Here is a 52,859-nt window from a genome sequence, read left to right on the forward strand (position 1 = left end):
TTCCCCGGACGCAAAATATGGCGACCGCGCGGAAGTGACCTGGGCCGAGATCGCGGACCTGCCCCTGTGCCTGCTGACGCCCGACATGCAGAACCGGCGCATCATCGACGGCATGCTGAGCGTCAGCGGGGGCCCGCCGAAGCCGTCGCTGGAATCGAACTCCATGATCGTGCTGTTCACCCATGTCCGCACCGGCCATTGGGCGAGCGTCATGCCGGCGATGCTGGCGGATTCCCTGGGGCTGACCTCGATCGTCCGCTCGATCCCCATCGTCGAGCCGGACATCACCCATTCCATCGGGCTGGTGGTGCCGCACCGCGAGCCGACCACGCCGATCACCGCGGCGCTGGTGGCGGAAGCGCGACGCATCGCTCCGCGGCTCGAACAGAATCTGGTGATGGAGCGCGATCCCGCGCTTGCCGCCCTCAAGCCCTGACGCCACGAACTGCCACCGGCGACGCGCTATTGCACCGCGGCGTCCGGCGTGCGCGTCGGGCGCGCGGCGATGACGGGCGTCGCGACTATGGGCGTTGCGACTAGGGGCGTTGCGACTAGGGGAGTCGCGACCGGGGGCGCGCACGCCTCCTGGGGCGCCACCGGGCGCGCGCCCGCCAGATGTCCCTGCTCCTGGTGATGCTTGAGCCGCATTTCCAAAAATTCGATCCGGTCCAGCAGTGCGGACACCGCCTCCCCCACCGGGTCCGGCATCAGATGATGTTCGAGATCGATCCGCCCATCGCCCAGGCGCCGACGCTCGGACAGGGGCTTCACGATCCGCCCGGGAATGCCCACCACGGTCATGCCCGGCGGCACGTCTTCCACCACGACCGAATTCGCTCCGACGCGCGCACCGACCCCCACCGTGATCGGGCCGAGGATCTTGGCCCCCGCCCCCACGAGAACGCCGTCCATCAGGGTCGGATGCCGCTTGCCGGCGGTCCAGGAGGTGCCGCCGAGCGTGACCCCGTGATAAAGCGTGACGTCATTGCCCACTTCCGCCGTCTCGCCGATCACCACGCCCGCGCCGTGATCGATGAAGAACCGCGCGCCGATCCGCGCGCCGGGATGGATATCCACATTGGTGACGAGGCGACCGAACCAGGACAGGAAGCGGGCCAGGAATTTCGCCCTGCCCTGCCAGAGCCGGTGCGCGCACCGATGCCAGATGACGGCGTGAACGCCGGGATAGGTCAGCACGATTTCGAGGGTGGCGCGCGCCGCCGGGTCGCGCGACTTCACGCAGGCGATATCGTCGCGGATCTGGCGCCACAGGCCCGGCGCGCGCGGCACCGCGGGCACGGTGCGGTTGACGGCGGCGGGGGCTTCCTGACGGCTCGTTCCCATGATCATGTCGCGCTCCCGACAGTGGACCGGCGCAGCCGAAGGGCCGCTTCCGTGAATGTTTCCTCATAGAACCGCAGCAGCATTTCCGACGGCACGGTGGCCTTGGTGCGCACGGCGAAGGCCCGCACCCGCTCCAGGATCGCCCGGCCCCGCGCCACATCCACCACGATGCCTTCGTCCGCGAGCGCCTTCTCCACCGCGGCAAGGCCCGAATGCTTGCCGAGCACCACCCGATGGCCGCGTCCGAACAATTCCGGGTTCAGCGCCTCATAGGTGGCGCGATCCTTCAAGAGGCCCGAAACATGGATGCCGGACTCATGGGTGAAGACATCGGCACCGACGATCGCTTTGCCGCGCGGCACCGGCCGGCGGGCGGCCAGCGACACCTGTTCCGCCAGCGGGCCGAGGGCGGCGGGCGTGATGCCGGTCTCGGCGCGGGCCGTCTGGCGCAGGGCGATGGCGACTTCTTCCAGCGCCGCATTGCCGGCGCGCTCGCCGAGCCCGGCCACCGTGACGCTGGCATGGCGGGCACCGCCCATCACGGCCGCGAGCGTGTTGGCCGTGGCGAGGCCGAGGTCGTCATGGGCGTGGAACTCCAGTTCCAGGTCGCTCGCCGCCGCCACCCGGCGCACCAGCGCATAGGTGGAGAAGGGATCGAGCACCCCGAGCGTATCGGCGAGGCGCAGGCGGAATGCGCCGGCCGCGCGGGCCGTCTCCGCCAGGCGGCAGAGGAAATCCGGATCCGCCCGCGAGGCATCTTCGCCGCCCACCGCCACTTCGAACCCCAGCGTGCGCGCGAGCGAAACGATGCGGGTCACCGTCTCCAGCGCCCAGGCGCGGTCCTTGCCCAGCTTGCCCGCCAATTGCCGATCCGAGGTGGGAACGGAGAGATTGACGATGCCGACCCCGGAGGCGACCGCCGCCATCAGGTCGTCTTCGTTCATGCGGCACCAGGCCATGACGCGGGTCGGCAGCTTCAACGACACGATGGAGCGCAGGGTCTCGATTTCCTCGTCGCCCATCGCCGGCGTGCCGGCTTCGATCTCCGGCACGCCGGCCGCGGCAAGCGCCTCGGCGATTTCGATCTTCTCGCGCCGGGTGAAAGCGACGCCGGGGGCCTGTTCCCCGTCCCTCAGGGTGGTGTCATTGAGGAACACGTCGCGGAAGCGCACGCCTTCCCTTTCGCCGGAACCGTTTGTGACGGCGGGCCGGCCCTCGGTGGTCTTGGCGGATATGGATGTCTTAGCGAGCATGGTGTGTCTCGGCTATCCAGTGGATTGAGACTGTCACCACAACCCAAGCAAACCATGTGCCACTGAATTAAGCACCTGAATTTGCACTCTTCTTCGGCACTTTTAGAGCGCGGTGCCCGGCACCCTCGTCGGGGGGACGACGCATTCGGCGGGTTCGCGACAGACGCTGTCGCGCCTCTGCGACATGATGCGCCGCAATCGTCGCTTCCGCGCAGGGGCGGGTCTGCGACACACACCGGTTCAGGCCGGCGAAAGGACGACCTTCACATCCGCCGGCGCCGCCCAATAGGGGGCGGAGGTCACCAGGATATGGGCGCCCGCCCGCGCATAGGCGGCGGCATTCGCGACATTCACGCCGCCGGCCGCCGCCACCAGCGTGCGCAGGCCGCAGGCGTCCACCATCCGCACCACACTGGCGATGTCCTGCGGCGTCATCTTCTCGCACTGAAGAACATCGGCGAGCGGGGCGAGGGTAGCGGCCTCCTCCATGGAGGCGACTTCGACCACCACCTTCTTTTCCGGAGCGGCCTGTCGCAGGCGAGCGATCGCCGACGCGGGATCGCCGAGGAACACGCGGTGCTCGGGAAATACCAGCAGCGTTTCCGACAGGCCCAGCCGATGCGGCTCGGCCCCGCCGGCGCGGATCGCGGCGATCATCGGCGCCTTCGCGCCGGGAAATGTCTTTCGGGTCGTCACGATGGAAATCGCGGGCGAGACCGCGCGCGCCGCATCGACAATGGCGGCGGTGGCGGTGGCAATGCCCGACAGATATTCAACCAGGGTCTGCGAGACCTTCCAGGCCCGGTGGAGGGCGCCGGCGCTCCCGTGGGCGCGCAGCAGCACGGTGCCCGCCTCCACGCGCGAGGCGGTGGGCGCCACGACTTCGGCCCGCGCGCCGGCACGGACGATCAATGCCGCCGCCGTCTCGATGCCGCACACAACAGCTGTCGCCCGCATCTGGAACTGCATGCGGGCGTCCGCGCCGCCGATGCCGAGGAGATGCGTCGTCAGGTCTCCGTGAGGGACGTCTTCCGCCAGCAGCGCGTCGAGCCGCTCGGGCAACCAGCCGAGATCCATGTCGAAATCCTTCCCGGGGCCGCCCGCCCGCGGGAGAGCGACGGATAAGCTCAATGGGCGATGCCGCCGACCGCGCCGGCCCCCATGCTTTCGAGCGTGTGGATCGCATCGAGGGTCGCTTCCGCGATCCGGCGCGGCCGCTCGGCGATCCCCAGCCAGCTTGGCTCGCCGGTCAGGCGCGGGTCAACTTCCGCCAGCTTCAGGTCGGCGGGCACCGTCACGCCGCTGCGCACGAGGCCGCGCAGATGCCCGGCGAGGGGCGCCGTGACCGGAACCCGGTCGCAGGTGCCGATCACCTCGTCGCGCCGGACGCGGTCGCCGATCGCGGCCTTCGTCACCCAGATGCCCGCGGCGGGCGCCCGGGCGAAACGCTCGCGGCCCGCACCCGCCAGCGGCGTGGAACGTCCATGGGGGGCCAGCGTGGACCCATCGCGCAGGATGCCGATCGCCTCCGGCGCCGTCTCCACCGCCACGTCCACATGCCGGCCGGCCGTGAAGCCGGGCCCAAGGCCGACGCTGACCCGGGCGAAGGGCCGGATATCCACCTTCAGCGTACGCATGCGCATGCGCGCATCCACCAGCACGTCGATCAAGCCGAGGCACAGCAATTCGCCCATCTCCAGGGACGTCACCATGACCCCGTGACGCTCGGTGAAGCCACGCAACACTTCAACCAGGGTGTCGGCCGGCCGGGCCGGCAGGCCGTCCAGCTCCGAAAATCCCGTCACCAACGCATCGTCGAAGGCCATGCTGCGGCGCAGGACCGGCTGGGACGGGTCGCGCGACAGCACGACCCCGTATCCGGCGTGGAACATCCGATGCGCCACCGCCGAGGCGACATCATTGGTGCCGAGCACCACGGCCACTGGCGCACGCCCGGACGGGGTGAATTCGGTTTCGCTGCGCATCTTGTCATTGCCCTACGAGGACGTGTCCCACCGCGTGTAGCGACATTCGTGCCAAGTCGGGCTTCCGGACCGGCGACACGGTGACCGCGTCCGTTTTCTATCGGCGTGCCAAACCCTCTGCTGCTGCATTTGCAAAGGGTTTGGAGCGGCCGGTCGTCAGCAGGCGGACGATCGGTGGGTTTTGCGACACACGCCGACATGGCACGGGCTGAATGTCGTGTCGCAAAGCCGACAGGCCATGGCTGTCGCAAACCGGCTCATTGGAATCAGAAGCATTTCGCACTGCAACACCGGTGGCACATGGCTTGCTAGAATCTCTCCATACGTCATTGCACGCGCCCCTTCGGCGATCTGGAGACTGACATGCTCGGTATCGGCAACACCCTTCCCGCCTTCTCGGTCACCGGCGTGAAGCCCGGCTTCAATTTCCACGAGGAAAACGGCCAGTCCGCATTCGAGCCCCTCACCGAGGCGAGCTTTCCCGGAAAATGGAAGATCATTTTCTTCTATCCGAAGGATTTCACCTTCGTCTGCCCGACCGAGATCGCGGAATTCGCCCGCCTCTCCGGCGATTTCGCGGACCGGGACGCGGTCGTGCTCGGCGGTTCGACGGACAATGAGTTCGTGAAGCTGGCCTGGCGGCGCGACCATAAGGATCTGAACCGCCTCCCGATCTGGTCGTTCGCCGATACCAACGGCTCGCTGGTGGACGGGCTCGGGGTGCGTTCGTCGGATGGCGTGGCTTTTCGCTACACCTTCGTCGTGGACCCGGACAACGTGATCCAGCACGTCTATGCGACCAACCTCAACGTGGGCCGCAATCCCAAGGACACCCTGCGGGTGCTCGACGCGCTCCAGACGGACGAATTGTGCCCCTGCAATCGCGAGGTCGGCGGCGACGTGCTGAAGGTTGCGTGATCCCATGAGCATCGAGGCGCTCAAAGCCCAGCTTCCCGACTTCGCGAAGGACGTGAAGCTCAACCTGTCCTCGCTGACGCGCGAGGATTCCATTTCGCCCCAGCAGCTCTACGGGCTGCTGGTCGCCTGCGGCCTCACCACGCGCAACGCGACGGTGGCCCAGGCGCTGGAGGCGGAAGCCGCGCCCCATCTCACCCCCGGCGCGATGAACGCCGCCAAGGCGGCCGCCTCCATCATGGCGATGAACAACGTTTACTATCGCTTCACGCATCTGGCCTCCAACAAGGCCTACGAAACCCTGCCGGCGAAACTGCGCATGAGCGTGATTGGCAGCCCCGGTGTGGACAAGGCGGATTTCGAGCTCTGGTCGCTCGCCGTATCGGCCATGAACGGGTGCGGGCGGTGCATCGATTCCCATGAAAAGGTTCTGCGCGACGCGGGCGTCAGCGAGGCGCAGATCCAGACCGCGGTGCGGATCGCCGCCATCGTCGCTTCGGCGGCGGTGGCCCAGGAAGCGGCAGCGGCGGCCTTGCCCGCGGCTGCGGAATGACTTCGGTTTACTCGCGTTGAGCGGGTCCACTTTCTTGATCTAGATCAAAGCTTGCGACCGCCCTCGGGTGTTTCCTGGAAGTTCTATAAAAAATTGCAGCCACGTCAAAAAGATCGTGGCGCAGGGAAGCACCGACAGGAGGGCGAACCTCTCGCGAGCCGCTTGCGGCGGGGAGTACGTCCATGTCCGACGTCTTTCAGATTCGTGTGCCTCGAGCGTCCAGCAACGCCAACGGGGAAGCCTTGCTAGCCATGTCGAAACCAAGCTCCGGCATCGCGCCCGGGGTGCCGCACGCGCATCCGAGCCGGGGCACGTCGCCGGAAGTCGCGCTGATCGGCATCTACGAAATCTCGAAGATCCTCACTGCGCCGCGCCGGATGGAAGTGACGCTCGCCAATGTCGTGAACGTACTGTCCTCGATGTTGCAGATGCGGCACGGCATGATCGTCATCCTCGATTCCGCCGGCGAGCCGGACATGGTGGCGACCACCGGCTGGATGCCGCAGATCGCAAGCCAGATCCGGGCGCGCGTGCCGCAGAAGGCCATCGACCAGATCGTCGCGACCCAGACCCCGCTCGTGGTGCAGGACGTCTCCGCCGATCCCATGTTCGCCGGACACGAGGATCTCTTCGCGCCGTCGGACAACACCACGGTTTCCTTCATCGGCGTCCCCATCAAGGCCGATACGCAGGTGATGGGCACGCTCTCCATCGATCGTGTCTGGGACGGTTCCGCGCGCTTCCGTTTCGATGAAGACGTGCGTTTTCTCACCATGGTCGCCAATCTCGTCGGGCAGGCGGTGCGCCTGCATACCCTGGTGGCCGGCGACCGCGACCGCCTGATCGCCCAGACCCATCGCCTCGAAAAGGCGCTGAAGGAAGAAAAGCCGCAAGCGGACGATCTGTCCGACACCGGCATCGCCGACGCCGGCCCCATGGGGATCGTCGGCGACAGTCCGCTGGTGAAGCGCCTGATCGCGACCGCCCAGGTGGTGGCGCGCTCCAATTCCACGGTCTTGCTGCGCGGCGAAAGCGGCACCGGCAAGGAATTGTTCGCCCGCGCCATCCACGAGCTGTCGCCCCGCAAGGCGAAGCCGTTCGTGAAGGTGAACTGTGCGGCCCTGCCGGAGACGGTGCTGGAATCCGAGCTGTTCGGCCATGAGAAAGGTGCCTTCACCGGCGCCCTCAACATGCGCCAGGGACGCTTCGAAATGGCCCATGGAGGCACGCTGTTCCTGGACGAGATCGGCGAGATTTCCCCCGCCTTCCAGGCCAAGCTTCTGCGCGTGCTCCAGGAAGGGGAGTTCGAGCGGGTCGGCGGCAACAAGACCTTGAAGGTGGATGTGCGCCTCGTGTGCGCCACCAACAAGAATTTGGAGGAGGCCGTCTCCAAGGGCGAGTTCCGGGCCGATCTCTATTACCGCATCCATGTGGTGCCGCTGCTCCTGCCGCCCTTGCGCGAGCGGCCGGGCGACATCCCCAAGCTGGCGAAGAATTTCCTCGATCGCTTCAACAAGGAAAACAAGCAGGGCCTCAGCCTGTCCGCCCCGGCCCTCGAGGTTCTGCGGCGCTGCTATTTTCCCGGAAACGTGCGCGAGCTGGAAAATTGCGTGCGGCGCACGGCCACCCTCGCCCATGACGATGTGATCACGCCCCACGACTTCGCCTGCGACACCGGCCAATGCCTGTCCGCCATGCTGTGGAAAGGCAGCGCGCCCCGGCCGCTCCCCATCCCGCCGACGCAGGCACTGACACCCTTGCAGCCGGCCCCGCTCAATCCGCAAGAGGCGCCATCGGCGGCGCCACCGGCCGCCACCTGTCCGGGCACCGAGGCGTGTCCCGCCGTGCCGCAGCGGCAGAGCGAAAAGGAGCAATTGCTCCAGGCCATGGAGCGCTCCGGCTGGGTGCAGGCGAAGGCCGCCCGCATCCTCAACCTCACTCCGCGCCAGATCGGCTATGCCCTGCGCAAGCACGGCATCGACATCAAGCGGTTCTGATGGCTGCGGGTGCCAATATGGCGCGGCGGCGATCTCGCCGGCGCTCCCCGCCGCCGGGCGCGCGGTTCGGCCAACCTCGTGCGAGAGCCGGCACGCCATGATCGGCGAAGCGCCAGCCCCACCCGTCGATGCGTTCGAGGCCATGGACTGGCAGGGTCGCCCCGTGCGCTGCCAGGATTGTCCGCACGAGGACATTCATGCCGAGGGACGCTGCGACCTCGGCAAGATCTGCGTCGCCGACCGGCGGGGGAAGCGGATCGATCGCTTCTTTGCACGAAACCCGCATCTTGCCGCCCGCTATCTCGACCATCCCTATTTTGAAGTCCGCACCCTCGCGGCGAAGCATGCCAGTCTGTTCCTGCTGGGTCCGCTGCGCGAGGACCCGGAGCCAGACGTGCGGATCATGGTCGCCTATCGCCTTCCCCTGGCGCGGATCCGGGACATGCGCAAGGATCCGGACGCGCGGGTGCGCATGGCGGTCACCCATCGCCTGGAAGGCAACGACCTTGTTGCCATGCTCGCGGACGAAAACGACGCCGTGCGCCTCACCGCAGCCCGCCGCGCGCCACCGGCGTCGCTCGTGATGGCGCTTTACGACAGCGAGCCGGACGTCCGCCGCCAGGTGGCACGGCGCATCGCCCTTCCCCATCTTGTGACCATGGCCGGCGATCCGGACCCGCTCGTGCGTCTGGCGGTGGCCGAACGGCTGCCGCCAGAGCGCCTGACCGTGCTTATGAAAGATGCCGACATGCGCGTGCGGTTCGCGGTGGCGGAACGCATCGGCCGCACTCATCTCGCGGCGCTCGCCGACGATCCGGTGAGCGAGATTCGCGAGCTGGCCTTGCGGCGCCTCATCGAAGATACGGGGCGGGACGGCTCCAGCCGATAGTCGGCGGGCCCCGCGGCAGGATCGGTCGACGGCGAACACCCGGTCCCAGCGTTGCAGCGAAAATTGCGGGAGCGCGGGCCAAAACGGCGAAGGGCCAGCGGATCGCCGGCCCCTCTCCCCGATCATCCTTGCCTTCTCGCCGAGTGTTCCACTGACACCGCGGTCAGGCGAAGAATTCGCTCGCCTTCGTCAAGGCACGCGCGAGTTCGTCGACTTCCTGATGGGTATTGTAGAGCGCGAATGACGCGCGGCAGGTGGCGGAGACGCCGAAGCGCTCCAGCAGCGGCATGGCGCAATGGGTGCCCGCGCGCACCGCGATGCCCGCCCGGTCGATCACCGTCGCCACATCATGGGCATGGGCGTTCTCCATGGCGAAGGAGACGATGGCGCCCTTCCCCGGCGCATTGCCGATGATCCGCAGCGAATTGATTTCGCCCAGCTTCTCGTGGGCGTATGCGACCAGCGACTCCTCGTGCGCGCGGATCCGATCCTTGCCGATGGAGCGGATATAATCGAGCGCGGCGCCAAGGCCGATCGCCTGGACGATCGCCGGCGTGCCGGCCTCGAAGCGGTGCGGAGGCGCGCCATAGGTGACGGTGTCACGGGAGACTTCGCGGATCATCTCGCCGCCGCCGTTGAAAGGCGGCATCGCGGACAGAAGCGCGTGCTTGCCGTAGAGCGCGCCGATCCCCGTCGGCCCATAGAGCTTGTGGCCGGTGATGACGTAGAAATCACAATCGATGTCGCGGACATCGACATCCATGTGAACGCTCGCCTGGGCGCCGTCCACCAGAACCGGAATGCCCCGCGCATGGGCGATGCGCACCACATCCTTCACCGGAACCACGGTGCCGAGCACGTTCGACATCTGCGTGATCGCGACAATCTTGGTGCGGTCGGTCAGGAGCTTCTCGAATTCATCGAGCAGGAAATTTCCCTCGTCATCCACCGGCGCCCATTTGATTACCGCCCCCTGCCGCTCGCGCAGGAAATGCCAGGGCACGATATTGGCGTGATGCTCCATGATGGAGAGCACGATTTCGTCGCCGGGGCCGATATTGGCGCGGCCATAGGTCTGCGCCACGAGGTTGACGGCCTCCGTCGCACCCCGCGTGAAGATGATCTCGTCCGTGCGCTCGGCGTTGAGAAACGCCGCGACCCGCTCGCGCGCGCCCTCATAGCCATCGGTCGCCGCATTGGCGAGATAATGCAGACCCCGGTGCACATTGCTGTACTCCGAGGTATAGGCTTGGTTCATCCGCTCGAGAACCGCCTTCGGCTTCTGGGCCGAGGCGCCGTTATCCAGATAGACCAGAGGTTTACCGTAGACCTGCATGCCGAGGATGGGAAAATCCTCGCGAATACGGTTCACATCGTAGCTTCCATTGCTGACCGCCGGATGCATCGGTTCACCCCCGCTCGCTCAACCAGGCCACCGTCACGGCGCCCAGGGCCTCGCGCAGGCCCTCGTGCGCAATGGTGTCGATGACTTCCCCCACGAACGCCTGAATGAGCAGCGCTTCGGCTTCCTTGGCGGGAATGCCGCGGGCCATCAGGTAGAATTTGAGCTGATCATCCAGCGTTCCGGTGGTGGCCCCATGGCCGCACTGGACATCGTCCGCGAAGATCTCAAGCTCGGGCTTGCTGAAGACCTCAGCCTCCGGCGAAAGCAGAAGCGCGCGCGACATCATCCGCGCATCGGTCTTCTGGGCCTGTTGCCGCACCGCGATCTTGCCCTGGAACACCGCATGCGCCGCATCGTCCACCACCGCCTTGAAGGTTTCGCGGCTCTGGCCGCCGGGTGCGGCGTGCTCGATGAAGAGGGTCGTGTCGGCATGCTGCCGGCCGGCAATCAGGCTCACCCCCGAGACCTCCGCCACCGTATCCGCCCCCGCGAGGCGGACGAACATCTGATTACGCACCACCGATCCGCCGACGATGAAGCCGAACGCGCTAAACCGCGCCCGCGCACCGATATCGGCCAGCAGGGTTCCCACATGAAGCGCCGCGCCCCCCTCGCGCACGATCTTCACATGATCGAGGCCCGCGTCGTCACCGAGTTGCACCTGAAGGGCGGAATTGACCTGATAGTCCGTTCCCTCCGGCCCTTCGTGGCTCTCGATCAGGCTTGCCCTGGCGCCCGCGCCGATCACCGCGACGGACCGGGTGAAGCTCGCCGAAGCTGTCTCGCCGGCCGTCACAAACGCCAGATGGAGGGGGCGCTTCACCTCGACCCCGGCGGCGACCTCGATCACGACGCCGTCGCCCGCGAACGCCGTGTTCAGAGCCAGCGCCGGCTCATTGTGCGGCAGGAGCGCCCCGAGATCGGCAGACAGGAGCGGCTCGTCCCCGGCCAGCGCCGGCGCGAGCGCGCGGATCGTCAGGCCCTCTTCGAGATCGGCCAGATCAGACAGGGCGGGTGCGAACGCGCCGTTCACGATCACGATGCGCCGCGCACCGAGGTCGGACAGCCATCGCCCCGCCTGCGATGCGGCGGCCAGGGCGGCGGCATCGGGCGCGCCCGCGAGCGGCTTGGCATCCTTCATCAACCGGCGCAGGTCGGTATATTTCCACGCCTCCAGCCGCCGGTGCGGCAAGCCGCCCAGCGTGAAGATATCGAAGGCCTCGGCGCGCGCCGCGGCCACGGCGGGACCGCCCGGCAGGTCTGGCCGCGCGGCGGCATACGTCTCGGCAAGGCCCGTCTCGGCCTCGGTCTTGATGGCGGCGATCCCTGCGTTCATGACCGTCACGCCGCCTCGTTCTGATATTGCGCATAGCCGGTGGCTTCGAGTTGCAGGGCAAGGTCCTTGCCCCCCGTCTCGACGATGCGGCCCGCCGCCAGGACGTGCACGACATCCGGCACGATATAGTCCAGCAGGCGCTGATAATGGGTAATCACGATCATGCCCCGCTCGGGCGAGCGCAGCTGGTTGACGCCATTGGCCACCACTTTCAGCGCATCGATGTCGAGGCCGGAATCGGTCTCGTCGAGGACGCACAGGCGGGGCTCCAGGAGCGCCATCTGAAGGGTCTCGTTGCGCTTCTTCTCACCGCCGGAAAACCCGACATTGAGCGGCCGGCGCAGCATCTCGGGATCGATGCCGAGCTTCTTCGCAAGCTCGCGCACGCGCTTGAGCAGGTCCGGCGAGGACAATTCCTCTTCCCCCCGCTTCTTGCGCTGGGCGTTCAGAGCCGCGCGCAGGAAGGTGAGCGTGGCGACGCCCGGAATTTCCAACGGATACTGGAAGGCGAGGAACACGCCCTTGGCCGCGCGCTCGTCCGGCGACATCTCGAACAGGTCCTCGCCGTTGAACAGCACCTGCCCGCCCGTGATCTCATAGCCGGGCTTGCCGGCGAGCACGTAGGACAGCGTGGATTTGCCAGCCCCGTTCGGGCCCATGATGGCGTGGATCTCGCCTTTATTCACGGTGAGATCCAGACCGTTGAGGATTTTCCGCCCGCCGATTTCGGCGCGAAGGTCGCGGATTTCCAGAAGCGCAGTCATCGCCAATTCCTATCCTGTGCGGGTTTCGTGCCGAGCGCCTAGCCGACGCTGCCTTCGAGCGAGATGGAGATCAGTTTCTGGGCCTCAACGGCGAACTCCATGGGAAGCTGCTGGAGCACATCCTTCACGAAGCCATTCACGACCAACCCAACGGCTTCTTCCTGGGAAAGGCCCCGCTGAATGCAGTAGAACAGCACGTCCTCGGAGATTTTCGAGGTGGTGGCCTCGTGCTCAAACACGGCTGTCGGATTGCGCGCCTCGATGTAGGGCACGGTGTGGGCGCCACACATGTCGCCGATCAGCAGCGAGTCGCACGCGGTGAAATTGCGCGCGCCGGCAGCCTTGCGATGTGCCGTGACCTGGCCGCGATAGGTGTTCTGCGACACCCCGGCGGCGATGCCCTTGGAGATGATGCGGCTCGACGTGTTCTTGCCGAGGTGGATCATCTTGGTGCCCGAGTCCACCTGCTGATGACCGTTGGAGATGGCGATGGAATAGAATTCGCCGCTGGAATTGTCGCCGCGCAGGATGCAGCTCGGATATTTCCAGGTAATGGCGGAGCCGGTCTCGACCTGCGTCCAGGAAATCTTGGAATTGTCGCCCCGGCAATCGCCCCGCTTGGTGACGAAGTTGTAAATGCCGCCGACGCCCTCGGAATTTCCCGGATACCAGTTCTGAACCGTCGAATACTTGATTTCGGCATCATCCATGGCCACCAGTTCCACCACGGCGGCATGAAGCTGGTTCTCGTCGCGCTGGGGCGCGGTACAGCCCTCCAGATAGCTGACATATGCGCCCTTGTCGGCGATGATCAGGGTGCGCTCGAACTGCCCGGTGTTGCGCTCATTGATGCGGAAATAGGTGGAAAGCTCCATCGGGCAGCGCACTCCCGGCGGCACGTAGACGAAGGACCCGTCCGAAAACACGGCGGAATTCAAGGTCGCGAAATAATTATCCGATGTCGGCACCACGCTGCCGAGATATTTCCGCACCAGGTCCGGATATTGGCGCAAGGCTTCGGAGATCGGCATGAAGATCACGCCCGCCTCCTGCAATTCCTTCTGGAAGGTCGTCGCCACGGAGACGCTGTCGAACACCGCGTCCACCGCGATGCGGCGCTCGCCCTCGGGCCGCACAACGCCGGCCAGCATCTCCTGCTCGCGCAATGGGATCCCAAGCTTTTCGTAAGTCTTCAGGATCTCCGGGTCCACCTCGTCGAGCGAAGCCAGCTCCGGCTTCTTCTTCGGCGCGGAATAATAATAGAGATCCTGATAATCGATCTTCGGATAATTGACGCGCGCCCACTCGGGCTCGCGCATGGTGAGCCAGCGGCGATAGGCATCCAAGCGCCATTCCAGCATCCAGGCCGGCTCGTTCTTCTTCGCGGAGATGAAGCGAACAATATCTTCCGAAAGACCTTTCGGTGCCTTCTCGGATTCGATGTCGGTGACGAACCCGTACTTGTATTGCTCGACGTCGATGCGGCGGACCTGCTCGACTGTCTCTTGTACGGCGGCCATTCAGTCACTCCCCTCACGGTTTCAAGCGGTATGTGCGCTCCCGAGGGAGCCCTTGATCGTGGACCCCATCGAGGATGGCGCCGGAGGCAGGGGCCGCGTGATCGGCTGCCCGCCCCTGTTCCTCATCGCCTCAGGCTGGAACGCATGTGTCTGCGACCGGGCAAACCGCGGCGCATTGCGGCGTCTCGAAGCTGCCCTCGCATTCCGTGCATTTCTTGGGGTCGATGATGTACATGTCGTTCTTCAGACGAATGGCCGCGTTGGGGCATTCGAATTCGCAAGCACCACATACCGTGCATTGCGAGGCGATGATCTTGTAGGCCATCTACGTGACTCCGGAGCGCGCGTGCGATGTCCCCGTGACATCTCGCCAGATCGCCCACGCAAGCCCTGTGCCACACAAGAATTCTTTGATTTAATTGGATAAATTCCAAAGGGACTGTCGCAGCCCTGTCGCGCGCCCGACAGGGTGTCGCGTCTGCTACAGGCGGATTTCCGACGCATCCGCGCCAACGTCCGGCATAACACTGCCAGCGATCCGGTACGCGCGCGCGACCCGAGCCCGGGGACGGAGCATCCCCCACTCCCCTCCCGCGCGCCGCGCGCTGCTGCCATGACACCGGGGGTTTGCGGCCCGCGGGGGCCTTCGTCGCGGCATCTTCAAGGATGTCGGGTGGCCTGCATGGATGTCGGATTTGAAACAACTCTGAAATGCCGCCTCAAGAATCGCTAACGCACTGTCCTGACACACTTTTTTTCGCTCAAATCCCTTGGCACAGGAGTTGCAAAACCTATTCAGCGCACGGCGAATGGTTGCTGGCTCACGCCGATGACCTGGACAAGCAACGTCCCCTCCGTTTCGCGAAGCAGGGCTGACGAGTTCGGAAATACGCGGCCCACGCCTCGGCGTGGCAAAGCAACCAGTTCGCAGGAGAAGCAGATGTCGTCACTACGACAAATCGCATTTTACGGTAAGGGAGGCATCGGCAAGTCGACGACCTCCCAGAATACGCTGGCGGCGCTCGCCGAGATGGGGCATCGCATCCTCATCGTCGGCTGCGATCCCAAGGCGGATTCCACGCGCCTCATCCTGCACGCCAAGGCGCAGGACACCATCCTCAGCCTCGCGGCGGCTGCCGGCAGCGTCGAGGACCTGGAACTTGAGGAAGTGATGAAGGTCGGCTACCGCGACATCCGTTGCGTGGAGTCCGGCGGTCCCGAGCCCGGCGTCGGCTGCGCCGGCCGCGGCGTCATCACCTCCATCAACTTCCTGGAGGAGAACGGCGCCTACGAAGACATCGACTATGTCTCCTACGACGTGCTCGGCGACGTGGTGTGCGGCGGCTTCGCCATGCCCATCCGCGAGAACAAGGCGCAGGAAATCTACATCGTCATGTCCGGCGAGATGATGGCCATGTATGCGGCCAACAACATCTCCAAGGGCATTCTCAAATACGCCAATTCCGGCGGCGTGCGGTTGGGCGGGCTCGTCTGCAACGAGCGCCAGACCGACAAGGAGCTGGAACTGGCGGAAGCCATGGCGAAGAAGCTCGGTACGCATCTGATCTACTTCGTGCCGCGCGACAACATCGTGCAGCACGCCGAGCTGCGCCGCATGACCGTGCTCGAATACGCTCCGGACTCGGTGCAGGCGGGCCATTACCGCTCGCTGGCCACCAAGATCCATGCCAACGGGGGCAAGGGCATCATCCCGACCCCGATCACCATGGACGAGCTGGAAGACATGCTCATGGAGCACGGCATCATGAAGGCCGTGGACGAAACCGTCGTCGGCAAGACCGCCGCCGAACTGGCCGCAATGTCCGCCTGAGGCTTTTCAAAGCAAATCCCAGCCCCTCCCGCGAGGGGCTGGTTTTCCGCCACGAAAACTGGGGTTAAGCGAGGATAGCGAAATGAGCCTGGCAAAGACGCAGAGCATTGATGAAATCAAGGCTCGCAATAAGGAACTGATCACCGAAGTCCTGCAAGTCTACCCGGAGAAGACGGCCAAGAGGCGCGCCAAGCATCTCAACGTCCATGAATCCGGCAAATCCGATTGCGGCGTGAAGTCCAATCTGAAGTCGGTTCCGGGTGTGATGACCATCCGCGGCTGCGCCTATGCCGGCTCGAAGGGCGTGGTGTGGGGTCCGATCAAGGATATGATCCACATCAGCCACGGCCCCGTGGGTTGCGGCCAATATTCCTGGGCCGCGCGCCGCAACTATTACATCGGCACGACCGGCATCGACACCTTCGTGACGATGCAGTTCACGTCCGACTTCCAGGAGAAGGACATCGTCTTCGGCGGCGACAAGAAGCTCGCCAAGATCATGGACGAAATCCAGGAACTGTTTCCGCTGAACAACGGCATCACGGTTCAGTCGGAATGCCCGATCGGCCTGATCGGCGACGACATCGAGGCGGTCTCCAAGGTCAAGTCGAAGGAATACGACGGCAAGACCATCGTTCCCGTCCGTTGCGAAGGCTTCCGCGGCGTGTCGCAGTCGCTCGGCCACCATATCGCCAACGACGCGATCCGCGACTGGGTGTTCGACAAGATCCCCGCCGACGCCGCCCCGCGCTTCGAGCCGACCGCCTATGACGTCGCCATCATCGGCGACTACAACATCGGCGGCGATGCCTGGTCCTCGCGCATCCTGCTCGAGGAAATGGGCCTGCGCGTGATCGCCCAGTGGTCGGGCGACGGCAGCCTGGCGGAACTTGAAGCAACGCCCAAGGCGAAGCTCAACGTTCTGCACTGCTACCGCTCGATGAACTACATCTCGCGCCATATGGAAGAAAAGTACGGTATTCCTTGGTGCGAATACAACTTCTTCGGGCCGTCCAAGATCGCGGAGTCGCTGCGCAAGATTGCCAGCTATTTCGACGACAAGATCAAGGAAGGCGCTGAGCGGGTGATCGCGAAGTACCAGCCGCTTATGGATGCGGTGATCGCGAAGTATCGCCCGCGCCTGGAAGGCAAGACCGTGATGCTGTTCGTCGGCGGCCTGCGCCCGCGCCACGTCATCGGCGCGTACGAAGACCTCGGCATGGAAGTCGTCGGAACCGGCTACGAGTTCGGCCATAACGACGACTATCAACGCACCGCCCAGCACTATGTGAAGGACGGCACGCTGATCTATGACGACGTCACGGGCTACGAGTTCGAGAAGTTCGTCGAGAAGATCCAGCCGGATCTGGTCGGCTCGGGCATCAAGGAAAAGTACGTCTTCCAGAAGATGGGCGTGCCGTTCCGCCAGATGCACTCCTGGGACTATTCCGGCCCCTACCACGGCTATGACGGTTTCGCGATCTTCGCGCGCGACATGGACATGGCGATCAATTCCCCCGTCTGGAAGATGACGAAGGCCCCGTGGAAAGCGGTGCCCAAGCCCACCCTGATGGCGGCGGAATAGCTTCACCGCGTCCCGGCGCGCCCTCGCGGGCGGCGCCGGGACCCCAGATCGGGACATGACATTTCAAGAGGACACCACCATGACTCAAAATGCCGATCACGTGCTCGATCATCTCGAGCTGTTCCGCGGCCCGGAATACCAGCAGATGCTGGCGAACAAGAAGAAGATGTTCGAGAACCCACGCGATCCGGCCGAAGTGGAGCGCGTTCGGGAATGGGCCAAGACCCCTGAATATCGCGAGAAGAACTTCGCTCGCGAGGCGCTGACCGTGAACCCCGCGAAGGCCTGCCAGCCGCTCGGCGCCGTGTTCGCCGCGGTCGGGTTCGAGGGCACCATTCCCTTCGTCCACGGTTCGCAGGGCTGCGTCGCTTATTATCGCAGCCATTTCTCCCGTCACTTCAAGGAGCCCAGCTCCTGCGTCTCCTCGTCGATGACCGAGGATGCGGCGGTGTTCGGCGGCCTCAACAACATGATCGACGGCCTCGCGAATACTTACGCGATGTACAAGCCGAAGATGATCGCGGTCTCCACCACCTGCATGGCGGAAGTCATTGGCGACGACCTCAACGCCTTCATCAAGACGGCGAAGGAAAAGGGCTCCGTCCCGGCCGAATATGATGTGCCGTTCGCGCACACCCCGGCCTTCGTCGGCAGCCACGTCACCGGTTACGACAATGTCATGAAGGGCATTTTCGAGCATTTCTGGGACGGCAAGGCCCGCACCGCGCCGGTGCTCGAGCGGGTGCCGAACGAGAAGATCAATTTCATCGGCGGCTTCGATGGCTACACCGTCGGCAACCTGCGTGAAGTCAAGCGCCTGCTCGGCATCATGGGCGCCGACTACACCATCCTCGGCGACAATAGCGACGTGTGGGACACCCCCACCGACGGCGAGTTCCGCATGTATGACGGCGGCACCACGCTGGAAGAGGCGGCCAACGCGCTCCACGCCAAGGCCACGATCTCGATGCAGGAATATTGCACCGAGAAGACCTTGCCCTTCATCGAAGGGCACGGCCAGGAAGTGGTCGCCTTCAACCATCCGATCGGCGTCGCCGGCACCGACGCCTTCCTGATGGCGGTGTCGCGCATCATCGGCAAGGAGATCCCCGAGGAGCTGGCGCGCGAGCGCGGCCGCCTGGTGGATGCCATCGCCGATTCCAGCGCCCACATCCACGGCAAGAAATTCGCCATCTACGGCGATCCGGATCTTTGCCTCGGCCTTGCCGCGTTCCTGCTGGAGCTCGGCGCCGAGCCCACCCATGTGCTCGCCACCAACGGCAGCAAGGCATGGGCGGAGAAGGTCCAGGCCCTGTTCGACTCCTCGCCCTTCGGCCAGAACTGCCATGTCTATCCGGGCAAGGATCTCTGGCACATGCGCTCGCTGCTGTTCACGGATCCGGTGGATTTCCTGATCGGCAACACCTACGGCAAGTATCTGGAGCGCGACACGGGCACGCCGCTGATCCGCATCGGCTTCCCGATCTTCGATCGCCACCACCACCATCGTTATCCGGTGTGGGGCTATCAGGGCGGCATGAACGTTCTGGTCTGGATCCTCGACAAGATCTTCGACGAAATCGACAAGAACACCAACGTCCCCTCGAAGACCGATTATAGCTTCGACATCATCCGCTGATCGCCGCTATCGCAAACCTGCCCCACCACCTGTTTGGGCGGTGGGGCTCATCCCGAAGAGAATATTTACGACCCGATTGTTTGTTTCATTTCATCACCCGTTCCATGGATAGGAGATGCGCATGTCGTCGTTATCAGCCACGATCCAGGACGTCTTCAACGAGCCGGGGTGCGGCAAGAACGCGAACAAGTCCGAGGCCGAGCGCAAGAAGGGCTGCACCAAGCAATTGCAGCCTGGCGGGGCCGCCGGCGGCTGCGCCTTCGACGGCGCGAAGATCGCGCTCCAGCCGCTGACCGACGTCGCCCATCTGATCCATGGTCCCATCGCCTGCGAAGGCAATTCCTGGGACAATCGCGGGGCCAAATCCTCCGGCTCGAACATCTGGCGCACCGGCTTCACCACCGACATCAACGAGACCGATGTGGTGTTCGGCGGCGAGAAGCGCCTGTTCAAGGCGATCCGCGAAATCATCGAGAAATACGATCCCCCGGCGGTGTTCGTCTATCAAACCTGCGTGCCCGCCATGATTGGCGACGATATCAATGCGGTCTGCAAGGCGGCCAAGGAGAAGTTCGGCAAGCCGGTCATTCCGGTGAATTCGCCCGGCTTCGTCGGCCCCAAGAACCTCGGCAACAAGCTCGCGGGCGAAGCCCTGCTGGAGCATGTCATCGGCACCGAGGAGCCCGAATACACAACCCCTTATGACCTCAACATCATCGGCGAATACAATCTGGCCGGTGAATTGTGGCAGGTGAAGCCGCTGCTGGACGAACTGGGCATCCGCATCTTCTCCAGCATCTCCGGCGACGGGCGCTACAAGGAAGTGGCCTATTCCCATCGCGCCAAGGCGGCGATGATGGTGTGCTCGAAAGCCATGATCAATGTCGCCCGCAAGATGGAGGAGCGCTACGGCATCCCCTTCTTCGAGGGCTCCTTCTACGGCATCGAGGATTCCAGCGATTCCCTGCGCGAAATCGCCCGCATGCTGATCGAGCGCGGTGCGCCGGCGGAATTGATGGAACGCACCGAGGCGGTGATCGCCCGCGAGGAGGCCAAGGCCTGGGCGGCGATCGCGAGCTACAAGCCCCGCTTCAAGGGCAAGAAGGTGTTGCTCATCACCGGCGGCGTGAAATCCTGGTCGGTGGTGGCGGCCCTGCAGGAAGCCGGCCTTGAGCTGGTCGGCACCTCGGTGAAGAAGTCCACCAAGGAAGACAAGGAACGCATCAAGGAATTGATGGGCCAGGACGCCCATATGATCGACGACATGACGCCGCGCGAAATGTACAAGATGCTGAAGGACGCGAAAGCGGACATCATGCTCTCGGGCGGCCGCTCGCAATTCATCGCGCTGAAGGCCGCGATGCCGTGGCTCGACATCAACCAGGAGCGCCACCACGCCTATATGGGCTATGTGGGCATGGTGAAGCTGGTCGAGGAGATCGACAAGGCGCTCTACAATCCGGTGTGGGAACAGGTCCGCAAGGCGGCGCCCTGGGAAGTGGCCGGCACCAACTGGCAGGCCGTCGCCATGGCGCAGATGGACGCGGAAGCCGCCCTCCTCGCCGCCGATCCGGTCGCCGCCGAGGCCGCCCGCCGCGCGAAGAAGATCTGCAATTGCAAGTCGGTGGACCTCGGGACCATCGTGGATGCGATCGCAGCGCATGGGCTGGTGGACGTCGAGGGGGTGCGCTCCCACACCCATGCCTCCGGCGGCTGCGGGGCCTGTTCCGATCGCATCGAGGACATCCTCGCTGCGCGTGCCGTGCCGGCGGTCCCTGCCCTCCAGGCCGCGGAATAGGTCGGCGCCATGGCAATTGTCACACTTGGCAAGAAGGCCTGCGCGGTCAACCCGCTGAAGATGAGCCAGCCGATCGGCGGCGCGCTCGCCTTCATGGGACTGCGCGGCGCCATGCCTCTGCTCCACGGGTCCCAGGGCTGCACCTCGTTCGGCCTGGTGCTGTTTGTGCGGCACTTCAAGGAAGCCATCCCGATGCAGACCACCGCCATGAGCGAGGTGGCAACGGTGCTCGGGGGCTATGAGAATGTCGAACAGGCGGTGCTCAACATCCACAAGCGCACGAAGCCGGAGATCATCGGCATCTGCTCCACCGGCGTCACCGAGACCAAGGGCGACGACGTTGAGGGCTACATCAAGCTGATCCGGCAGAACCATCCGGAAGTTGCCAACCTGCCCATGGTCTATGTCTCCACCCCCGATTTCAAGGACGCGTTCCAGGACGGGTGGGAGAAGACCGTGGCGCGCATGGTGGAAGTGCTGGTGGAAGCACCCGCCAATGCCGCCCGGCGCGATCCGGCCCGGGTGAACGTTCTTCCCGGTTGCCATCTCACACCCGGCGACATCGAGGAAGTTCGTACCATCCTTGAGGATTTCGGGCTTGAACCCTCGTTCCTGCCGGATCTCGGCGGTTCGCTGGATGGGCATATCCCGGACGAATTCACACCCACCACCATCGGCGGCATCGGTGTGGATGAAGTCGCCACCATGGGCCAGGCCAGCTGGACCATCGCCATCGGTGCCCAGATGCGCCTCGCCGCCGAGGCGATGCACAAGAAGACCGGAACCCCGTTCCGGGTGTTCGAGCGCCTGTGCGGCCTCGGCCCGAACGACGCCTTCATCGCCTTCCTGAGCGAGATCAGCGGCCGCCCCGTGCCGCTGAAATATCGTCGCCAGCGCGGCCAGCTGGTCGATGCCATGCTGGACGCGCATTTCCATATCGGCGGGCGCAAGCTGGCGATCGGCGCCGAGCCGGATCTTCTGTTCGATCTCAGCTCCATGCTCCACGAGCTGGGCGCGCATGTCACGGCGGCGGTCACCACCACCCAGTCGCCGGTCCTTGCCCGGGTGGAGGCGCCCGAAGTCCTGATCGGCGACCTGGAGGACCTGGAAGCCCTCGCAAAGGCGAACGGGTGCGACCTGCTGGTGACCCATTCCCACGGCCGGCAAGCGGCCGAGCGGCTGCACATCCCCTTCTATCGCGCCGGCATGCCGATGTTTGATCGCCTCGGGGCGGGACATCAGTTGAGCGTCGGCTATCGCGGCACCCGCGACACGATCTTCCACATCAGCAATCTCATCATTGCCGACCATGAGGAAAATCACGAGCCCACGCCGGATACCTGGCGCGGGGAAGGCCATGCGGCGGGCCATGCCGCCGCAGCGCATTGATGCGAGAGCAGCAAAGGAAGATCCCATGAAGATCGCATTCGCAACCCAGGATCTGAAGCGGGTCGATGCTCATTTTGGCTGGGCCAAGAACATCGCGATCTATGAGATCGGTCCTGAGGGGCACCGCTTTCTCGAAGCCATTCAGTTCGATGGCGACCTGAAGGAAGACGGCAACGAGGACAAGCTGGCGCCGAAGATCGATGCCATCAAGGATTGCGCCATCCTCTATGTCGCGGCCATCGGCGGCTCCGGCGCGGCGCGCGTGGTCGCGAACAATATCCATCCCATGAAGGTGAACCAGCCGGAGGAAATCTCCGACCTTCTGGTGAAGCTGGAGGACGTGCTGAAGGGCAATCCTCCCCCCTGGCTGCGCAAGGCCCTGTCCAAGGGCCAGGAACGCACCTTCGACTTTGATGAATGAGGATCACATGGCCGAAACCGCAGAACTCGCCCCCACTACCGCCGCGGATGCTCCCTTCATCAAGGAATTGATCAAGGTGTGGCGCGCGCAGGATTCCCATGGCGCCTGGGACAACAAGGCCGATCTGGACCTGCTGGAACCCTACATCCTCGACAAGGAAGCGCGCCGCGCATTGCCGATCATCGGCGATCCCGATCCCGATACGCTCTGGCGCATGGAGCTGTTCTTCAATGCCGTCTGCCTCTCCATCGAGAAGGCGACCGGCGTGATGATCACGCCCATGATGAAGATGAGCCATGAGGGCTTCGGCCGCATGGTGCTGATCGGCGGCCGGCTGATCGTGGTGAACAAGCAATTGCGCGACGTGCACCGCTTCGGCTTCGATTCCCTCGCGAAATTGGCGGAGGAAGGCCAGAAGCACGTCAATGCCGGCATCGAAATGATCGAGAAATTCGAACCCGTCGCAAAATATTGAGGTGAGCCATGAGCGACCTGGAAAGCCTGAAGGCTGAAATCAAGAAGCTGTCGGCCAAGGCGACGGCCGCCAAGATGGATTTGCATGACCTGTCGGAGGAACTGCCGATCAGCTGGGAGACCATTCCCGAGGTCGCCAAGCGGGCCCACGAGGCCTTCGCCGAACTGGAGCAGAAGCGCGCCCAGTTGAAGGCGCTCGAGGCGGCCTGACGCGGGAGGGGGGCATCCCCCTGCGACTTGCCTGCACGCTCGCGCAAAAACCCTTTCGGCGCCGGTCACGGAGCGGCGCCGTCGGCCTCATCCGAAAATCGAGAGCATCATGTCAAACGCAACCCGCGACGGCCGCGCCTGGCAGCCGGAATATCTCCTGGCCATCGACGCCAAGAAGTGCATCGGCTGCGGCCGCTGCTACAAGGTGTGCGGCCGGGATGTGATGACCTTGAAAGGCATCAACGAGGACGGCGAATTCATCAGCCTCGATGACGACGAGGATGATGAGGTCGAGAAGAAGATCATGGTGATGAACGATGATGGCGCCTGCATCGGCTGCGGGGCCTGCGCGCGCGTCTGCCCCACCAATTGCCAGACCCACGGAGCGGAAAAGGCGGAAGCCGCCTGAGCAACCGCCCGAGGACATCCGCGCATCCGCCGGTTCGACACGAGCTGGCGGCGCGTGGCATTCCGGTCCATCGGTGGCGATACCCGGCCGGCTTCATGCACCACGGCTTGGCGGGATCTCACTGATCCGGCCCGTTATTTCGTGCATCCTGAAAAACTTGAACGCAATCGGCGGCGGCCGTCACTCCAATCGGGTGAATCGCCGCCGCCGGTTCATTCGCGCGTTGTTTCAAAAGAACTTATTCGATGCCCTGTTCGCGGGCCTTCCACATGGCGGCGATGCGGAAGCGCTCGTTGATCGCCGCCGGACTTGCCAGGATTTCCGCCTCCGCCTCGGCGAATGCCGCCACCACCTTGTCGGCCTCCGCCCGCGTCAGGGGCAAGCGCCCCGCCACATGGGTCGCATCCGGAACCGCGGCGAGGATCGCGCGCCGGTTCGGATGATCCTTCACCTCGATCAGCTCGAAGGCTTCAAGGGCGCCGTCGAGGCAGATGGCGAGCCCGATCACCTCCAGCTTCCGTCCATCCTGTGTGGTCTTGATGAGGGTGGTCATGATCTGCCTTCCTCTTCTGTCGCAAGCCAGCTGTAGCCGCCTTGATCCCAGAGCTGGGCCAGGGCCTGGTCGGCCTTCCAGCCGGGGAACTGCTGCTGCACCGTGTCGAAATCGCTCTGGAAGCGGGCCGCGTCGTCTCCGGCGAGATGGGCGACCATGTGCTCGGTCTTGAACCGCAACACGAAGGACGCGCCATCCCCGCAGAGCTGATATTCCTCGCCTTCCAGGATGACGCCGGCGGCGACCGTCTGCTCGCTCATGCGCGTGGTCTCCTTCTGGTGCCGCAGGTCACGCGGCCACCGCCGCCGGGGTGTCCTCGGCGCCGCCCCATTCCGCCCAGGAGCCGTCATAGACGGCGGCCGAGGGATGGCCGATCGCGTAGAGCCCGAGCGCCAGCACGCAGGAAGAAATGCCCGATGCGCAGGTGGTGACGATGGGACGGCCGAGATCGATTCCAGCGGCGGCGAACCGCGCCGCGAGGGCTTCCCGCGCCAGCAGCGCGCCGGTTTCGGGATGGATCAGATCGGCCCAGGGAAGGTTGATGGCATTGGGAATATGGCCCTGCTTTTTCACCGGGAAGACATCTTCCTGGGTCCCCGCGAATTTCGCCGGGCCGCGCGCGTCGATGAGCTGCTCCGCTCCGCTCGCCAGGTTGTCCTGGATCTGGCGCATGCTCCGCACCAGTTCGGGGCGGAACCTTGCCTCGAAGACGCGGGGCTCGGGGCGGACCGGCGACATTTCCGTCGGCAGCTTCTCCTTCACCCATTTGCCGAAGCCGCCGTCCAGCATCGCCACATTCTCGTGGCCGAACGCACGGAACATCCACCAGGCCCGCCCCGCCGCAGAGCCGCCGTACAGACGGTCATAGACCACGACGCGATCGCCGGGTCCCACGCCCATGAGCCCCACCTTCTTGGCGAAATCGGCGGCGCTCGGCAGCATGTGCGGCAGCGGGCTGGATGTATCCGCCACGTGATCGATGTCGAAATGGACGGAGCCCGGAAGGTGACGTCCGCGATATTGCGTCCGCCCGTCAAGGTTTGTGCTGGTGTGATGCCAAGTGCAATCCAGGATCCGAAGGTCCGGATCCGCAAGATGCGCCGCAAGCCATTCGGTGGTTACAAGTCCTTCAGGATTTTCCGAGCTCATGCACTTGATCTCCCTGTCGGAAAGCCGACCCACTGTCGCGAATTAGACACCGGGCCCCCGTGCCCGGTGTCCGATCATCTCGGCGCCTTCCTCACAGCACGCGCGGCATCGCATAGCCGGGCTGGGGCCGCGCGTCGTAATAGTCCGGCCGCTCCGGCCAGCCGCCCTCGGCGATGAATTTGAAATGGACGACCCGCACCGGGGCGCCCACCGAGCAGGACACTTCGGCGAACTTGATCTCGCGATTTCCAGGCCCCGCCGAGAAGTCCGCGACGACCTTCCCGTCCGCCGTGCGCGCACGGGCGAAGCCCGGGGTCCCGACCGTGACCGCGGGCACGGCACTCGCGACGAACAAAGGCGTTTCCACGCCGTCCTCCTCGGGGCCGAAGGCCGGGGCGGCGAAAGTGAAGGTCGCCAGGATGCCGCTGCGCTCCACCGGCCGGTCGGCGGTGAGCGGCCGAGCGACGGAATAGATGGTCAAAGTTCCGCCGGCGAGAAGCGCCTTCAGCTCTTCCAGGGAGGTTTGGGTAAATTCTTTTGCAACGTTCATGTCAGTCTCCAAACATTGGCCGGTTGGGGAATGACAGATCAATTTCTGTGCCAATTGCCCCGCCATCCCCGCGGGGCGGGAGATCGCGCGAACCACCTCCGGGAAGTTTGCGCGAATCTTGCAGGACCGTCCTTAGAGACGAACAGACGTAGGCAGGCCATGCTGGACACGGCGATTATCGGAGGCGGGCTATGCGGCCTCGCCCTGGCGCGGAGCCTCTCCCGACACGGCCGGCCGGCCGCGCTCTTCGAGGCGCGATCACGGCTCGGCGGGCGCATCCTGACGGTGGAGGACGGCGCGAGCGGCCTCGCCCTCGATCTCGGTCCCACCTGGTTCTGGCCGCAGAGCCAGCCCCTGGTCGCCGGCCTCATCGCCGAGACCGGCCTTGCCCATATCCCCCAGCATGACAACGGCGTCGTGCTGCATCTGCGCGATCCGGACAAGCGGGCGGAGGAAATGGCGGATCGGAAGGTGCACGGGGATGCGCGGCGCCTCGAAGCCGGCATGGGGCAGCTGGCGGACGCCCTCGCCCGGGACCTGCCGCCGGAACGGACCTATCTCGGCCACGTGCTCACCCGCGTGATGGACCAGGGGGATCATGTCACCCTTGCCTTTCGCGTCGGCGACCACACCGTCTCTCTGGAGGCCCGGCACGTGGTCCTTGCCCTGCCGCCACGGCTGCTGGACGAGACCGTGACATTCGAGCCGGAGCTCAGCGCCGCGGTCCGCGACGCCATGCGGGGGACCGAAACCTGGATGGCGGCGCGGGCGAAGGTGATGGTCGCCTATCCCTCGGCCGCCTGGCGCGATGCCGGCCTTTCCGGCAACGCCTTCGTCACGCACGAGCAGGCGGTGATCGGCGAAGTGTTCGACGCCTGCGACGGCACGGCGGAAAGAGCCGCGCTCGGCGGCTTTCTCGCGCTGACGCCGCACTTGCGCGAAGCTTTCAGCGTCGGCCTGCCCATGCTGATGGACAATCAATTGGTACAAGTGTTCGGCGCAGGCGCCGAGGGCGGCACACAATATTACCAGGATTGGGCGACCGAGCCCTTCACATGCAGCAGCCGTGACCGGGACGCGACGATCGGCACCCATTCCGACACGGGTAATCCGCTTCTGCGCCGCCCGCTGTGGGGCGGCCGGCTCCATATTGGCGGATCGGAGACGGCCGCGCAGGGCGCCGGCTATCTGGAAGGGGCGCTGGATGCCGCCCGGCGCATCGAGCGCGCCCTGACCCAGGCCTGGGCCGCGCAGAGCACCCGTGAGCTCTCCGAGGGACCTGTCGCCCAAGCTCCGGGCGGCGACGCGCATGATTCGGCGCTCGCCGCCTGGCGCGCCTGGGTGGCGCTTCAAGGCGAAGCCGCATTCGACGATTACCGGCGGCGCCTCACCCACGCTCTCGCCACCCAGCAGCGCGACCAGATCACCCAGCGCGCGATCCTCGCCGCGGCGGAAGCAACCTTTGCCCGTGCGCTGATGAAGCTGGACGAACTCCCACTCGACCGGACGACCGCGCATGTCGAGCGCGGACGGTCCAGCCTCACGCCGCTGATTCAGCAACCCTTTGGCGCTTTCATGCAGTCGCTCATGGATGATGTGATCGCCTTCAACCGCACATCCTGCGCCTTATCGAATTTTCCTGACGAACATCAATTATCGAAGGCCTATGTGCAGGCCATCCTGCGGGACATTGCGGCGGCGTGGCAGGAATTCTCGCTCGCCGCCAATCGCGTGCTGCTCCCGAAGGCGCCCCCGGCACACGGCCCGGCGGCGGACCTGCGGCGGGACCTGCGCGCCAACCTGCAAGCACCGGGAATTTCCTCATGAGCGAGCCCAACATGACCGAGAACGTGGCCTACGCCATCTGTAGCATGAGCGACATTCCGAGCCAGAGGGCCGCCGGCTTCCATCTGATGATCGTCGGCGACGACGGCGCTCCCAAACCCTGGCCCATTATCGTGGTGCGATGGGGGCGCCAGGTGTTCGGCTATGTCAACAAATGCCCCCATGACGGGGTGAATCTCGACTGGGAACGCAACCAGTTCCTGGACCCGAACGGCATCCGCCTCATGTGCGGAAAGCACGGTGCGCTGTTCGAGCTGGGCACCGGCACATGCGTGGAAGGCCCCTGCAAGGGCAAGGGCCTTATCCCGGTGGCGCTGAGCGTCATCGACAACGACATCTGCGTGACCGGCGTCACCCTCGTGGAGGAGGATGACGAGGTCGCGGCCGATGAAGCGCAGGCCTGACAGCGGGCAGGCCTGGCAAAAGCCGGCCCGTCAGACGGGCCGGTTCTCGTTGCGGTTCTTCACCGGCTCCATGCGGGCGACGCCTTCCTCGAAGGTGATCGGCGTATAGGCTTCGTTGAAGCCGATCGCCGCATCGAGCAGGTGGTCGAGTTTGCCGGCCGTATCGAGCTTCTTCACATCATTCTTGTCGATGCTCATCAGGTCCATCATCTCCTTCCACACCGTCGATTCATCGCACGGCAGGACGAAGAACGGGATGCCATCGATCACGACCTTGTATTTGGCAAGAAGATCAATGTTGTTGGCGAAGATGAAATAGGTCCCGGTCGGGCTCAAAAGCCCCTTCAGCACCTCGGCGGCGACCGAGAGATAGGCGAAGGAATGAATATAGCCCACCAGGATCGGAATGGTCGGCTCGCCCGCCTGGACAACGGTCAGGACCTGTTCGATGGAGAAATCCGGCGGGCGCTTTTCGTCCGCGACCTGGGCCTGGAACTTCAGCGCGATATCGCCGCGAAAGCCAAACCGGCCCGGCTTTTTCGTCGGCGCCTTGAGAACCGCATTGAGCAGCCGTCCCTCCCGATCAAGCCGGGCCAGCGCGGTCTCCTCGATCGTGATCGTCTTCTCAAGCGTCGTCATGGATGAATCCCCGGTTTTCAAAGGCGTTTGCGGCGCCCGCGCGCCGACCGGGAAGCCCGATGCAAATAGCCTGCCGCTTCCCTGCTGGCGTGAACCGTGCATGCGAGAGAGGTACGCACCTGCGCGCCCCTTTCAAACCGACACACCGCAATGAAGCTGCAAATCGAACGTCCCTATATCGAGGCGATGGTCGCGCGCTTTCCAGCCTTGGCGCCGCTCACGGAGCAGTTGCGCTTCGGCGAGAAGATCGAGGTCGCCTTCACCCACCTTTCAGAGCCGGAGCTGGACTTCCTGCAACACCTGTATCGGGGCGCCGGCCCGCAGATGCAGACGCGGGTGGCACAGATCGCGACCCTGCAACGGGCGTTCAGCGACAAAAGTGTCAGGTTTGCTGCGAACGATCTGGAATCCGTCCTGCCCGCCATCGCGCGCTACCTCATCTCCGACGCGATCCACGGCTGGATGTTCACCGCCAGCGTCGCCAGCCGGCCGCTGCCCTATGTGGTGACGCGCCTGGACTACACGCCGCCCTCCAATGACGAGACCGGGCGTGTCTTCGTCGAGCTGAAGGCGAACGCAAAGGGCGCCGTCACCTCCACCACACTGCGCATCTCCGGCGGTGAGATCGCGGGTAAGACGGTGGCGGAAATCTTCGCCGCCAAGGGATTCCTGAAGGAGACGCGGGAGCTGATCGCGGCCTATGAGGACACCGAGGCGCGCTATTTCGCCTGGCGTGGGCGCTATGGCGCGCAATTCTCCGGCCGGGGCACCGGCTTCTATACCGACGACCCCAATTCCTCGCACCGCGATACCGACTGGTCCCGCAAGGATGTGGTCGTGCTGTCCTCCGGCGGCGGTGCCGCGCGGCTGGTGAACGACGAAAGCATCCTCACCGCCCGCGCCCTGACCCTTGAGGTCACCGGCGACATCCTCGGCCAATATCTGCGCAAGGCGGCGAAGAGCAATCTCTATGATGCCGAGGAAGAAGTGGAGGAATCGAAGGCCGCGATCCGCCCGGGCCTGTTCAGCCGGATTCCGATCCATCCCTACATCCTCATGTTCCACCTCGACCTGCATCATTATCTGTGGGTGCATGTGGAGGACATGGAGCCCTATGCCTACCAGCCGAACCTAAGAGAAAAGCTGGTTCTGCCCGAAGAACAGACCGACCTCATCGACATCCTGACCGCCGAAATGGACGTGCTCATGGATGACATCGTCGCGGGAAAGTCCGGCGGCACCACCGTGCTGTGCGCGGGTCCGCCAGGCGTCGGCAAGACGCTCACCGCCGAGGTTTACGCCGAGATCATCCAGCGGCCGCTCTACCGGGTGCATTCCGGCCAGCTGGGCCTGAATGCGGCAGCCATGGAAAGCGCGCTGAAGGACACGCTGACCCGCGCCCAGCGCTGGGGCGCGGTGATGCTGATCGACGAGGCCGACGTCTACATCAAGCGGAGGGAAGACGACATCGCCATGAATGCCGTCGTCGGCGTGTTCCTGCGGGTGTTGGAATATTTCAACGGCCTGCTGTTCCTCACCACCAATCGCATCGACGATATCGACGAGGCGATCGTCTCGCGCTGCATCGCCCTCATCAAGTTCCACGCCCCCGACAGCGCCGCGCGCCGCCGGATCTGGGGCGTGATGAGCGAGCAGTTCGCCCTCTCGCTCGACACGCCAATGCTCGATGCTCTGGTGGACACGTTTCCGACCACCACGGGGCGCGACATCAAGGGCCTCGCGAAGCTGGTCGCGAAATATTGCCGCCACAAGCGCGTGCCGCCGACGCTGGACGTGTTTGAGCGGTGCGCGATCTTTCGCGGAATCGATCTCGGGCGCGCGGCCTGACGTCGCCCTCGTCCAATGGCCCGACAAAGCGCTGCGGACGCCGGCAAAGCACGTCCGCTTTCGAACGCCATGCCCTCTGTCGCAAAGCCGACACGCGTCGCAAACCACACAGCCCGATCGCAACAAAATCGTTTTATTTCAAACCCTTATCTGATGGCACGGGACTTGCTGAAATCACAGCAGACAGGTCCAATCAGTGAGGGCGGACAATGATCAATCTGACGGATAGTGCTGTGAATGCGGTGCGGACGGCCATGACCTCGGCCGCCGAGCCCGCCAGCGGCTTGCGCATCCAGGTCGAGGCGGGCGGCTGCGCCGGCTACAAATACCAGATGGGCCTCGTGGCCGAGGGCGATCCCGACGACACCGTGATCGAACGCAACGGCGTCAAGGTGTTCGTGGACAACAAGAGCCACGAATATCTGGCCGGCACCACCATCGACTTCGTTGTGGCCCTGGAAGGCTCGGGCTTCACCTTCGAGAATCCCAACGCCAAGTCCAGCTGCTCCTGCGGCAAATCCTTCGGCTGACGTCGATCCCTCCGATCATCGGCATGCGCTTCGCCCACCGCGCGCGCATGCCGGTTTCCGCAGAACTCTACTCCAGGAGAACGTCATGCTGGCCGAAACCGAGAATGTGCAGGCTCCCCCCGCCGAAGACAGCGAACGCGTGCGGATCATCAAGGCGGTGATCGAAGAGGTGCGCCCGAACCTTCAGCGCGATGGCGGCGATTGCGAGTTGCTGTCGATCGAGGGCAACAAGGTGATGGTGCGGCTCACCGGCGCCTGCGTGTTCTGCAAGCTCGCCAGCATGACGCTCGAGGGCATCCAATCCAAGGTGGTTGAGCGCCTGGGCGAGCTGGTGCGCATCGTCCCGGTAGCCGGCGCGGCGAAGGCACGGCACTGAAAGAGACATCCGGTGCCAATCTATCTCGATAACAATGCGACAACCCGCACCGACCCGGCCGTCGTCGCGTCGATGTTGCCGTATTTCACCGAGCAGTTTGGCAATGCCTCCTCCGCCCATGCCTTCGGCAGCGAGGTCGCAACCGGGGTGAAGGCCGCCCGCAAGAGCCTTCAGGCGTTGCTCGGAGCGGCTTTCGACCATGAAATCGTGTTCACCTCGGGTGGCACCGAGTCCGACAATACTGCCATCCTGTCCGCACTCGATGTGCAAGAGGGACGCGACGAGATCGTCACCTCCGCGGTCGAGCATCCCGCGATCCTCGCGCTCATCGAACATCTTCAGGCGACGCGGGGGATCAAGGCCCACCTCATCGGCGTCGATGCCAGCGGACGGCTGGACCTCGACGCCTATCGCGCCGCGCTCGGGCCGCGCACCGCGCTCGCCTCCGTGATGTGGGCCAATAACGAGACCGGCACACTGTTTCCGGTCGCCCACCTCGCCGAACTCGCCCACGCCGCCGGCGCCCTGTTTCATACCGACGCGGTGCAGGCCATCGGCAAGGTTCCGGTCGACCTCCAGGCGACGCAAATCGACATGCTGTCGCTTTCCGGGCACAAGCTGCACGGCCCCAAGGGCATCGGCGCGCTCTATGTGCGCAAGGGCACGAAATTCAGCCCGCTGGTGCGGGGCGGCCCGCAGGAGCGCCGGCGCCGCGGCGGCACCGAGAACGTGCCGGGCATCATCGGTCTCGGCAAGGCGGCCGAACTCGCCCTGGCCCATCTCGCGGCCGACCAGGATGGCGTGGGCGACCTGCGCAACCGGCTGGAACACAGCGTGGTGCAGCAGATCGGCCATTGCCTGGTGCTGGGCGACCGCGACAACCGCTTGCCGAATACATCGAACGTGGCGTTCGAGCATCTCGAAGGCGAGGCCATCCTTCACCACCTCAACCGCGCCGGCATCGCCGCCTCGCTGGGTTCGGCCTGCTCTTCGGGCTCCATGGAGCCCTCGCATGTGCTGCGCGCCATGGGCGTGCCGCCGGCCGCCCTGCGCGGCGCCATTCGCTTTTCGTTCTCGCGTGAAAATACGGTCGATGAAGTTGACCGGGTTTTGCAGGTGCTGCCCGAGATCATCACGAAACTCCGGACATTGTCACCCACCTGACAATGGAGCGGCACGTCTACACCGGAACACACGTCCCCATTCACGGAGCTTTACTATGAAGATCATGATCCGTCGCTCGCCTGAGACCGGCTTGTCCATCTACGTGCCCAAGAAGGATCTGGAGGAGCCGATCGTCGAAAGCGAACACGAGTCGCTCTGGGGCGGCTGGATCAAGATCGCGAACGGCTGGGTGCTCGACCTGCCGGAGATGGCGCCGGAAACCACGCTGCCGATCACCATCAATGCGCGCAAGCGCGGCGAAGAAGGCTGAAACCGATGAATGCCCCCATCCCCCACATGGATTTCACCAACGCCGCCGATGCCGAGGCGGTGCTGGCCAAGGTCGCCGAAGACTTGCGCGGGGGGCGGGTCGTCCCCTATCTGGGGCCCGGCCTGACGGAGCTGTCACAGCCCGCCATCCCCATGAATCCGGAGGCCTTGGCGGCCTTCTTCGCCACCAAGGTGGCGCTGCCCCGCCGCGCCAAGGGCAATGCCTGGGCCTCCGCCCAGCATATCGAGAGCATGAAGCATCGCTCCACCGTCACGGCGCTGATGACCGAGGCTTTCAGCCCGCCGGTGGAGCCCACGGCGCTGCATCGCTACCTTGCCACCTTGCCTCTGCCGATGATCGTCGACACCTGGTACGACGGCGCCATGCGCACGGCATTGGCGGAGCGCTCGGACTGGGGCGAGGTGCAGGGCATCACACGCGCCGGCATCGGCGAAGACCGCTGGTATCACTTCTATGATGCCGGTGGCGCGGAATCCGAGCGGGCCGCGGCCCCCGGCTGGACGACGCTGCTCTACAAGCCGCACGGCTCCATCGCGCCGGCCAGGAACTTCCTGATCTCCGACGCGGATTATGTGGAAGTCCTGACAGAAATCGACATCCAGACGCCCATTCCCGACGTCGTGAAGGATCGGCGCACGCAGCGCAATTTCCTGTTCATCGGCTGCCGGTTCAACGACCAGCTGCTGCGGACCTATGCGCGCCAGATTTCCAAGCGCTCGGGGGCGCAGCATTTCGTGATCGTCGAGCCGCAGACCCTCTCCAAGAACGAGACGCGCTTTTTCATCTCCCAGGGCCTCACCCCCATCGCCCTGCCGCTGGAGCGCGCCGTGGAGATTCTGCGCGGCTGAGCTGCCTATGCTGACGTTCGATGTCCATCGGAGCGCCTCGGCGCTCCGATCTTTTTTGAGCATCCCTCGACACAAACGGCCGCCGCCCCTGCGCCGCGGTATCTGTAATCTTTCCAACATACCGCCAAAGCTTTCGTCGACACATGTTCGCAAGGCGACAGAGCAGGATCGTCGACAAGAAATTGATATTGCTCAAATTCATGTATTTTCAGGCGCTGGCACGCGAGTTGCTCATATCTCCCCAGGACAGTTTCAAGTTTGGCCAGCAACGGGGAACGGACATGCACGCATTAGCACAGCACGAAGGCGCATCGGCCGGAAGCGTCGCGAATGTCAGCGAAGTCATGCAGGCGATTGCGGAGCACAAGGGCTGCGGCACGTCGGGCGGCAGCGGCAAGGCGAGCTGCGGCTCCGCCGCCGGCCAGGGCGACCTGCCGACCGAGATCTGGGAGAAGGTGAAGAACCACCCCTGCTACAGTGAGGAAGCCCACCACCATTACGCCCGCATGCACGTGGCCGTGGCGCCCGCCTGCAACATCCAGTGCAATTATTGCAATCGCAAATATGACTGCGCCAACGAATCCCGCCCCGGCGTGGTGAGCGAGAAGCTGACCCCCGAGCAGGCCGCCAAGAAGGTGCTCGCCGTCGCCTCCACCATCCCGCAGATGACGGTGCTCGGCATTGCAGGTCCCGGCGATCCGCTCGCCAATCCGGAGAAGACCTTCAAGACCTTCGAGCTGATCTCGAAGACCGCGCCGGACATCAAGCTCTGCCTCTCCACCAACGGGCTCACCCTGCCCGATCATGTGGACACCATCGCCGGCTTCAACGTCGATCACGTCACCATCACCATCAATATGGTGGACCCGGAGATCGGCGCGAAGATCTATCCCTGGGTGTTCTGGAAGCACAAGCGCTACACCGGCGTGGAGGCCGCCAAGCTGCTCACCGACCGACAGTTGCTGGGCCTGGAAATGCTGACCGAGCGCGGCATCCTGTGCAAGGTCAATTCGGTGATGATCCCGGGCATCAACGATAAGCACCTGGTCGAGGTGAACAAGGCCGTGAAGTCGCGCGGCGCGTTCCTGCACAACATCATGCCCCTCATCTCGGCGCCCGAGCACGGCACCGTGTTCGGCCTCACGGGCCAGCGCGGCCCCACGGCTCAGGAGCTGAAGGCCCTGCAGGACAGCTGCGAGGGCGAGATGAACATGATGCGCCATTGCCGCCAGTGCCGCGCCGATGCGGTGGGCCTGCTGGGCGAGGATCGCAGCGCCGAATTCACCACCGACAAGATCATGGCGATGGAAGTGAATTACGACCTCGACAGCCGCAAGGCCTACCAGGCCATGGTGGAAGAGGAGCGCGTCGCCAAGGTCGCCGCAAAGCAGGAGGAGCTGACGACGCTCGCCGGCGAGCAGAGCGATATCAAGCTGCTGGTGGCGGTCGCGACCAAGGGCTCCGGCCTCATCAACGAGCATTTCGGCCATGCGAAGGAGTTCCAGGTTTACGAACTCTCCACCGCCGGCGCAAAATTCGTCGGCCACCGCCGCGTCGACCTCTATTGCCAGGGCGGCTACGGCGACGAGGACAGCCTGGAAACCGTGATCCGCGCCATCAACGACTGCCATGCGGTGTTCGTGGCCAAGATCGGCGGCTGCCCCAAGGGCGATTTGCAGAAGGCGGGCATCGATCCCGTGGACCAGTACGCCCACGAATTCATCGAGAAGTCGGCCATCGCCTGGTTCAAGGCCTATCTCGACAAGGTGAACAGCGGCGAGATCGAGCATGTCGAGCGCGGCGACGCCGAGATCCGCCAGGGCGCACTCATCACCGCCGCCTGATCTCTCGAATACTAATGAAGTCCAGGAGTAGACGATGGCCCTGAAGATCATTGCCTCGCAATGTACGAGTTGCTCTGCCTGCGAGCCGGAATGCCCCAATGTGGCGATCCGGGAGAAGAACGGAACCTTCGTGATCGATCCCAAGAAGTGCACCGAATGCATCGGCCACTTCGACTCGCCGCAATGCACCGCGGTGTGCCCGGTCGACGACACCTGCGTCATCGACACCTCCTATCCCCGCTACCAAGCTCCGGCGTGAGGCGACCAGCCATGAACTTCACCATCACCCCGGCGGCTGAAAAATTCGTCCGCCTCATGCTGCGCGCCGACGGCGGCGCCACCAGTGGCTTCCGCCTGGCGGTGACACCCGGCGGCTGCTCGGGTCTCTCGGCCGATATCGCCGTGCTGCCCGCGCCGCCGGCCGGCGACGCCATCGTCGAACGCAACGGCGTGCGCTTCTTCCTGCCCGCCGAGAGCCGGCTTCTCCTGGACGGCGTTACCATCGACTTCGCCGATACGCCCGCCCAGACCGGGCTCGTGTTTCGCGATCCCAAGGCCCGTTCGTGCAGCTCGCACGGTTGAGCCGAAGCCACACGAGGGCGGGGTCCCAGCCATGACGCAGACCGCACGTTTGGACATGGCGGGCCCCGGCCTCGACGACGGCCTGCTGGCGGCAGCGCTCCTTGGAGAAGGTTTGCCGCCGGCGGCCGAGGCGCTTCTCACGCAAGCGGGCCGTTCTTATCATCTGGATGAGGTCGCGGAGCGCCATCTGCGCGAAGCGGAGGCGCTCGCTCCGGGCCATGCCGCGGTACTGATCGGCCTCTATCGCTTTTATTTCTACAAGGGGCGACTTGCGGAGGCGCTCGAAGTGGCGAAGCAATGCCTGGAAAAGGCGGCGCGCGAGAACAAGCTCGCCCCGCGCTGGCAGGATGTAAGCGCGGGCGATGCCGAATTTGGCCGCTACGACGCCATGCTGCCGCGCTTCTACCTCTTCACCCTCAAGGGCTACGCCTATCTCCAGATGCGCCTCGGCGCGCTGGACGAGGGCCGCGCCGCCGTCACCAAGCTGATCCAGCTGGACCCCAGCGACAAGGTTGGCGCGAAAGTATTGCTCGACGTTCTCGAACGCATTGGGCAAGACGATGATGGATGAAATCGACGAAGCCCGCGATTGGCAGGGCAACGAAATCGATTGCGCCGCTTGCGCGCACCAGGATCTGCTCAATGCCGGCCTCTGCCGGCTGAAGCATGCCTGCGTGCACGACCGCTACGCGCGGCGCATCGATCGCTTCTTCAATTGGAATCCGAGCCTCTCCAACAGCTATATCGCCCATCCCCATTTCGAGGTGCGGGCGATCTCGGCCAAGCACGCGAGCCCGTTCGTGCTCCAGCCGCTGCTGGACGACCCCGAGGAGACCGTACGCTGGAACGCGGCGCGGCGGCTGCCCAAGCGGCTGATCCTGCGCCTGCGGCACGACCCGCATCGCGAGGTGCGCATCCGCATCGTCTCGCTGCTCGACGACGCCGAACTGATCCCGATGATGACGGACCCGGACTATTACGTGCGCCTGGTCATCGCCCGGCGGGTCGCCGCGCCGCTGCTGGCGCGGATGATCCAGGATCCCGAGGTGGAGGTGCGCAAGATCGTGGCGCAGCGCCTGCCGCGCGACTGGCTGTTGCAGATGGTGGACGATGCCGACGCGGCGGTGCGGCTGGAAATTGCCCAACGCCTCTCGCCGGATCTGCTGGCGCGCCTGCGGCACGATCCCGACTGGCGCGTGCGCTACGAGGTGGCGCGCCAGATCGCGGTTGAAGACATCGCCGAGCTTGCCGACGACGCGGATGCGTTCGTCCAGGACATGGCGCGCTCGCGGACGTTGAACAGCCTGGGTCGATCAATGGAGCATCCGCGATGAGCAATATTGTTCGCGACAGCGACGTCGTCGAAATCACAGCGCCTCCCTATTTTTCCTTCGGCGAGAAGGTGAAGGCGAAGCGGACCATCCGCAACGACGGCACGTATGCGGGGAAGGAAATCGGCGACATCCTGGCCAAGAAAGGCGAGGAAGGGTACGTGGTCAGCATCGGCACCTTCCTCCAGCAATTCTACATCTACGGCGTCGAATTCATGGAGAGCGGCAATCGCGTCGGCATGAAGAAGAAGGAGCTGGAGCCGGTTCTTTCCCGCGACGACATGGCGGACATTCCCCTGCCCGGAGGACCCACAGCGTGATCGAACCCAGGCTTCCGAAATACCAATGGGGACAGCGCGTGAAGGCGACCATCGACCTTCACAACGACGGCTCGTTTCCCGCCGCCCCGCTGGAGGCGCTGCTGGTGGCCACCGGCGCGACCGGCGAAATTGTCCAGGTCGGCACACACACTGAGGCGAACATGCCAATCTATCTCGTCGAATTCGGCGAGCATCTGGTGATCGGCTGTCTCGAAGAAGAAATCGTTCCGCTCTAGAGCATGAGCTGGGCCATGAATTCGGCGACGCTAAAATCTCCGGCGGCACCCCCATCGGCGCATCCGAACGAGCTGGATCGCCGCCGCATCGCGCGCGGCATCAAGGCGCGGCGGCGTTACCGCTATGTGGAGCCGAGCGTGGGTGACGTGGACGGCGGGTATCTCATCTCCAGCCCCTGCTGCTCGCGGAACATCGATGCCGAGGGCGGGATCATCGACGTCGCCCTGCTGCTGTTCGAGCCGCAGAACGCCACTTGGCGCCTGTTCTGGAAGAACCACAAGAGCGGGACATGGGAGCTTCATAGCGTTCATGCCCGTCTCGGCTCGCTCCTGGACCAATTGAACCTCGATGATGAGCGCACGTTCTGGCAATGATCTTGCATAGATAAAATTGTCAGATCTCCTACACAGGATCCCGGACATGGCGTTGAAAGCGGACGACTTGACGAAGATCGACCAGATACTTTCGGCCGTGGAGACGGATGCGAGCGTATTCGCGGATCTGCGCAAGCAGTTTCCCCATTTGTCCTGGACCCGGTGCGATGCGTCGGATGTGACCGAGGCCCCGTTCCGGATCTATCCGAAGTTCGAAGTCCACCTGCTGGATGCGGCCGACCATTGCGTCCTGATCACGGCCGACCCGGAGCGCGCCACCGGCATCGTGCTCGCAGCCCGAAAGACGACGCCATGAACGACGCCGCCCTTTTCGAAAACACCGAAGATCTCGCGGTCGCCGACCAAGATGAGGCGGAGCTGATCCCGCTCTCCGATCCGGACATCACGCTTGCGGAGATCGAGGCGGTCGATACCGCCATGCGGGCGCCGCGGCTGTCCGCCGGCCCGGGCGCGAGCGCTTTCGAGGATGCCTTCGCCGCCTATCTCGGCCGCAAATATGCGATCGCGGTTCCGAGCGGCACCATCGGGCTGCTGCTTGCGCTGAAGGCCGCGGGCATCGGGCCGGGCGCCGAGGTGATCGCCTCGTCCTATTCGTTCCGCGAGACCGCCCACGCCATCAGCCTCGCGGGCGCGCGCCCGGTGTTCGCCGACATCGATTATTGGGCCGGGACGCTCGCGCCGGAAAAGGCCGAAGCGAAAGTCACACCCAACACGCGCGCCATTATCGCCGCCAACACCAACGGCCACCCCGCCGCCTGGGAGGGCCTGCGCACGCTCGCGCAGCGCCATGACCTTGTCCTGCTGGAAGATTCCACCGAGGCCATCGGCTCGCGCTACCAGGGCAGGCTGGTGGGCACCTTCGGCGACATGTCCGTGTTCGATTTCGCGCAGCCCTCGGCCCTCACCTGCGGCGAAGGCGGAATGCTGGTGACCGACGACATCGATCTTGCGGTGACCGCACGCCGGCATCGCGCGCATGGGCTGGAGGAGCGCGGCTCCGTGGTGGTCGGCGGCTCGGCGCCCTATCAGGCGAACATGAGCGACATCTCCGCTGCGCTCGGCCTGGCGCAGCTGAAGCGCATCGACGAAATCCTCGAGCGGCGGCGGCTGATCGAGCATCTCTACTACAAGCATGTCGCCTCGTTCGAGGGCATCAAGGATCCCTATGTGGGGCCGGATGTCACGGAAGTGAACTGGTTCCTCTATCTCGTGCATTTGGGAAACCGCTTCTCGCGCTCCAGCCGCGACGCCATTGTCGAAGACCTGCGGGTGGAGGACGTGGAGGCCGCCGGATACTGCAATCCGCTTCATCTGCAGCGCCATTATCTGGACATGGGCTATCGCCGTGGCGACCTTCTGGTGACCGAGAAGCTTGCCGACCGGGCGGTCGCCCTGCCCTTCCATACCCATCTCACCGAAGATCAGATCGAATTCATCGTTGCGACGATGAAGGATGCCTCCATCAATGTGGGTGCCGGAGCGGCGATCTACTGACCTTCGATTGAGACTCACAGTTCTAATGTCGCGAAATCAAGCTTAGGAGAGAAGGAATGACCACGCTTACCGTTATGCCCTCCGGCAAGTCGTTCGACGTCGCGGAAGGCTCCACTGTGCTGGCGGCGCTGCTGGGCGCGGAAATCGGCATCCCGCACAAGTGCGAAGGCAAGGCGAGCTGCGGAAGCTGCCACATCTTCGTCCTGGAAGGCCGCAAGGGCCTGTCCAAGATCGCCCGCGAGGAGAATGAGCGCCTCGATGCCATCGTCGGCGTCAGCTCCAAGTCGCGCCTCGCCTGCCAGGCGAAGGTGCTCGGCACGGAGAATATCAAGATCGAGCTGCTCGGCTTCGATTCCTGACCGGCAAGGAGGAAACAATGGAAATCGTCATGATCCATGCCCGCTTCGTGCCGAACGGCTCGGTGGTGGAGATCAGCGAGCGCCCGGCCGGCCTGACCCCGCAGGACTGGTTCAATCTGCTGAGCGATCGCGCCGGCGATGTCTATCAGGCATTCTCCGGCGGGCGGGGCGTATTCCGCATCGAGAAGGCCAAGCTCGAAACCCTTAAGGCGGAAGCAACCGCCAGCGCGGCCTGAAGGCGACAAGGCTGATCCCGGACGGGATCAGCCTTCGCCGCGGCAAGTCTGATCCAGGCTCATTTCAGAAACCGGTCCTGGAACAGGGCCATTTTCTCCGCCGTATCAAGACCGCCCTGCACCGGCCAGCGATGATCGAAGAAAAACGTCTTCACGTCGCGGGTCCTGTCCTTGCCGTTGATGTACCAGCGCTCGACCCCGTCGGGCCCGATGATCGCCGGGCCATCCACGCGGTGGACCACATCGCCGTCGAGCCAGAGTTTCGTATCGCCGTAGAGATAGATTCCGGCTTTGCGGGACATGTCGTCCTGATTGCGCTCTTCCACAACAAACATCTGGCTCATGACGATCCCTCAAAGCCGTGCGTGGCCTGCTGTAGCGATGCAAGATCCGTGCGCGCGCCTCCCGCAGGGCCATCATGCCGCCCCGGCGGCCGCGCCCTGGCCCAGCACCGCGGTGTTGTACCCCTCCTCGCGCAGCACCCGGTGCACGGCGGGCCGCGCCAGCATCCGTCGGTAATGGGCGAGCAGATTGTCCGGCAGGGCGATGCCGGTCTTCTCGGCCCAGAATTCCACATAGAACAGCACCGGATCCGCGGCCGAGAAGGCTCCGGCAAGATAAGGCCCGGAGCCGATCGCCGCATCCAGAACCTCAAACCCCTTGCGTACGATGTCCCGGCCGAGTTCGCGGACGCGTTCGTGTTCCGTGGCCTCCCGCGCAAAGGTGGAGGTTGCGAAGATGCGCGCGAAACCCTGGCCGTGGATCGTTCCCACCACATAGGCCATGGCTTCCACGAGCCGCGTCTGAAGCTCCACATCGTCCGGCCAGAGCTTCGCGCGCGGCCGGCTGCGGGCAAGCCAATAGGCAATGGCCTGAACCTCGGTGAGCGCCGAGCCATCCGCACGCACAAGGGTTGGAATTGTCGATTTTAGGTTGATCGCGACATAGCCCGGCTTGAAATGATCGCCGGCGGGGAGGTTCACGACCGAGACCTCGAACACCTCCTCCAGCTCTTCGAGCAGGATGTGAATGCCCGTGGAGCAAGATCCCGGCGTCATATAAAACTTCATCAGGGCCATGGTTCATCCTCGCCATGTCGGGAAGCCGGCAAGGCGGACGCCTGCGGGCTTCTCACGGCATGCTTCATGCAAATATCGGGGCATTCCCCCGTGCAGGAGCCACTTGTGCGGAATGTGGGACCGGGAGCGTCGCGTTTGCGACAGAGACGAGCATGCCCCTCGACCTGAAGACACACTGGACCACCGCCGACGTCAGCGCCTTGCTGGCTTCCGTCGCCGATGACCGCAGCTGGCGGCTGGAGGTTTCCTCGGACGGCATCGCGCAGCTTAACGATCTGACCGTGGTGCCCGATGCGGCCTATGAAGATCAGTTGCACTGCTTCTTCGAGATCTGGGATGAAGGCACCGATTTTGTCGGGCCCGGCGCGGCCTCCGACACCGCCTTGTGCCGCAAGCTGGAACGCCTGCTGCGCGAGAATTATCCGGTGCTTCAGGGGGCGCGGACCCTGTCCGCCATCTAACGCAAAGCGCGCCGTGGCCCTGCCATGGCGAGGGAATGCAGGGGCTTGCCGATGTCTCCAGGGGAAATCCAGGTTTTCGTCATTTGCCCGGCGTCGAGGATCGCGCCGGGCGGGGTGACATCGTTCCGCCTGTCGCGCGTCGTCGAAACCGGAGAGAACCGCGAGACCCGGCCGTTCCCCATCTTCATCGTGCGCACATTGACCAATGATTATTTCGGCTATTCCAACGTCTGCCCGCACGAAGGCCGCTGGCTGAATATCGGCTCGGGTGAATTCTTCACGCCCGACGGGGAATTCCTGCGCTGCGGACGGCACGGCGCAACCTTTGAGATCGATACTGGCGTCTGCGTGAAGGGTCCCTGCAAAGGCAAGAATCTGGAGCCCCTCGCGCTGGCCGTGGTGGATGGGGACGTGTGCGTGTGCGGCATCGAGCTGGTAGAGGAGGACGGCTTTCCCGATCCCTTCAGCGACCTCGATGAGACCATGGAAATCATGATCCACCCGGAATGACGGGCGGCGGGAGAACAAGCCCATGGCGGAGCCGGCCGAAGAATATTGTCGCTTCTTTGTCTCCTATACCGGGGTGAAACTGCCCTTCACCCTGGTCAACGCCATCGAGGCGGATGCGCTGTCCAACCGCAACACGTTCATCCGCGCCTATTTCGATCCCGCAGGCGTGCTGCGCGGCTTCGACAAGATGGTTTATGGCGAAGTGGAACTCTCCCATCGCTATGCCTACCACTCCAACGGGCGGTTAAAGCGCGCCGAGATCGTGATGCTGGACGAGGAGCCGGCCGCGCTGAGCTTCGACGAGACCGGCGCGCCACGTTCCGATGCGGATCTTCCGGCCGAAAAAAAGGGATGCGGATCGCCATGACAGTTGCCCAATTGCTCGACGCGCTCATGCAGATGCCGAAGGACGCGGTGGTGCTGATGGAGACCGACGGCGGCCTCTCGCGCGTCGACGCGCTGGATTTCGTGGAAGATCACGGCCCGGGTGCCCCGGCGGAGGTCATCTTGCTTCCGAGCATGGATGAATAGAGCCGGGCGGGGCGTCGCCTTCGCGCCAGACCGGTGAAGATGCGACGTCCCCATGTCGGATTTCCTTCATGCTGAACCCCAAATCTGGACTGGATTTGGACCGGGCTCGGAAAAACTCCCGCGTTTCTGGCAAGCCGCTCCGATGGCGAGCAAATTGCTTTGTCCCCGCCAGCGAAGATGTGCGGCAAGGGAAGCGGCCGGGTCATGAATCAACTGTCGGGCGAAACCAGTCCCTACCTGCTGCAGCACAAGGACAATCCCGTCCACTGGCGGGTGTGGGGCGAGGCGGCGCTTGCTGCGGCGCAGGCGGCAGACAAGCCGATCCTGCTCTCCATCGGCTACGCCGCGTGCCATTGGTGTCATGTCATGGCGGCGGAAAGCTTCGAGAATGCGGAGACCGCGGCCCTGGTGAACGAGCTGTTCGTTCCCATCAAGGTGGACCGCGAGGAGCGCCCGGACCTCGACCTGATCTATCAGAACGCCCTCACCCTGCTCGGCCAACGTGGCGGCTGGCCGCTGACCATGTTCCTGACCCCGCAGGGCGAGCCGTTCTGGGGCGGCACTTATTATCCGCCCGAAAGCCGCTACGGGCGCCCGGCGTTTCGCGACATGCTGGCACGCGCGGCGCAGGTCTATTCCGCCCAGAAGGACACGGTGGAGAAGAACACCAAGGCGCTGCGCGAGGGCCTCGCCCGCCTGTCCGAGCCGCCGCCGGACAATCTCCTGACCCCCGATATATTGGACGAAATCTGCCTCAAATTCTCAGACCTCATCGACGAGGTGGACGGCGGCATCGGACAGGCGCCGAAATTCCCCCAATCCCCCGTGCTCGCGCTCCTGTGGCGCGGCTATAAACGCACCGGCAAGGCCAAGCTGCGGGACGGGGTGCTGCTGACGCTGGATCGCATGTCGCAAGGCGGGATCTACGATCATCTCGGCGGCGGCTATTCGCGCTATTCCACCGACAACGCGTGGCTGGTCCCGCATTTCGAGAAGATGCTGTACGACAACGCCCAATTGGTCGAGTTGCTGACCTGGGCCTGGCAGGAAACGGGCAATCCGCTCTATGCCGCGCGCATCACGGAAACCGTGTCCTGGATGCTGCGCGAGATGCGCGTGGACGGCGGTGCGTTCGCGGCGGCTCTCGATGCCGACAGCGAGCACGAGGAGGGCAAATTCTACGTCTGGACCGCCGCCGAGGTCGAACGCGTGCTCGGCCCCGAAGCTGCGCTCTTCAAGGCCCATTACGACGTGCACCGGATCGGCAATTGGGAGGGGCGCAGCATCCTCAATCGCTCCGAGAAGCCGGACCTTGCCGATGCCGCCATCGAATCCCGCCTGGCCGCCGCGCGCGAAAAGCTGCTTGCGGCGCGCGCGGGTCGCGTGCGTCCGGGGCGCGATCACAAGGTGCTGGCCGATTGGAACGGCCTTGCCATCGGCGCGCTGTGCCTCGCCGGCGGCGCCTTGGGGCGGGAGGACTGGATCGCGGCAGCGGCGGAGGCGTTCGCCTTCATCCTGGCGCAGATGACCGATGCACAAGGCCGCCTCCGCCATTCTTGGTGCACGGGGAGGACCCATCCCGGCCTGCTGGATGATTATGCCGCCATGAGCCGGGCCGCGCTGACGCTCTACCAGACGCGCACGGATCCCTATTATCTCGCCTGCGCGGAAACCTGGGTGGAGCTTCTGGAAGCCCATTTCCGCGACGACGCGCGCGGTGGGTATTTCCTCAACCCCGACGATGCGCCGGGTCTCATCACGCGCATCCGCAATGCGTTCGACCATGCGACCCCCTCCGGCAATGGCATGATGGTGGAGGTCTTCTCCTCCCTCTTCCTGCTGACAGGGAAAGAGGAATATCGCGCCCGCGCCGAGCGGCAGATCGGCGCCTTCGCCGGCGAGGTGGCGCGCAATGCGATTCCCCTCGCGGCATTTCTCAGCGGCCTCGATGCCTTCGCCAACAGCGTGCAGATCGTCATCCGCGCCGGGACCGGAACGCGCGAATTGCTGGAGGCCGTGAACGCCTGCTGCATCCCCAACCGCGTGCTGCGCGTGCTGGGCGCCGGCGAGCACCCCCCGCCCGGTCATCCCGCCTGCGGCAAGGAGAGCATTTCCGGCAAGGCGACGGCCTATGTGTGCATCGGCGAGACCTGCTCGCTGCCGGTCACCGACCCGGAACTCTTGCAAATCGCCCTTTCGGGCCGGAAGGCCCCGCCGGTGGGCCAAAATCTGGAGGTGAGCCATGTCTGACGTGGCGGTCCAAATCTCGATGTTCGAGCGTCTCGGCGGTGCGATAACCATCGATCGCCTGGTGGAAGCCTTCTATCGCCGCATGGACACGCTGGAGCAGGCCCGCGACATTCGCGCCATGCACGCGGCGGACCTCTCGGCAACCAAGGCGCTGCTGAAGCGCTATCTGTGCGAATGGACCGGCGGGCCGAAACTCTATTCCGTGGAGAAGGGTCATCCGCGCCTGCGCCAACGCCACATGGGCTTCAAGATCGGCAATGCGGAGCGAGATGCGTGGCTGGCCTGCATGCGCGGCGCGCTGGAGGAAACCGTCGCGGACGCGGCCGCCCGCCGGGAAATAGACGACGCGCTGACGAAGCTTGCCGACTGGATGCGCAACCAGGCCGACAATCCCCACGATTCCGGCCACGCCCGGCCGTGAGCCCGCCGGCGCCTAAAGGGGGACGCCGAAGAACTCCTCGTCCGCCCCGCCCCAGGCCTTGTGCAGGGCCAGGGCATTGCGCCAGCGCGCGAGTTCGGCCTCATCGGCGGAGCGATGGGTGATCTTGCCGTCCGGCCGCTCCGCCAGCAGATAGGCCTTGCCATTGCGCAGGAAGCGCTGAAGATCCTTGGTGTCGACGGGTCGCACCACGCAGCGTGGCGCCTCGTCGATGAGGATGGTGGTCGGCATCATGACACGTCTCCCATCATCAAGCTTTGCCTTCGAGCTTGTCCTCGCCCCTAAAGAGCGCGCGGACGCCGCGCGCTCCGGGAGGGACCTCAGAACCCCTCGTCCCTCTGTCCCCAGGGATGCGATCCCGGCACCAGTTCCGCTTTGATCCCCGCCTTCGCGATATCCGCGAGGGTGCGATAGAACGTGGCTTCGTGGACCAGCGTGCCGCCCTTGGTGGTGATGGCCACATAACGCGCCACCGGATCGCTTTCGCAGACATAGCCGCCGCCCGGATCTCGGGTTTCGCGCACATTGCCGTTCCAGTCCACGAAGAAGCCCTCAAGCGACATCTATTCCTCCAATGAAAATGAATTCCGCCATTTCGTCCGGCTAAGGTTCCGCGTCCGCATCCTCGGACGCGAGCTGTTTCAAGGCGGTTTCGACGATGTCCCGGCAGGCGAGCAGGCGCAGATAGTCGCCCCGCTCGATTGTCACCGGCTCCGCATGGCTCAGGTCGCCCACCCCCGGGTCGCCCTCACACGGGCGGGCTGCAGCGGCGGCCTCGAACAACACTTTTTCGAGCTGGTAGATGCGTTCGCTGGCCCGCTCCAGATACGGCACCGGATTGTTGCGGACATTGGCCTCGTGCAGGGCGGGCAGGCTCAGCAGGGTGCGCAGGCGGCGCGCCGCCGTGCGCTTATCCGCTCCAAAGTCAGCCTTGATGATGCTCATGATCACCTCCGCGGCACGCCCCGCAGGGCCTTAATCCAGCGGCGGGCCGAGATCGTCGTCGGCGCTCTTCTTGGTCTTCTTCTTCTCCACCTTGGCCTGCGCATACATGCCCGAATTCTTCAGCGCGATCGGCGCCTGGCCTTCGACAAATTGGGAGATCCAGAACAAGGTCCGCTCGAGCGCCTGCGCGGCGGAGGCCGCGTGATAGCTGCCACGCTCGTCGCAAACGAAACCGTGGGTGGCGCCGGGATAGGTGAAGGCGCTCACATTGGGATGGGAGGCGCGGAACTGTTCCACCTGCTCAATGGGAATCAGGGGATCATTCTCCGCGAAATGCAGCAAGGTCGGCACCTTGCGCTTCTCGCCCTGGGTCTCGACGATGCCGGGGCCATAATAGGAGATCACGCAGGCGATGCCCGACACCGCGTTCGCGGCCGCATAAGCCATGTTGCCCCCGCAGGAATAGCCGACGATCGCGACCTTTCCAGTGTCCTTCACCGCATCGACGCTCGCCTGGATATCGGCGAGCGCTTTTGCGTCGTCCAATTGCTCCAGCACCGCGAGACCCGCCGAGAACCCTTCCTCGTCATAGCTCAACGCCACCCCGGTCTGCACTCGGTCGAACAGCGACGGGGCGATGGCGACATATCCTTTGGCCGCGAAGCCATCGGCGATCTTCCGGATGTGCGGATTGACGCCGAACAATTCATGCAGAATGACGACAGCCCCCTTGGGTTCTTCCACAGGGTCGGCCCGATAGGCCGAAAAGGCATGTCCGTCGGAAGCAACAAGCTCGATCATGGCATCCTCAATTCTTGCCCGTCGATGATTGACGAAGGGCATTGCGTGCGTGATCCGCCCAGCCTCGGTCATTCGGACGGCGGATAAGGTGCCAGGCTCGCGCCCAGAAAATTCAGTTCTTATTCCTTGGATGATCCCCGGCGCGTTAAAGCAACCCGAGCTCCAGCTGCACGTCCTCCGACATGCGGGAATTATCCCACGGGGGGTCGAATACGAGCTTGATGGTGGCGCCCGAGATTCCCTCGACGCCGACCACCGCCTTCTCCACCCAGTTCAGCAATTCGCCGGCCACCGGGCAGCCGGGAGCGGTCAGGGTCATGTCGATCTCCACATGGCCGTCCGGCATAACGTCGATGCGGTAGATAAGCCCGAGATCATAGACGTTCACCGGAATCTCGGGATCGTGCACGGTGCGGATGGCGGCGATGATCCCTTCCATCAGGGCCCCGTCCTCGCCGCTCGCGGATCCGGCTTCGGAGGTCGCCTGCGGTGCGCCGCGATCATCGAGCTGTGTCATCGGCCTGCCACCCTCTCGCCAACCGGCTGCCCTGTTGGATTTGCGACCTTGGCGGCAATGAGACATGGCGGTGAACCGACACGGCACGAGCGCGGCACAAGCAGAATGCCGGCACCCGTCGGTTTGCGGAGCGTATTCGCCGGCATCCTGAAGGTTTTCACCAAGCTCATCACGAATTTCGGTCCCACGCCGGCCCCGCCGGGCCGCCTATGGAAGGTACGTGCAAGCCCGATGCCATGCCGGTGTCAGGCGATGCCCTGCGCCAGCGCCTCGATCACGGTCCAGCCGACCGCGCCCGCAGGATCCAGCTGGCGCAGCGCCCTGAGAATTTCCTGCGTGCGCGCCGGCTGGTTCTGTCGCAGATGGATGAAGGCGAGCGCCTTCAGCGTATAGAGCGCGAACCGCCCGGCGCCCTCGGGCAGGTTCCGTTCGGGCCGCCACTGTCGCCAGTCCTCGTCCCAGCCGGCCTGCCGCGCGGCCTCGCGCAATCCGCTTTCGGCCACGGCCTGGGCCTCGTCCAGGTTTCCCTGGTAAGTGTGGATCTTGTAAAGGCAGAAATAGATCGGCAGTTCGCCCGGCGCCGCCGCGAGCGCCTGACGGAACAGGCCGTCGGCGCGCACGTGATCCTGCCGGTAGGCGGCGACGCCCTGCTGGAGCAGGGCATCGATCTCCGCCGGCAATTCGCCGAAATTAATGGGGTCGGGATCCCGCAAAAGCTCGATCATCGGCGGCTCGCTCAAGTGGACGGCGCCGGATCGGTCAGCCGATGCCCGCGCAGGTTCACCCGCTCCAAGCAAGAGCCGGGCCGCCGCCAAGCCTTGCCGGCCCTTGATCCGGAGCGCCGCAGCTGTCGGCAATGCGACATGGCCCGGACATTGTGTCCGCCGCGCGCCGCACGCGCTTCGACGCCCGGCCGGGAATTCAGTGTTTGCGGGCTTGGTTCGGGCATTGAGCGGGTGGTTTGAACCTTGCAGAGGCAAGACCGCGACAGCTGGAGAGCGACGACGATGGCAATGGTCGGGTCCGACATCGAGCGCCTCATCAAGGAGGCATTCCCCGAAGCGCAAGTCATCATCGTGGATCTCGCGGGCGACGGCGATCATTTCGCCGCCCGCGTGACGAGCGAGACCTTCCGGGGAAAGAGCCGGGTGCAGCAGCACAAGATGGTCTACGACGCGCTTCAGGGGCACATGGGCGGGACGCTGCATGCGCTCGCCCTCGAAACCATCGTGCCCGCCTGAAGCGGCTGCGACGGGCGGTTCAATTCATCTCATCGGGAAGAGGATAAGTTGATGGCAAGTTCCACCGCAGAGCGCATCGCCGGCCTCGTCGGCGCCCATGATGTCGTGCTTTTCATGAAGGGTATTCCGGCGGCGCCCCAATGCGGCTTCTCCGCCACCGTCGTGCAGATCCTCTCCCGGCTCGAAGTGCCGTTCGAGAGCGTGGACGTGCTGGCCGATTATGAGATCCGCGAAGGCATCAAGGCCTTCTCCAGCTGGCCGACGATCCCCCAGCTCTACGTCAAGGGCGAGTTCATCGGCGGCTGCGACATCGTGCGGGAGATGTTCCAGGCCGGCGAACTCTCCACCCTTCTCGCGGAGAAGGGCGTGGCCGTCGCCGCGCTCTGAAGAGACGCCGGTTCCGCCCCGCGGTGGTCACGCGGCGGGGCGGCCGCCCGGTTCCGCGATGCCAGCCTCCGCAGGCCGGGCCCGGCTCGCCCGGCGCAGCAGCGTGAGGCATTCGACATTTCCCGCCAGATCGAGGGCCGTGAACCCGTCCAGGGTCTCGGGGCGGATGTCCGCGCCGCGCTCCAGCAGGCGCGCGACCACATCGGAGAGGCCGGCGGAGGACGCATACATCAGCGCTGTCGCCCCATTGTCGTTGGCGGTGTCGAGATCGATCCCGCTTGCCACCAGCAGGTCGATCATGTCGAAATGCCGGCCGACGCAGGCGAGCCAGAGGGCCGTGTTGCCGTCGGCGTTGCGGGCATCGAGCACGGCCCCCGCCGCGATCAGCGCCTCCGCCATGTCGAGCGCACCCGTGTGGGCGGCTTTCATCAGCGGCGTCGTCCCGTTGCCGATGGTGCCCTCCACCGCGCCCGGCGCAAATCCCTGCGCCTGGAGCCAGGCGTCGAGCTCGGCGGGAAGCGTTCGCGCAGCCGGCGGGCGCTGGCGCCATGCCTCGAACCCGCCATCCAGGCTATAAACCTGAGAAAAGCCGAAGTCGGAGAAGGCCTGCGCATATTCCTGGCTGGCATTGCCGTGATAGCAATAGATCAGGATCGGCTGATCCTTCGGCGTGCCCACGAGCATCGGGCCGAGATCGGAAAACGAAACCCGCACCGCGCCGTCGATCCGGGCCGCCCCGAAAGAGATTGGATCGCGCGCATCCAGGACGAGCGGGGCGCCACACAGCAGGCCCTCGGCCTCGGCGATACCGACGCGGCGGAATGGAATGCGCTCTCGCATGATCTATCCTCGTACGGAAATGGGAGGCCGGCCGTCATAGGCGGGTAAGGTGGTGATCCGATCGTCGCTCAGCGGACGTCCGACCGTGAAATGATAGAGGCTCTGGAATTCCAGCGTGGCGAGGCCCAGCAGCTCGTGCAGGGCATCGTCGAAAAAGCAGCCGATGCCGGTGCCGCGCAGCCCCGCCGCTTCAGCCTCCAGATAGAGGACATGGCCGAGCAGTCCGGCTTCCCAGTGCAACTGGCGATAGCGCGCAGGATCGGCGCGGATCGGGCCCTCCAATTCCGCCAGCATGCTCATGGCAAAGCAACTGTCGCCGGCAATGGCCTGATGGCAGCTCACGGTGCGCGCGACGCCCCGGCAATCGCTCTGCACCAGGCGCACCAGCGGCAGGTGAGCAGGCGCATCCTCAACGGGCTCCCAGGTGAAATCCGCCCGCAACCCCGCCCGCAGCGCGCGGCCGGCCGCCTCTGAGCGCGGAAGGGCATAGAGGCCCGGCGCCAATCCCTCCACCCGATGGACAAACAGGACGGGATGCAGGCGAGGGGCATGCTCCCAGATATCCCACGGCGCGGCGGCACGGGGCAGCAGCGCGTCCAGCATCCTGAGGAAGGCGGCACGCGGCATTTCGAACCGGCTGTCGAAGCGTTGGGCGCTGCGCCGTCCGATCAGGATCTCCGCCGCCCGTGCCTCGCCGGCCCCGGCCAGGATGGGAAGCGGCGGCACGGCGGCGGGCAGGAACGGACGCCCCGTTGCGCGCGTCGCCCGGCTCACCTCCGCGATGATGGGCCAGCGATACAGCGGGTGCGGGTCCAGCCGGTTCGCGCGGCCGGTCCATTCGCCATCCGCAAGGAAGCCATCGAGGAACGCCGCGTCATCGGAGCCGCGCGGCATCGCGCCCGGTTCGACGGCCACGAGAATGTCCGCTTCCTCCGGTTCCACACCGGAGAAATCGGCGGCACGATCCAGCCCCATCAGCGCCGCCAAGCGCGCATCCTCGCAGCCTTCCACCACGCGCACGCGCCATCCCAGCGCGCCCGCCGCGTAACGCAGCGCGCCGAGGGCGTGGCCGATATCGAGCTGGCAATAGCGGAAAGCGCGCTCGCCATATTTCCACGCCTCGCGCCAATGCACCGAGCTGAGGCCGATCCAGAGGCGCGGCATCCCTCCGGGCGGCTTCGGCGCACGGCAACGCTGCTCCAGCGCATGATCGCAGCTGACATAATGATGCACCCCGTCGGCGAGGCCCGACACATTGGCAGTGAGTGCATAGACCTCGGTCGGGTGAAGATTGCCGCTGGAAGGATTGCAGCGCAGCGCCCAGCGGTCCGGCCCAAACTCCTTCCAGGCCGCAAGCCCGAATGAGATTTCCAGCAGCAGGCCGACGCCTTCGGCGCTCAGCGCAACGGGTCGCGACAGGCCATCGTGGATCTGGGCGAAGCGCGTTTCCAGCCGGTGCGCGGCGAGCGGAAGCGCCACGCGCGGGGTGCCTGCGAAGACACGGAAGGGATCCGGCTGCGCGTCCCAATCCAGCGTTTCCGGCCCAGGCGCATAGCGCGCCAGCGTGTGCTTGGTCCGTGCGTGATACGCGAGGACCGTATCGACCGCGCTCAAGGCCTCCGGGGCGGCGATCGTCATGCCTCGGCAACCGATGGTTCCGGCTCAGGACACCCGCCCGGAGCCTCCGGCCGGGTGCATGCCTGCACCGCTTTCAGCGCCTCCGCATCGCGCAGCCAGGAGGTGACGGGCTCGCGATCGAACCCGGCGCAGCGCTGCGTGCCGCGCTCCACCAGCGGGCGCCGGATCAGCAGCGGGTCGGCCAGCATCAGCGCCAGCGCGGACGCCGCGTCCAGCCGCTCCGGCAAGATCTCGCCGGACTTCACCCGCGGCGCCGCCGGATTGAACCAGCTCGTGACCGGCGTATCGCCGAAGAAGCCGAGCAAACGTTCGCCTGTCCAGGGTTCGGTCAGCAGATTGCGCGCCTCCACGCGATACCCGGCGCGCTCCAGCATGGCGATCTGGCGGGCGTTGGTACCGCAGCCGGGCTTTTGAAAGAACACGATCGCGGACACCCTCGCCCCCTATCGCATGAAGCCGAGTTGCACGATCGGCTGCGCACCGCCGCGCCCGAGGATCGTGTCCACC

68 protein-coding genes (2 of these 68 running past the window's edge) are annotated in these 52,859 nt (G+C 64.8%); 42 read left to right on the plus strand and 26 right to left on the minus strand.

The features are described from left to right. Positions 1 to 436, plus strand: partial view of a LysR family transcriptional regulator gene (locus V5F84_RS16275; RefSeq protein WP_394046713.1) — the end only. 503 nt of this gene lie to the left of the window's left edge; the window shows 436 of its 939 coding nt (coding positions 504-939); its start codon lies beyond the left edge, outside the window; its stop codon occupies positions 434 to 436. Between the two features lie 26 nt (positions 437 to 462). On the opposite strand, the gene cysE is transcribed toward V5F84_RS16275, so the two are convergent. The 4 genes from cysE to V5F84_RS16295 all read right to left on the minus strand — a co-directional run bounded on the left by cysE (position 463) and on the right by V5F84_RS16295 (position 4,582). Then, positions 463 to 1,344: a serine O-acetyltransferase gene (gene cysE, locus V5F84_RS16280; RefSeq protein WP_394046739.1), complete on the minus strand. Its 882-nt coding sequence runs from the start codon at positions 1,342 to 1,344 to the stop codon at positions 463 to 465. Between the two features lie 2 nt (positions 1,345 to 1,346). Further along, on the minus strand, positions 1,347 to 2,597 hold the full coding sequence (gene nifV / locus V5F84_RS16285) for a homocitrate synthase (RefSeq protein ID WP_394046711.1): 1,251 nt from the start codon (positions 2,595 to 2,597) through the stop codon (positions 1,347 to 1,349). 240 nt (positions 2,598 to 2,837) lie between these two features. Then, positions 2,838 to 3,674 carry a ModD protein gene (gene modD, locus V5F84_RS16290; RefSeq protein WP_394046709.1) on the minus strand — a complete coding sequence of 279 codons (837 nt, stop codon included), beginning with the start codon at positions 3,672 to 3,674 and terminating at the stop codon, positions 2,838 to 2,840. 50 nt (positions 3,675 to 3,724) lie between these two features. Next, positions 3,725 to 4,582 carry a hypothetical protein gene (locus V5F84_RS16295; protein WP_394046707.1) on the minus strand — a complete coding sequence of 286 codons (858 nt, stop codon included), beginning with the start codon at positions 4,580 to 4,582 and terminating at the stop codon, positions 3,725 to 3,727. A gap of 363 nt (positions 4,583 to 4,945) precedes the next feature. On the opposite strand from V5F84_RS16295, the gene V5F84_RS16300 reads away from it, so the two are divergent. The 4 genes from V5F84_RS16300 to V5F84_RS16315 all read left to right on the plus strand — a co-directional run bounded on the left by V5F84_RS16300 (position 4,946) and on the right by V5F84_RS16315 (position 8,936). Further along, complete coding sequence (locus V5F84_RS16300; RefSeq protein WP_394046705.1) at positions 4,946 to 5,500, plus strand: peroxiredoxin; 555 nt, start codon at positions 4,946 to 4,948, stop codon at positions 5,498 to 5,500. 4 nt (positions 5,501 to 5,504) lie between these two features. Next, the gene (gene ahpD, locus V5F84_RS16305; RefSeq protein WP_394046703.1) at positions 5,505 to 6,050 is read left to right on the plus strand and encodes an alkylhydroperoxidase, AhpD family; all 546 of its coding nucleotides are present in this window, start codon (positions 5,505 to 5,507) and stop codon (positions 6,048 to 6,050) included. A 251-nt stretch (positions 6,051 to 6,301) separates the two neighbouring features. After that, on the plus strand, positions 6,302 to 8,047 hold the full coding sequence (gene nifA, locus V5F84_RS16310) for a nif-specific transcriptional activator NifA (RefSeq protein ID WP_394046701.1): 1,746 nt from the start codon (positions 6,302 to 6,304) through the stop codon (positions 8,045 to 8,047). A 97-nt stretch (positions 8,048 to 8,144) separates the two neighbouring features. Then, a complete protein-coding gene (locus V5F84_RS16315; RefSeq protein ID WP_394046699.1) occupies positions 8,145 to 8,936 on the plus strand; it encodes a 4Fe4S-binding leucine-rich repeat protein in 792 nt (263 codons plus the stop codon). 163 nt (positions 8,937 to 9,099) lie between these two features. Here the strand turns inward: V5F84_RS16315 and V5F84_RS16320 are convergent, their stop codons facing one another. From V5F84_RS16320 to V5F84_RS16340, 5 genes are all read right to left on the minus strand, one after another. After that, entirely contained in the window at positions 9,100 to 10,341 is a 1,242-nt protein-coding gene (locus V5F84_RS16320; RefSeq protein WP_394046697.1) for a cysteine desulfurase, read from the minus strand. A gap of 4 nt (positions 10,342 to 10,345) precedes the next feature. Further along, positions 10,346 to 11,677: a Fe-S cluster assembly protein SufD gene (sufD, locus tag V5F84_RS16325; RefSeq protein ID WP_394046695.1), complete on the minus strand. Its 1,332-nt coding sequence runs from the start codon at positions 11,675 to 11,677 to the stop codon at positions 10,346 to 10,348. Positions 11,678 to 11,682: 5 nt separating this feature from the next. Continuing rightward, on the minus strand, positions 11,683 to 12,441 hold the full coding sequence (gene sufC, locus V5F84_RS16330) for a Fe-S cluster assembly ATPase SufC (RefSeq protein ID WP_394046693.1): 759 nt from the start codon (positions 12,439 to 12,441) through the stop codon (positions 11,683 to 11,685). A gap of 38 nt (positions 12,442 to 12,479) precedes the next feature. Continuing rightward, positions 12,480 to 13,961 carry a Fe-S cluster assembly protein SufB gene (gene sufB / locus V5F84_RS16335; RefSeq protein WP_394046691.1) on the minus strand — a complete coding sequence of 494 codons (1,482 nt, stop codon included), beginning with the start codon at positions 13,959 to 13,961 and terminating at the stop codon, positions 12,480 to 12,482. 130 nt (positions 13,962 to 14,091) lie between these two features. Next, positions 14,092 to 14,286 (minus strand): 4Fe-4S dicluster domain-containing protein, encoded by a 195-nt coding sequence (locus V5F84_RS16340; RefSeq protein ID WP_394046689.1) that lies wholly within the window; start codon positions 14,284 to 14,286, stop codon positions 14,092 to 14,094. Positions 14,287 to 14,901: 615 nt separating this feature from the next. On the opposite strand from V5F84_RS16340, the gene nifH reads away from it, so the two are divergent. The 9 genes from nifH (at position 14,902) to fdxB (ending at position 23,717) form a co-directional block, all read left to right on the plus strand. Continuing rightward, positions 14,902 to 15,792 carry a nitrogenase iron protein gene (gene nifH / locus V5F84_RS16345; protein ID WP_509274262.1) on the plus strand — a complete coding sequence of 297 codons (891 nt, stop codon included), beginning with the start codon at positions 14,902 to 14,904 and terminating at the stop codon, positions 15,790 to 15,792. A gap of 82 nt (positions 15,793 to 15,874) precedes the next feature. Then, the gene (nifD, locus tag V5F84_RS16350; RefSeq protein WP_394046611.1) at positions 15,875 to 17,377 is read left to right on the plus strand and encodes a nitrogenase molybdenum-iron protein alpha chain; all 1,503 of its coding nucleotides are present in this window, start codon (positions 15,875 to 15,877) and stop codon (positions 17,375 to 17,377) included. A gap of 79 nt (positions 17,378 to 17,456) precedes the next feature. Beyond that, entirely contained in the window at positions 17,457 to 19,016 is a 1,560-nt protein-coding gene (nifK, locus tag V5F84_RS16355; protein WP_394046609.1) for a nitrogenase molybdenum-iron protein subunit beta, read from the plus strand. A 121-nt stretch (positions 19,017 to 19,137) separates the two neighbouring features. Further along, positions 19,138 to 20,814 carry a nitrogenase iron-molybdenum cofactor biosynthesis protein NifE gene (gene nifE / locus V5F84_RS16360; protein WP_394046607.1) on the plus strand — a complete coding sequence of 559 codons (1,677 nt, stop codon included), beginning with the start codon at positions 19,138 to 19,140 and terminating at the stop codon, positions 20,812 to 20,814. Positions 20,815 to 20,823: 9 nt separating this feature from the next. Continuing rightward, the gene (gene nifN, locus V5F84_RS16365; RefSeq protein WP_394046605.1) at positions 20,824 to 22,203 is read left to right on the plus strand and encodes a nitrogenase iron-molybdenum cofactor biosynthesis protein NifN; all 1,380 of its coding nucleotides are present in this window, start codon (positions 20,824 to 20,826) and stop codon (positions 22,201 to 22,203) included. Positions 22,204 to 22,228: 25 nt separating this feature from the next. After that, complete coding sequence (gene nifX / locus V5F84_RS16370; protein WP_394046603.1) at positions 22,229 to 22,624, plus strand: nitrogen fixation protein NifX; 396 nt, start codon at positions 22,229 to 22,231, stop codon at positions 22,622 to 22,624. A gap of 7 nt (positions 22,625 to 22,631) precedes the next feature. Next, on the plus strand, positions 22,632 to 23,099 hold the full coding sequence (locus tag V5F84_RS16375) for a NifX-associated nitrogen fixation protein (protein WP_394046601.1): 468 nt from the start codon (positions 22,632 to 22,634) through the stop codon (positions 23,097 to 23,099). An 8-nt stretch (positions 23,100 to 23,107) separates the two neighbouring features. Next, positions 23,108 to 23,308, plus strand: a complete 201-nt coding sequence (locus tag V5F84_RS16380; protein WP_394046599.1) for a CCE_0567 family metalloprotein — start codon at positions 23,108 to 23,110, stop codon at positions 23,306 to 23,308. Between the two features lie 109 nt (positions 23,309 to 23,417). Continuing rightward, positions 23,418 to 23,717, plus strand: a complete 300-nt coding sequence (fdxB, locus tag V5F84_RS16385; protein WP_394016303.1) for a ferredoxin III, nif-specific — start codon at positions 23,418 to 23,420, stop codon at positions 23,715 to 23,717. A 238-nt stretch (positions 23,718 to 23,955) separates the two neighbouring features. Here fdxB and V5F84_RS16390 read toward each other — a convergent pair whose 3' ends face one another. The 4 genes from V5F84_RS16390 to V5F84_RS16405 all read right to left on the minus strand — a co-directional run bounded on the left by V5F84_RS16390 (position 23,956) and on the right by V5F84_RS16405 (position 25,969). Further along, on the minus strand, positions 23,956 to 24,273 hold the full coding sequence (locus tag V5F84_RS16390; RefSeq protein ID WP_394046617.1) for a hypothetical protein: 318 nt from the start codon (positions 24,271 to 24,273) through the stop codon (positions 23,956 to 23,958). Then, positions 24,267 to 24,530 carry a hypothetical protein gene (locus V5F84_RS16395; protein WP_394046597.1) on the minus strand — a complete coding sequence of 88 codons (264 nt, stop codon included), beginning with the start codon at positions 24,528 to 24,530 and terminating at the stop codon, positions 24,267 to 24,269. Before V5F84_RS16395 ends, V5F84_RS16390 begins: the two co-directional genes overlap by 7 nt. A gap of 28 nt (positions 24,531 to 24,558) precedes the next feature. Then, positions 24,559 to 25,419 (minus strand): sulfurtransferase, encoded by an 861-nt coding sequence (locus V5F84_RS16400; protein WP_394046595.1) that lies wholly within the window; start codon positions 25,417 to 25,419, stop codon positions 24,559 to 24,561. A gap of 91 nt (positions 25,420 to 25,510) precedes the next feature. After that, positions 25,511 to 25,969 carry a hypothetical protein gene (locus V5F84_RS16405; protein ID WP_394046593.1) on the minus strand — a complete coding sequence of 153 codons (459 nt, stop codon included), beginning with the start codon at positions 25,967 to 25,969 and terminating at the stop codon, positions 25,511 to 25,513. 159 nt (positions 25,970 to 26,128) lie between these two features. On the opposite strand from V5F84_RS16405, the gene V5F84_RS16410 reads away from it, so the two are divergent. Together V5F84_RS16410 and V5F84_RS16415 are read left to right on the plus strand one after the other, a co-directional pair. Beyond that, positions 26,129 to 27,796 (plus strand): flavin monoamine oxidase family protein, encoded by a 1,668-nt coding sequence (locus V5F84_RS16410; protein ID WP_394046592.1) that lies wholly within the window; start codon positions 26,129 to 26,131, stop codon positions 27,794 to 27,796. An 11-nt stretch (positions 27,797 to 27,807) separates the two neighbouring features. Further along, positions 27,808 to 28,218, plus strand: coding sequence for a Rieske (2Fe-2S) protein (locus tag V5F84_RS16415; RefSeq protein WP_394046615.1), 411 nt, complete (start codon positions 27,808 to 27,810; stop codon positions 28,216 to 28,218). Between the two features lie 30 nt (positions 28,219 to 28,248). Here V5F84_RS16415 and V5F84_RS16420 read toward each other — a convergent pair whose 3' ends face one another. Then, positions 28,249 to 28,857: a hypothetical protein gene (locus tag V5F84_RS16420; RefSeq protein ID WP_394046591.1), complete on the minus strand. Its 609-nt coding sequence runs from the start codon at positions 28,855 to 28,857 to the stop codon at positions 28,249 to 28,251. 150 nt (positions 28,858 to 29,007) lie between these two features. Between V5F84_RS16420 and V5F84_RS16425 the strand changes: the two genes are divergently transcribed. From V5F84_RS16425 to V5F84_RS16510, 18 genes are all read left to right on the plus strand, one after another. Beyond that, a complete protein-coding gene (locus V5F84_RS16425) occupies positions 29,008 to 30,705 on the plus strand; it encodes an AAA family ATPase (protein WP_394046590.1) in 1,698 nt (565 codons plus the stop codon). A gap of 209 nt (positions 30,706 to 30,914) precedes the next feature. Further along, the gene (locus V5F84_RS16430) at positions 30,915 to 31,235 is read left to right on the plus strand and encodes a HesB/IscA family protein (protein ID WP_348844637.1); all 321 of its coding nucleotides are present in this window, start codon (positions 30,915 to 30,917) and stop codon (positions 31,233 to 31,235) included. Positions 31,236 to 31,320: 85 nt separating this feature from the next. Continuing rightward, positions 31,321 to 31,611: a NifU family protein gene (locus tag V5F84_RS16435; RefSeq protein ID WP_394046588.1), complete on the plus strand. Its 291-nt coding sequence runs from the start codon at positions 31,321 to 31,323 to the stop codon at positions 31,609 to 31,611. Between the two features lie 72 nt (positions 31,612 to 31,683). Next, entirely contained in the window at positions 31,684 to 32,775 is a 1,092-nt protein-coding gene (gene nifS, locus V5F84_RS16440; protein WP_509277216.1) for a cysteine desulfurase NifS, read from the plus strand. A gap of 55 nt (positions 32,776 to 32,830) precedes the next feature. Then, positions 32,831 to 33,046 (plus strand): putative nitrogen fixation protein NifT, encoded by a 216-nt coding sequence (nifT, locus tag V5F84_RS16445; protein WP_394046584.1) that lies wholly within the window; start codon positions 32,831 to 32,833, stop codon positions 33,044 to 33,046. Positions 33,047 to 33,051: 5 nt separating this feature from the next. Beyond that, entirely contained in the window at positions 33,052 to 33,915 is an 864-nt protein-coding gene (locus tag V5F84_RS16450; protein WP_394046582.1) for an SIR2 family NAD-dependent protein deacylase, read from the plus strand. A gap of 281 nt (positions 33,916 to 34,196) precedes the next feature. Continuing rightward, the gene (gene nifB / locus V5F84_RS16455; RefSeq protein ID WP_394046580.1) at positions 34,197 to 35,759 is read left to right on the plus strand and encodes a nitrogenase cofactor biosynthesis protein NifB; all 1,563 of its coding nucleotides are present in this window, start codon (positions 34,197 to 34,199) and stop codon (positions 35,757 to 35,759) included. 34 nt (positions 35,760 to 35,793) lie between these two features. Further along, entirely contained in the window at positions 35,794 to 36,018 is a 225-nt protein-coding gene (locus V5F84_RS16460; RefSeq protein ID WP_348844631.1) for a YfhL family 4Fe-4S dicluster ferredoxin, read from the plus strand. Positions 36,019 to 36,029: 11 nt separating this feature from the next. After that, positions 36,030 to 36,341: a HesB/IscA family protein gene (locus V5F84_RS16465; protein ID WP_394046578.1), complete on the plus strand. Its 312-nt coding sequence runs from the start codon at positions 36,030 to 36,032 to the stop codon at positions 36,339 to 36,341. A 31-nt stretch (positions 36,342 to 36,372) separates the two neighbouring features. Then, complete coding sequence (locus V5F84_RS16470; protein WP_394046576.1) at positions 36,373 to 36,912, plus strand: hypothetical protein; 540 nt, start codon at positions 36,373 to 36,375, stop codon at positions 36,910 to 36,912. Next, positions 36,902 to 37,675, plus strand: a complete 774-nt coding sequence (locus V5F84_RS16475) for a 4Fe4S-binding leucine-rich repeat protein (protein ID WP_394046574.1) — start codon at positions 36,902 to 36,904, stop codon at positions 37,673 to 37,675. The genes V5F84_RS16470 and V5F84_RS16475 overlap by 11 nt, the downstream gene beginning before the upstream one ends. Next, positions 37,672 to 37,992, plus strand: a complete 321-nt coding sequence (locus tag V5F84_RS16480) for a nitrogen fixation protein NifZ (protein WP_394046572.1) — start codon at positions 37,672 to 37,674, stop codon at positions 37,990 to 37,992. The genes V5F84_RS16475 and V5F84_RS16480 overlap by 4 nt, the downstream gene beginning before the upstream one ends. Continuing rightward, positions 37,989 to 38,228, plus strand: a complete 240-nt coding sequence (locus V5F84_RS16485; RefSeq protein ID WP_394046570.1) for a nitrogen fixation protein NifZ — start codon at positions 37,989 to 37,991, stop codon at positions 38,226 to 38,228. The genes V5F84_RS16480 and V5F84_RS16485 overlap by 4 nt, the downstream gene beginning before the upstream one ends. A 15-nt stretch (positions 38,229 to 38,243) precedes the next feature. Continuing rightward, positions 38,244 to 38,603 (plus strand): DUF3024 domain-containing protein, encoded by a 360-nt coding sequence (locus V5F84_RS16490; RefSeq protein ID WP_394046568.1) that lies wholly within the window; start codon positions 38,244 to 38,246, stop codon positions 38,601 to 38,603. A 46-nt stretch (positions 38,604 to 38,649) separates the two neighbouring features. Continuing rightward, positions 38,650 to 38,919, plus strand: a complete 270-nt coding sequence (locus tag V5F84_RS16495) for a DUF6129 family protein (RefSeq protein ID WP_394046566.1) — start codon at positions 38,650 to 38,652, stop codon at positions 38,917 to 38,919. Then, entirely contained in the window at positions 38,916 to 40,118 is a 1,203-nt protein-coding gene (locus V5F84_RS16500; RefSeq protein WP_394046564.1) for a DegT/DnrJ/EryC1/StrS family aminotransferase, read from the plus strand. Before V5F84_RS16495 ends, V5F84_RS16500 begins: the two co-directional genes overlap by 4 nt. A gap of 56 nt (positions 40,119 to 40,174) precedes the next feature. Beyond that, positions 40,175 to 40,477, plus strand: coding sequence for a 2Fe-2S iron-sulfur cluster-binding protein (locus tag V5F84_RS16505; protein ID WP_394046562.1), 303 nt, complete (start codon positions 40,175 to 40,177; stop codon positions 40,475 to 40,477). Between the two features lie 17 nt (positions 40,478 to 40,494). Beyond that, a complete protein-coding gene (locus V5F84_RS16510) occupies positions 40,495 to 40,713 on the plus strand; it encodes a hypothetical protein (RefSeq protein ID WP_394046560.1) in 219 nt (72 codons plus the stop codon). 59 nt (positions 40,714 to 40,772) lie between these two features. Here V5F84_RS16510 and V5F84_RS16515 read toward each other — a convergent pair whose 3' ends face one another. Both V5F84_RS16515 and V5F84_RS16520 read right to left on the minus strand, forming a co-directional pair. Further along, positions 40,773 to 41,057, minus strand: a complete 285-nt coding sequence (locus V5F84_RS16515) for an aldehyde dehydrogenase (RefSeq protein WP_394046558.1) — start codon at positions 41,055 to 41,057, stop codon at positions 40,773 to 40,775. A 72-nt stretch (positions 41,058 to 41,129) separates the two neighbouring features. Further along, complete coding sequence (locus V5F84_RS16520; protein WP_394046613.1) at positions 41,130 to 41,783, minus strand: glutathione S-transferase family protein; 654 nt, start codon at positions 41,781 to 41,783, stop codon at positions 41,130 to 41,132. Positions 41,784 to 41,944: 161 nt separating this feature from the next. Between V5F84_RS16520 and V5F84_RS16525 the strand changes: the two genes are divergently transcribed. The 6 genes from V5F84_RS16525 (at position 41,945) to V5F84_RS16550 (ending at position 45,965) form a co-directional block, all read left to right on the plus strand. Beyond that, positions 41,945 to 42,253, plus strand: a complete 309-nt coding sequence (locus V5F84_RS16525; protein WP_394046556.1) for a hypothetical protein — start codon at positions 41,945 to 41,947, stop codon at positions 42,251 to 42,253. Between the two features lie 51 nt (positions 42,254 to 42,304). Next, complete coding sequence (locus tag V5F84_RS16530) at positions 42,305 to 42,763, plus strand: Rieske (2Fe-2S) protein (RefSeq protein ID WP_394046554.1); 459 nt, start codon at positions 42,305 to 42,307, stop codon at positions 42,761 to 42,763. A gap of 22 nt (positions 42,764 to 42,785) precedes the next feature. Beyond that, a complete protein-coding gene (locus V5F84_RS16535; RefSeq protein ID WP_394046552.1) occupies positions 42,786 to 43,130 on the plus strand; it encodes a DUF6156 family protein in 345 nt (114 codons plus the stop codon). Further along, the gene (locus tag V5F84_RS16540) at positions 43,127 to 43,294 is read left to right on the plus strand and encodes a hypothetical protein (RefSeq protein ID WP_394046550.1); all 168 of its coding nucleotides are present in this window, start codon (positions 43,127 to 43,129) and stop codon (positions 43,292 to 43,294) included. Before V5F84_RS16535 ends, V5F84_RS16540 begins: the two co-directional genes overlap by 4 nt. A 204-nt stretch (positions 43,295 to 43,498) precedes the next feature. Further along, positions 43,499 to 45,544 carry a thioredoxin domain-containing protein gene (locus V5F84_RS16545; RefSeq protein WP_394046548.1) on the plus strand — a complete coding sequence of 682 codons (2,046 nt, stop codon included), beginning with the start codon at positions 43,499 to 43,501 and terminating at the stop codon, positions 45,542 to 45,544. Beyond that, a complete protein-coding gene (locus V5F84_RS16550) occupies positions 45,537 to 45,965 on the plus strand; it encodes a group II truncated hemoglobin (RefSeq protein ID WP_394046546.1) in 429 nt (142 codons plus the stop codon). The genes V5F84_RS16545 and V5F84_RS16550 overlap by 8 nt, the downstream gene beginning before the upstream one ends. Before the next feature lie 12 nt (positions 45,966 to 45,977). Here V5F84_RS16550 and V5F84_RS16555 read toward each other — a convergent pair whose 3' ends face one another. From V5F84_RS16555 to V5F84_RS16580, 6 genes are all read right to left on the minus strand, one after another. Next, positions 45,978 to 46,217: a hypothetical protein gene (locus V5F84_RS16555; RefSeq protein WP_394046544.1), complete on the minus strand. Its 240-nt coding sequence runs from the start codon at positions 46,215 to 46,217 to the stop codon at positions 45,978 to 45,980. An 86-nt stretch (positions 46,218 to 46,303) separates the two neighbouring features. Next, on the minus strand, positions 46,304 to 46,546 hold the full coding sequence (locus tag V5F84_RS16560; protein ID WP_394046543.1) for a hypothetical protein: 243 nt from the start codon (positions 46,544 to 46,546) through the stop codon (positions 46,304 to 46,306). A 40-nt stretch (positions 46,547 to 46,586) separates the two neighbouring features. Next, on the minus strand, positions 46,587 to 46,928 hold the full coding sequence (locus V5F84_RS16565; RefSeq protein ID WP_394046541.1) for a hypothetical protein: 342 nt from the start codon (positions 46,926 to 46,928) through the stop codon (positions 46,587 to 46,589). 30 nt (positions 46,929 to 46,958) lie between these two features. After that, entirely contained in the window at positions 46,959 to 47,729 is a 771-nt protein-coding gene (locus tag V5F84_RS16570; protein WP_394046539.1) for a dienelactone hydrolase family protein, read from the minus strand. A gap of 145 nt (positions 47,730 to 47,874) precedes the next feature. Beyond that, a complete protein-coding gene (locus tag V5F84_RS16575) occupies positions 47,875 to 48,246 on the minus strand; it encodes a DUF59 domain-containing protein (protein WP_394046537.1) in 372 nt (123 codons plus the stop codon). A gap of 245 nt (positions 48,247 to 48,491) precedes the next feature. Further along, complete coding sequence (locus V5F84_RS16580) at positions 48,492 to 48,971, minus strand: hypothetical protein (RefSeq protein ID WP_394046535.1); 480 nt, start codon at positions 48,969 to 48,971, stop codon at positions 48,492 to 48,494. A 282-nt stretch (positions 48,972 to 49,253) separates the two neighbouring features. Here V5F84_RS16580 and V5F84_RS16585 point away from each other — a divergent pair, with 282 nt between their 5' ends. Further along, entirely contained in the window at positions 49,254 to 49,487 is a 234-nt protein-coding gene (locus V5F84_RS16585) for a BolA/IbaG family iron-sulfur metabolism protein (RefSeq protein ID WP_348844609.1), read from the plus strand. 51 nt (positions 49,488 to 49,538) lie between these two features. Next, positions 49,539 to 49,874 carry a Grx4 family monothiol glutaredoxin gene (gene grxD, locus V5F84_RS16590; RefSeq protein ID WP_394046533.1) on the plus strand — a complete coding sequence of 112 codons (336 nt, stop codon included), beginning with the start codon at positions 49,539 to 49,541 and terminating at the stop codon, positions 49,872 to 49,874. A 27-nt stretch (positions 49,875 to 49,901) separates the two neighbouring features. Here grxD and V5F84_RS16595 read toward each other — a convergent pair whose 3' ends face one another. The 4 genes in view from V5F84_RS16595 to V5F84_RS16610 are tightly spaced (at most 9 nt apart) and all read right to left on the minus strand, a layout consistent with a single transcriptional unit that may run on beyond the window. Continuing rightward, positions 49,902 to 50,714, minus strand: a complete 813-nt coding sequence (locus V5F84_RS16595) for an ankyrin repeat domain-containing protein (RefSeq protein ID WP_394046531.1) — start codon at positions 50,712 to 50,714, stop codon at positions 49,902 to 49,904. A gap of 3 nt (positions 50,715 to 50,717) precedes the next feature. Next, the gene (locus tag V5F84_RS16600; RefSeq protein ID WP_394046529.1) at positions 50,718 to 52,352 is read right to left on the minus strand and encodes a nitroreductase family protein; all 1,635 of its coding nucleotides are present in this window, start codon (positions 52,350 to 52,352) and stop codon (positions 50,718 to 50,720) included. Beyond that, positions 52,349 to 52,786: an ArsC/Spx/MgsR family protein gene (locus tag V5F84_RS16605; RefSeq protein WP_394046527.1), complete on the minus strand. Its 438-nt coding sequence runs from the start codon at positions 52,784 to 52,786 to the stop codon at positions 52,349 to 52,351. Before V5F84_RS16605 ends, V5F84_RS16600 begins: the two co-directional genes overlap by 4 nt. 9 nt (positions 52,787 to 52,795) lie before the next feature. After that, positions 52,796 to 52,859: the 3' portion of a response regulator gene (locus tag V5F84_RS16610; RefSeq protein WP_394046525.1), read on the minus strand. 371 nt of this gene lie beyond the right edge of the window; only the last 64 of its 435 coding nucleotides appear in the window; its start codon lies off the right edge, out of view; the stop codon is at positions 52,796 to 52,798.

It is taken from the genome of Roseixanthobacter liquoris (assembly GCF_043195135.2).
GTDB lineage: Bacteria > Pseudomonadota > Alphaproteobacteria > Rhizobiales > Xanthobacteraceae > NCEH01.

Bases quoted from the DNA above. Each gene is read 5' to 3' on its own strand.
- V5F84_RS16575 (WP_394046537.1), bottom strand. From the start codon at position 48,246: ATGACACAGCTCGATGATCGCGGCGCACCGCAGGCGACCTCCGAAGCC.
- V5F84_RS16395 (WP_394046597.1), bottom strand. From the start codon at position 24,530: ATGAGCGAGCAGACGGTCGCCGCCGGCGTCATCCTGGAAGGCGAGGAA.
- fdxB (WP_394016303.1), top strand. From the start codon at position 23,418: ATGTCAAACGCAACCCGCGACGGCCGCGCCTGGCAGCCGGAATATCTC.
- sufD (WP_394046695.1), bottom strand. From the start codon at position 11,677: ATGAACGCAGGGATCGCCGCCATCAAGACCGAGGCCGAGACGGGCCTT.
- V5F84_RS16480 (WP_394046572.1), top strand. From the start codon at position 37,672: ATGAGCAATATTGTTCGCGACAGCGACGTCGTCGAAATCACAGCGCCT.
- V5F84_RS16380 (WP_394046599.1), top strand. From the start codon at position 23,108: ATGAGCGACCTGGAAAGCCTGAAGGCTGAAATCAAGAAGCTGTCGGCC.
- V5F84_RS16410 (WP_394046592.1), top strand. From the start codon at position 26,129: ATGCTGGACACGGCGATTATCGGAGGCGGGCTATGCGGCCTCGCCCTG.
- V5F84_RS16375 (WP_394046601.1), top strand. From the start codon at position 22,632: ATGGCCGAAACCGCAGAACTCGCCCCCACTACCGCCGCGGATGCTCCC.
- nifA (WP_394046701.1), top strand. From the start codon at position 6,302: ATGTCGAAACCAAGCTCCGGCATCGCGCCCGGGGTGCCGCACGCGCAT.
- V5F84_RS16530 (WP_394046554.1), top strand. From the start codon at position 42,305: ATGTCTCCAGGGGAAATCCAGGTTTTCGTCATTTGCCCGGCGTCGAGG.
- V5F84_RS16505 (WP_394046562.1), top strand. From the start codon at position 40,175: ATGACCACGCTTACCGTTATGCCCTCCGGCAAGTCGTTCGACGTCGCG.
- nifD (WP_394046611.1), top strand. From the start codon at position 15,875: ATGAGCCTGGCAAAGACGCAGAGCATTGATGAAATCAAGGCTCGCAAT.
- V5F84_RS16435 (WP_394046588.1), top strand. From the start codon at position 31,321: ATGCTGGCCGAAACCGAGAATGTGCAGGCTCCCCCCGCCGAAGACAGC.
- nifK (WP_394046609.1), top strand. From the start codon at position 17,457: ATGACTCAAAATGCCGATCACGTGCTCGATCATCTCGAGCTGTTCCGC.
- V5F84_RS16415 (WP_394046615.1), top strand. From the start codon at position 27,808: ATGACCGAGAACGTGGCCTACGCCATCTGTAGCATGAGCGACATTCCG.
- nifB (WP_394046580.1), top strand. From the start codon at position 34,197: ATGCACGCATTAGCACAGCACGAAGGCGCATCGGCCGGAAGCGTCGCG.
- V5F84_RS16500 (WP_394046564.1), top strand. From the start codon at position 38,916: ATGAACGACGCCGCCCTTTTCGAAAACACCGAAGATCTCGCGGTCGCC.
- V5F84_RS16580 (WP_394046535.1), bottom strand. From the start codon at position 48,971: ATGATCGAGCTTTTGCGGGATCCCGACCCCATTAATTTCGGCGAATTG.
- grxD (WP_394046533.1), top strand. From the start codon at position 49,539: ATGGCAAGTTCCACCGCAGAGCGCATCGCCGGCCTCGTCGGCGCCCAT.
- V5F84_RS16475 (WP_394046574.1), top strand. From the start codon at position 36,902: ATGATGGATGAAATCGACGAAGCCCGCGATTGGCAGGGCAACGAAATC.
- V5F84_RS16550 (WP_394046546.1), top strand. From the start codon at position 45,537: ATGTCTGACGTGGCGGTCCAAATCTCGATGTTCGAGCGTCTCGGCGGT.
- V5F84_RS16520 (WP_394046613.1), bottom strand. From the start codon at position 41,783: ATGAAGTTTTATATGACGCCGGGATCTTGCTCCACGGGCATTCACATC.
- V5F84_RS16465 (WP_394046578.1), top strand. From the start codon at position 36,030: ATGAACTTCACCATCACCCCGGCGGCTGAAAAATTCGTCCGCCTCATG.
- nifS (WP_509277216.1), top strand. From the start codon at position 31,684: ATGTTGCCGTATTTCACCGAGCAGTTTGGCAATGCCTCCTCCGCCCAT.
- V5F84_RS16545 (WP_394046548.1), top strand. From the start codon at position 43,499: ATGAATCAACTGTCGGGCGAAACCAGTCCCTACCTGCTGCAGCACAAG.
- ahpD (WP_394046703.1), top strand. From the start codon at position 5,505: ATGAGCATCGAGGCGCTCAAAGCCCAGCTTCCCGACTTCGCGAAGGAC.
- cysE (WP_394046739.1), bottom strand. From the start codon at position 1,344: ATGGGAACGAGCCGTCAGGAAGCCCCCGCCGCCGTCAACCGCACCGTG.
- V5F84_RS16560 (WP_394046543.1), bottom strand. From the start codon at position 46,546: ATGTCGCTTGAGGGCTTCTTCGTGGACTGGAACGGCAATGTGCGCGAA.
- V5F84_RS16420 (WP_394046591.1), bottom strand. From the start codon at position 28,857: ATGACGACGCTTGAGAAGACGATCACGATCGAGGAGACCGCGCTGGCC.
- nifN (WP_394046605.1), top strand. From the start codon at position 20,824: ATGGCAATTGTCACACTTGGCAAGAAGGCCTGCGCGGTCAACCCGCTG.
- sufB (WP_394046691.1), bottom strand. From the start codon at position 13,961: ATGGCCGCCGTACAAGAGACAGTCGAGCAGGTCCGCCGCATCGACGTC.
- nifV (WP_394046711.1), bottom strand. From the start codon at position 2,597: ATGCTCGCTAAGACATCCATATCCGCCAAGACCACCGAGGGCCGGCCC.
- nifX (WP_394046603.1), top strand. From the start codon at position 22,229: ATGAAGATCGCATTCGCAACCCAGGATCTGAAGCGGGTCGATGCTCAT.
- nifH (WP_509274262.1), top strand. From the start codon at position 14,902: ATGTCGTCACTACGACAAATCGCATTTTACGGTAAGGGAGGCATCGGC.
- V5F84_RS16525 (WP_394046556.1), top strand. From the start codon at position 41,945: ATGCCCCTCGACCTGAAGACACACTGGACCACCGCCGACGTCAGCGCC.
- V5F84_RS16320 (WP_394046697.1), bottom strand. From the start codon at position 10,341: ATGCATCCGGCGGTCAGCAATGGAAGCTACGATGTGAACCGTATTCGC.
- V5F84_RS16460 (WP_348844631.1), top strand. From the start codon at position 35,794: ATGGCCCTGAAGATCATTGCCTCGCAATGTACGAGTTGCTCTGCCTGC.
- V5F84_RS16425 (WP_394046590.1), top strand. From the start codon at position 29,008: ATGAAGCTGCAAATCGAACGTCCCTATATCGAGGCGATGGTCGCGCGC.
- V5F84_RS16295 (WP_394046707.1), bottom strand. From the start codon at position 4,582: ATGCGCAGCGAAACCGAATTCACCCCGTCCGGGCGTGCGCCAGTGGCC.
- V5F84_RS16495 (WP_394046566.1), top strand. From the start codon at position 38,650: ATGGCGTTGAAAGCGGACGACTTGACGAAGATCGACCAGATACTTTCG.
- V5F84_RS16400 (WP_394046595.1), bottom strand. From the start codon at position 25,419: ATGAGCTCGGAAAATCCTGAAGGACTTGTAACCACCGAATGGCTTGCG.
- V5F84_RS16315 (WP_394046699.1), top strand. From the start codon at position 8,145: ATGATCGGCGAAGCGCCAGCCCCACCCGTCGATGCGTTCGAGGCCATG.
- V5F84_RS16555 (WP_394046544.1), bottom strand. From the start codon at position 46,217: ATGATGCCGACCACCATCCTCATCGACGAGGCGCCACGCTGCGTGGTG.
- modD (WP_394046709.1), bottom strand. From the start codon at position 3,674: ATGGATCTCGGCTGGTTGCCCGAGCGGCTCGACGCGCTGCTGGCGGAA.
- nifT (WP_394046584.1), top strand. From the start codon at position 32,831: ATGAAGATCATGATCCGTCGCTCGCCTGAGACCGGCTTGTCCATCTAC.
- V5F84_RS16450 (WP_394046582.1), top strand. From the start codon at position 33,052: ATGAATGCCCCCATCCCCCACATGGATTTCACCAACGCCGCCGATGCC.
- V5F84_RS16535 (WP_394046552.1), top strand. From the start codon at position 42,786: ATGGCGGAGCCGGCCGAAGAATATTGTCGCTTCTTTGTCTCCTATACC.
- V5F84_RS16585 (WP_348844609.1), top strand. From the start codon at position 49,254: ATGGCAATGGTCGGGTCCGACATCGAGCGCCTCATCAAGGAGGCATTC.
- sufC (WP_394046693.1), bottom strand. From the start codon at position 12,441: ATGACTGCGCTTCTGGAAATCCGCGACCTTCGCGCCGAAATCGGCGGG.
- V5F84_RS16570 (WP_394046539.1), bottom strand. From the start codon at position 47,729: ATGATCGAGCTTGTTGCTTCCGACGGACATGCCTTTTCGGCCTATCGG.
- nifE (WP_394046607.1), top strand. From the start codon at position 19,138: ATGTCGTCGTTATCAGCCACGATCCAGGACGTCTTCAACGAGCCGGGG.
- V5F84_RS16490 (WP_394046568.1), top strand. From the start codon at position 38,244: ATGAATTCGGCGACGCTAAAATCTCCGGCGGCACCCCCATCGGCGCAT.
- V5F84_RS16405 (WP_394046593.1), bottom strand. From the start codon at position 25,969: ATGAACGTTGCAAAAGAATTTACCCAAACCTCCCTGGAAGAGCTGAAG.
- V5F84_RS16600 (WP_394046529.1), bottom strand. From the start codon at position 52,352: ATGACGATCGCCGCCCCGGAGGCCTTGAGCGCGGTCGATACGGTCCTC.
- V5F84_RS16300 (WP_394046705.1), top strand. From the start codon at position 4,946: ATGCTCGGTATCGGCAACACCCTTCCCGCCTTCTCGGTCACCGGCGTG.
- V5F84_RS16510 (WP_394046560.1), top strand. From the start codon at position 40,495: ATGGAAATCGTCATGATCCATGCCCGCTTCGTGCCGAACGGCTCGGTG.
- V5F84_RS16470 (WP_394046576.1), top strand. From the start codon at position 36,373: ATGACGCAGACCGCACGTTTGGACATGGCGGGCCCCGGCCTCGACGAC.
- V5F84_RS16340 (WP_394046689.1), bottom strand. From the start codon at position 14,286: ATGGCCTACAAGATCATCGCCTCGCAATGCACGGTATGTGGTGCTTGC.
- V5F84_RS16430 (WP_348844637.1), top strand. From the start codon at position 30,915: ATGATCAATCTGACGGATAGTGCTGTGAATGCGGTGCGGACGGCCATG.
- V5F84_RS16595 (WP_394046531.1), bottom strand. From the start codon at position 50,714: ATGCGAGAGCGCATTCCATTCCGCCGCGTCGGTATCGCCGAGGCCGAG.
- V5F84_RS16540 (WP_394046550.1), top strand. From the start codon at position 43,127: ATGACAGTTGCCCAATTGCTCGACGCGCTCATGCAGATGCCGAAGGAC.
- V5F84_RS16515 (WP_394046558.1), bottom strand. From the start codon at position 41,057: ATGAGCCAGATGTTTGTTGTGGAAGAGCGCAATCAGGACGACATGTCC.
- V5F84_RS16565 (WP_394046541.1), bottom strand. From the start codon at position 46,928: ATGAGCATCATCAAGGCTGACTTTGGAGCGGATAAGCGCACGGCGGCG.